The organism is Ruegeria sp. YTSA168, from assembly GCF_059610045.1.
In genome coordinates, this window is record NZ_JBXWMW010000019.1 from 1 (window position 1) to 41,147 (window position 41,147).

The 41,147-nt window shown below is 55.9% G+C and carries 39 protein-coding genes and 1 tRNA gene; 27 read left to right on the forward strand and 13 right to left on the reverse strand.

What is annotated here, in order from left to right; translation table 11 throughout:
* The 10 genes from AC2FFE_RS19545 to AC2FFE_RS19590 form a co-directional block, all read left to right on the forward strand.
* A partial coding sequence (locus AC2FFE_RS19545; protein WP_496847465.1) for a COG4223 family protein occupies positions 1–1,095 on the forward strand: 1,095 nt, incomplete at its 5' end.
* Positions 1,096–1,105: 10 nt separating this feature from the next.
* Complete coding sequence (locus tag AC2FFE_RS19550) at positions 1,106–2,587, forward strand: heme biosynthesis protein HemY (RefSeq protein ID WP_496847466.1); 1,482 nt, start codon at positions 1,106–1,108, stop codon at positions 2,585–2,587.
* Positions 2,588–2,841: 254 nt separating this feature from the next.
* Positions 2,842–3,294 carry an SRPBCC family protein gene (locus AC2FFE_RS19555; protein ID WP_496847467.1) on the forward strand — a complete coding sequence of 151 codons (453 nt, stop codon included), beginning with the start codon at positions 2,842–2,844 and terminating at the stop codon, positions 3,292–3,294.
* 142 nt (positions 3,295–3,436) lie between these two features.
* Positions 3,437–4,462, forward strand: a complete 1,026-nt coding sequence (locus tag AC2FFE_RS19560; protein WP_496847468.1) for a LacI family DNA-binding transcriptional regulator — start codon at positions 3,437–3,439, stop codon at positions 4,460–4,462.
* 95 nt (positions 4,463–4,557) lie between these two features.
* Complete coding sequence (locus AC2FFE_RS19565; protein ID WP_496847469.1) at positions 4,558–5,862, forward strand: ABC transporter substrate-binding protein; 1,305 nt, start codon at positions 4,558–4,560, stop codon at positions 5,860–5,862.
* 107 nt (positions 5,863–5,969) lie between these two features.
* Entirely contained in the window at positions 5,970–6,836 is an 867-nt protein-coding gene (locus tag AC2FFE_RS19570) for a carbohydrate ABC transporter permease (RefSeq protein WP_496847470.1), read from the forward strand.
* A gap of 12 nt (positions 6,837–6,848) precedes the next feature.
* Complete coding sequence (locus tag AC2FFE_RS19575; protein WP_496847471.1) at positions 6,849–7,679, forward strand: carbohydrate ABC transporter permease; 831 nt, start codon at positions 6,849–6,851, stop codon at positions 7,677–7,679.
* A gap of 12 nt (positions 7,680–7,691) precedes the next feature.
* Complete coding sequence (locus tag AC2FFE_RS19580) at positions 7,692–8,696, forward strand: ABC transporter ATP-binding protein (RefSeq protein ID WP_496821202.1); 1,005 nt, start codon at positions 7,692–7,694, stop codon at positions 8,694–8,696.
* The gene (locus tag AC2FFE_RS19585; protein ID WP_496847472.1) at positions 8,693–9,466 is read left to right on the forward strand and encodes an L-iditol 2-dehydrogenase; all 774 of its coding nucleotides are present in this window, start codon (positions 8,693–8,695) and stop codon (positions 9,464–9,466) included. The genes AC2FFE_RS19580 and AC2FFE_RS19585 overlap by 4 nt, the downstream gene beginning before the upstream one ends.
* The gene (locus AC2FFE_RS19590) at positions 9,466–10,962 is read left to right on the forward strand and encodes a mannitol dehydrogenase family protein (RefSeq protein ID WP_496847485.1); all 1,497 of its coding nucleotides are present in this window, start codon (positions 9,466–9,468) and stop codon (positions 10,960–10,962) included. Before AC2FFE_RS19585 ends, AC2FFE_RS19590 begins: the two co-directional genes overlap by 1 nt.
* A 43-nt stretch (positions 10,963–11,005) precedes the next feature.
* Here AC2FFE_RS19590 and AC2FFE_RS19595 read toward each other — a convergent pair whose 3' ends face one another.
* Positions 11,006–11,449 (reverse strand): c-type cytochrome, encoded by a 444-nt coding sequence (locus AC2FFE_RS19595; RefSeq protein WP_496821200.1) that lies wholly within the window; start codon positions 11,447–11,449, stop codon positions 11,006–11,008.
* Between the two features lie 457 nt (positions 11,450–11,906).
* On the opposite strand from AC2FFE_RS19595, the gene petA reads away from it, so the two are divergent.
* From petA to AC2FFE_RS19610, 3 genes are read left to right on the forward strand one after another with little or no spacing between them, the layout of a single operon-like run.
* Entirely contained in the window at positions 11,907–12,491 is a 585-nt protein-coding gene (gene petA / locus AC2FFE_RS19600) for a ubiquinol-cytochrome c reductase iron-sulfur subunit (protein WP_058282814.1), read from the forward strand.
* 14 nt (positions 12,492–12,505) lie between these two features.
* Positions 12,506–13,849 carry a cytochrome b gene (petB, locus tag AC2FFE_RS19605; RefSeq protein ID WP_496821199.1) on the forward strand — a complete coding sequence of 448 codons (1,344 nt, stop codon included), beginning with the start codon at positions 12,506–12,508 and terminating at the stop codon, positions 13,847–13,849.
* 17 nt (positions 13,850–13,866) lie between these two features.
* Positions 13,867–14,655, forward strand: coding sequence for a cytochrome c1 (locus tag AC2FFE_RS19610; RefSeq protein WP_496821197.1), 789 nt, complete (start codon positions 13,867–13,869; stop codon positions 14,653–14,655).
* Between the two features lie 145 nt (positions 14,656–14,800).
* Here AC2FFE_RS19610 and mtaB read toward each other — a convergent pair whose 3' ends face one another.
* A complete protein-coding gene (gene mtaB, locus AC2FFE_RS19615) occupies positions 14,801–16,057 on the reverse strand; it encodes a tRNA (N(6)-L-threonylcarbamoyladenosine(37)-C(2))-methylthiotransferase MtaB (protein WP_496847473.1) in 1,257 nt (418 codons plus the stop codon).
* Positions 16,054–16,896, reverse strand: a complete 843-nt coding sequence (gene dapF, locus AC2FFE_RS19620) for a diaminopimelate epimerase (protein ID WP_496847474.1) — start codon at positions 16,894–16,896, stop codon at positions 16,054–16,056. Before dapF ends, mtaB begins: the two co-directional genes overlap by 4 nt.
* A gap of 211 nt (positions 16,897–17,107) precedes the next feature.
* Here dapF and AC2FFE_RS19625 point away from each other — a divergent pair.
* Positions 17,108–17,183, forward strand: a tRNA-Lys gene (locus AC2FFE_RS19625).
* A 145-nt stretch (positions 17,184–17,328) separates the two neighbouring features.
* Here AC2FFE_RS19625 and AC2FFE_RS19630 read toward each other — a convergent pair.
* The 10 genes from AC2FFE_RS19630 to AC2FFE_RS19675 form a co-directional block, all read right to left on the reverse strand.
* A complete protein-coding gene (locus AC2FFE_RS19630; RefSeq protein ID WP_496847475.1) occupies positions 17,329–17,868 on the reverse strand; it encodes an RNA 2'-phosphotransferase in 540 nt (179 codons plus the stop codon).
* Positions 17,869–18,173: 305 nt separating this feature from the next.
* Positions 18,174–18,569, reverse strand: coding sequence for a hypothetical protein (locus AC2FFE_RS19635; RefSeq protein ID WP_496847476.1), 396 nt, complete (start codon positions 18,567–18,569; stop codon positions 18,174–18,176).
* A 33-nt stretch (positions 18,570–18,602) separates the two neighbouring features.
* Positions 18,603–19,568 (reverse strand): radical SAM protein, encoded by a 966-nt coding sequence (locus tag AC2FFE_RS19640; RefSeq protein WP_496847477.1) that lies wholly within the window; start codon positions 19,566–19,568, stop codon positions 18,603–18,605.
* 76 nt (positions 19,569–19,644) lie between these two features.
* A complete protein-coding gene (locus tag AC2FFE_RS19645) occupies positions 19,645–19,947 on the reverse strand; it encodes a hypothetical protein (protein ID WP_496847478.1) in 303 nt (100 codons plus the stop codon).
* 33 nt (positions 19,948–19,980) lie between these two features.
* A complete protein-coding gene (locus tag AC2FFE_RS19650; protein ID WP_496821085.1) occupies positions 19,981–20,556 on the reverse strand; it encodes a hypothetical protein in 576 nt (191 codons plus the stop codon).
* Between the two features lie 24 nt (positions 20,557–20,580).
* Positions 20,581–20,904, reverse strand: a complete 324-nt coding sequence (locus AC2FFE_RS19655; protein WP_496821086.1) for a hypothetical protein — start codon at positions 20,902–20,904, stop codon at positions 20,581–20,583.
* 108 nt (positions 20,905–21,012) lie between these two features.
* A complete protein-coding gene (locus AC2FFE_RS19660) occupies positions 21,013–21,333 on the reverse strand; it encodes a hypothetical protein (RefSeq protein ID WP_496821087.1) in 321 nt (106 codons plus the stop codon).
* 15 nt (positions 21,334–21,348) lie between these two features.
* Positions 21,349–22,158, reverse strand: a complete 810-nt coding sequence (locus AC2FFE_RS19665; protein WP_496821088.1) for a hypothetical protein — start codon at positions 22,156–22,158, stop codon at positions 21,349–21,351.
* A gap of 127 nt (positions 22,159–22,285) precedes the next feature.
* Positions 22,286–24,394, reverse strand: coding sequence for a S8/S53 family peptidase (locus AC2FFE_RS19670; RefSeq protein WP_496821089.1), 2,109 nt, complete (start codon positions 24,392–24,394; stop codon positions 22,286–22,288).
* Between the two features lie 13 nt (positions 24,395–24,407).
* A complete protein-coding gene (locus AC2FFE_RS19675; protein ID WP_496847479.1) occupies positions 24,408–25,598 on the reverse strand; it encodes a phosphatase PAP2 family protein in 1,191 nt (396 codons plus the stop codon).
* 285 nt (positions 25,599–25,883) lie between these two features.
* On the opposite strand from AC2FFE_RS19675, the gene AC2FFE_RS19680 reads away from it, so the two are divergent.
* The 13 genes from AC2FFE_RS19680 to AC2FFE_RS19740 all read left to right on the forward strand — a co-directional run.
* On the forward strand, positions 25,884–27,353 hold the full coding sequence (locus AC2FFE_RS19680) for a hypothetical protein (protein WP_496847480.1): 1,470 nt from the start codon (positions 25,884–25,886) through the stop codon (positions 27,351–27,353).
* Between the two features lie 350 nt (positions 27,354–27,703).
* Positions 27,704–29,683, forward strand: a complete 1,980-nt coding sequence (locus AC2FFE_RS19685) for a bifunctional 2',3'-cyclic-nucleotide 2'-phosphodiesterase/3'-nucleotidase (RefSeq protein WP_496847481.1) — start codon at positions 27,704–27,706, stop codon at positions 29,681–29,683.
* Between the two features lie 204 nt (positions 29,684–29,887).
* Positions 29,888–30,451 (forward strand): GbsR/MarR family transcriptional regulator, encoded by a 564-nt coding sequence (locus tag AC2FFE_RS19690; protein WP_496821093.1) that lies wholly within the window; start codon positions 29,888–29,890, stop codon positions 30,449–30,451.
* 42 nt (positions 30,452–30,493) lie between these two features.
* Positions 30,494–31,207 carry a DUF4166 domain-containing protein gene (locus AC2FFE_RS19695; protein ID WP_496821094.1) on the forward strand — a complete coding sequence of 238 codons (714 nt, stop codon included), beginning with the start codon at positions 30,494–30,496 and terminating at the stop codon, positions 31,205–31,207.
* Complete coding sequence (locus tag AC2FFE_RS19700; protein ID WP_496821095.1) at positions 31,200–32,306, forward strand: saccharopine dehydrogenase family protein; 1,107 nt, start codon at positions 31,200–31,202, stop codon at positions 32,304–32,306. The genes AC2FFE_RS19695 and AC2FFE_RS19700 overlap by 8 nt, the downstream gene beginning before the upstream one ends.
* Before the next feature lie 46 nt (positions 32,307–32,352).
* Positions 32,353–32,952, forward strand: a complete 600-nt coding sequence (locus AC2FFE_RS19705; protein ID WP_496821096.1) for a rhomboid family intramembrane serine protease — start codon at positions 32,353–32,355, stop codon at positions 32,950–32,952.
* 155 nt (positions 32,953–33,107) lie between these two features.
* Positions 33,108–33,665 carry a TetR/AcrR family transcriptional regulator gene (locus AC2FFE_RS19710; RefSeq protein ID WP_496847482.1) on the forward strand — a complete coding sequence of 186 codons (558 nt, stop codon included), beginning with the start codon at positions 33,108–33,110 and terminating at the stop codon, positions 33,663–33,665.
* Entirely contained in the window at positions 33,662–34,498 is an 837-nt protein-coding gene (locus tag AC2FFE_RS19715) for a sterol desaturase family protein (protein WP_496821099.1), read from the forward strand. Before AC2FFE_RS19710 ends, AC2FFE_RS19715 begins: the two co-directional genes overlap by 4 nt.
* A gap of 17 nt (positions 34,499–34,515) precedes the next feature.
* Positions 34,516–35,742, forward strand: a complete 1,227-nt coding sequence (locus tag AC2FFE_RS19720) for a flavin monoamine oxidase family protein (RefSeq protein ID WP_496847483.1) — start codon at positions 34,516–34,518, stop codon at positions 35,740–35,742.
* A gap of 255 nt (positions 35,743–35,997) precedes the next feature.
* The gene (locus tag AC2FFE_RS19725; protein ID WP_496821101.1) at positions 35,998–37,842 is read left to right on the forward strand and encodes a GumC family protein; all 1,845 of its coding nucleotides are present in this window, start codon (positions 35,998–36,000) and stop codon (positions 37,840–37,842) included.
* Between the two features lie 76 nt (positions 37,843–37,918).
* Positions 37,919–39,181, forward strand: a complete 1,263-nt coding sequence (locus AC2FFE_RS19730) for an O-antigen ligase family protein (protein ID WP_496821102.1) — start codon at positions 37,919–37,921, stop codon at positions 39,179–39,181.
* Positions 39,182–39,439: 258 nt separating this feature from the next.
* Positions 39,440–40,627 carry a tyrosine-type recombinase/integrase gene (locus AC2FFE_RS19735; RefSeq protein ID WP_496821103.1) on the forward strand — a complete coding sequence of 396 codons (1,188 nt, stop codon included), beginning with the start codon at positions 39,440–39,442 and terminating at the stop codon, positions 40,625–40,627.
* 247 nt (positions 40,628–40,874) lie between these two features.
* Positions 40,875–41,147 (forward strand): transposase (locus AC2FFE_RS19740; protein WP_496847484.1); only part of this gene is annotated, 273 nt, incomplete at its 3' end.

Genomic DNA, 41,147 nt, shown 5'->3' on the forward strand with positions numbered 1-41,147 from the left:
GAAGCCGAAGCCGAAGCCGAAGCCGAAGCCGAAGCCGAAGCCGAAGCCGAAGCCGAAGCCGAAGCCGAAGCCGAAGCGCCGGTGGAAGAAACACCTCCTGTGCCGGAAAAAACTGACGAACGGGTTGTTGAAAAGCGCAGCGGGTTTGTGCCCGCGTTGATCGGAGGCATGGTTGCTGCGGCCATCGGTTTTATCGCGGGGCGTGCCGACCTTATCCCGTCGGGCGAGGCTGACCCGGCCCAGGCCATTGCGGCGCTGGAGGCCAAATTGGCAGATCAATCCGATCAGATTGCGAAACTTGCCCAAGCGTCTGAAACCTCGGGCCTTACGGATCAGATCAAAGCCTTGTCTGACAAGTTAAGCCCGGTCGAAAACGATCTGGGCGCAGTGAAATCAAGCGTTGAAGCGCTGAGTGCGCAGGTCGGGCCGTTGTCGGAGCGGTTGAATATGCTCGAAGCGAACCCGGTCACCTCGAACGCTTCGCCCGAAGCAACCGCCGCGTTTGAGGCCGAACTGTCCAAGCTGCAAGACTCATTGGCAGCGCAGCGGGCCGAGGTTGAAAAGATGGTTGCGGATGCGCAGGCGCTTGAGGCCAAAGCCTCGGCTGAGGCGCGCGCTGCGACCAATGCCGCGATCCTGTCACGCCTGCGGGGGCAGATGGAGGCGGGCGAGCCGTATCAAGACCTTGTGACTGAGCTGAAAGCGGGTGGTATGGATATTCCGGATGCTTTGGCCGGCCCGGCAGAAAGCGGCGTTGAAACACTTTCGTCATTGCGGGCGTCTTTTGATCCGGTTGCGCGCACGGCTTTGGCTGATGCGCGGGACGCGGATAAGGGCATCGGCTTTGTCGCCTTCCTACAGCGTCAGACCGGCGCGCGGTCGGTGACGCCGCAGGATGGGGACGACCCCGATGCCATTCTGTCGCGTGCGCAGGCCGCCCTGGCCTCGGGTGATCTGAGCGGGGCGCTGACGGAATTGAAATCACTGCCCGAAGCGGCGCAGACCGCAGTGGCTGATTGGGAGCAGGCGGCGCAGACGCGGCTTTCTGCCGTAGAGGCCGCGAATACGCTCGCATCCAGCCTGAATTCGAACTGAGGGACCTGCCATGCTGTGGTCATTGTTTAAAATCCTTGTTTTCGTTGCGATTATCGGACTGCTTGCTTTGGGTGCCCAGTTCCTGATGCAGACCAGCGGTGGTGTGCAGATCACTGTCGCGGGAACCGAATACACGCTGGGCCCGCTGCAATCGGTGATCGCGCTGGGCATTTTGGTCTTTGCTGTCTGGCTGTTCTTCAAACTGCTCAGCCTTCTGATTGCGACACTGAAATTTCTCAATGGCGACGAAACCGCCCTGTCGCGCTATTTCGATCGCAGCCGGGAGCAGCGTGGCTATCAAGCGCTGGCTGATGGTCTGATGGCGCTGGCCTCGGGCGAGGGGCGCGCGGCGATGACCAAGGCGAACAAGGCCGAGAGATTGCTGAACAAGCCGGAACTGACCAACCTGCTGGTCGCACAAGCGGCCGAAATGACCGGCGACACGAAGAAAGCGTCTGAGACCTACAAGAAGCTTGTGACCAACAGCGCGACCCGGTTTGTCGGCGTGCGGGGCATCATGAAGCAGAAACTGGCCGAAGGGGATCAAGAGACCGCGCGCAAACTGGCCGAAAAAGCCCTGGCCATCAAGCCGCGCCACGAGGAAACGCAGGACGTATTGCTGAACCTTCAGACCAAGGCCCTGGACTGGGCCGGTGCGCGATCCACTTTGAACTCAAAGCTCAAGGCCGGGTATCTGCCGCGCGATGTGTTCAAGCGGCGCGATGCGGTTCTGGCCCTCTCGGAGGCCAAGGATATCCTGAACGAAGACGCCAGTGTGGATCAGCAGGAACGCGCGATTGAGGCCAATCGCATGTCGCCCGATCTGGTGCCTGCCGCCGCAATGGCCGCGCGGGCCTATATCGAAAAGGGTAAACCCCGCGCCGCGACAAAGATCATCAAGAAGGCGTGGGAGGCTCAACCGCATCCTGACCTCGCCCATGCCTTTGCCGAGATTACGCCAGATGAGTCGGCTCAGGACCGGATCAAACGTTTTGCGGCATTGACCCGCATTCATCCCGAACACCCTGAAACCCGCCTGATCCTGGCCGAATTGAACATTGTTGCCGAAGACTTCCCCGAGGCGCGCCGCGCTTTGGGTGACGTGGTCAAACAGCAGGCAGACGCGCGCGGTTACACCCTGATGGCGGCGATTGAACGGGGCGAGGGTGCGTCAGACGCTGTGGTTCAGGGCTGGCTGGCCAAGGCGCTGAGTGCGCCGCGCGGACCGCAATGGGTTTGTGACAATTGCCAGCACATTCAGGCGGAATGGATGCCTGTCTGCGAGAATTGCGGCAGCTTTGACACGCTCAGCTGGAAGGTTCCGCAGACGTCGGAGATCGCCAGTGCAACCGGCGTTCACATGCTGCCATTGATCGTTGGCGCGCTGGAAGACAAGTCCGAGCCAGAGGATGAGATCAGCGAAGCTGAGTTGACCGACGTAATTGAACTGGATGTCGAGCCGGTCGAGGAGACGGTCGAAAAACAGGCCTGACACTCCTGAAGGCAGATGATCGCCGCAGCCCGTTCCGGTTGCCAATGCTCAGACGTCATTAGCAACGGGTCATCGGACCTGGATGCTAAGCCTTCGCTTGTGTCGGGTGGCATTTATCAGACGCATCTATTTGCGCAGGCCAGTGCAAGGACATGGCCAAAAGGGTTTCCACGGGACGAAAGGCTTGCTTAAGCTGAGGTCCGAGATGTGGCTGAACCGCCCAGATCTGAGCCGTAAGAAAAGGAAGTGTCTGAATGGAACTGAGCGACGAAATCCGTATCTCGGCCCCACGCGACGTGGTGTACAAGGCTCTGAATGATCCCGAGATACTGCAAGACTGTATCCCCGGCTGTGAAGAGTTGACGCAAACCACGCCCGAGCAGCTCGAGGCAAAAGTGGTTCTTAAGATCGGCCCGGTCAAAGCCAAGTTTGTGGGTCAGGTGACGCTGGATACGGCTAAGGCGCCTGACGGGTTTTCTCTGGCTGGTGAGGGCAAAGGCGGGGCTGCCGGGTTCGCCAAGGGCGGGGCCGATGTGACCTTGACCGAGGACGGGGATGAGACCGTGCTGGCTTATACCGCCAAGGTGGTTATCGGTGGTAAAATCGCGCAGCTGGGCAGTCGCTTGATCGCCGGAACGGCAAAGAAACTGTCGGGTACGTTTTTCGCGCGGTTTGGTGAGATCGTGTCAGAAAAGGCCGATTCCTGAAACGGGAAACGGGCCGACCCCAATACCGAAAACTCAACAAGACAGGTATAGCGGCGCGCGTCGCTATTGATTTTTTGCCGCGCGTAAAGAAAATGAAAAGCTGTGACAAGATACAGGCGGCATGGGTCCGCAAGCGGTAGGCATGACGAAAATCAAGAATATGGAAGAATTCGCGGCGCTGAGCGGTATCTCAAGGCCGACGGTTTCGAAATACTTCCAAGACCCCGAGAGCGTTCGGGCCTCGACCCGGGCGCGGATCGAAGAGGCGCTGGAGCAGTTTGACTATCGTCCCAACATCTACGCGGTGAACCAGAACCGTAAGCTGACCAAGAATATCGGTATCGTGGTGCCGTATCTCGCCGACCCGTTTTTTGCCGAGATCGCAAGGTACCTGGAACAAAGCTGCATTGCGGCGGGGTATCGACCATCCCTGTTCAGCTCGCATGGCGAACAGAAGCTGGAGAATGAGATCCTTGACAGTTTGCGGTCCCTGAAGCCGGCAGGCGTGCTGTTTGCTCCTTTGGGGCGTGCATCGGATCGGTCTCAGATCGAAAAGTTCTGCGCCAATGTCCCGACCGTGTTGTTTGACAGTAACCTCGAAGGTTTAGGGGCTGCATTTATCGGATCGGACAATTTCAGCTTTGTCTCTCAGACCGTGGAATACATGACCCGAACAGGCGAGCCACCGTCGTTCTTTGAGATGCGGACCCCGGCAAACCCCAACGCCAACAAACGCCGCAAGGCCTATATTGAGGTGATGGAGCGTTTGGGGTTTGAACCGCATGTCATCAAGATCGATGGTGAGGGCTGGGCCTTTGAAGAGATCGGTCATCAAGGGGCTTTGAAAGTTCTGGGTCAGGATCTGCTGCGTACCAACTCGGTTCTGTGCAGCAATGATCGTTTGGCCATCGGCTTTCTGGCTGCGTGTTACGAACAAGGGATTCGTGTGGGGAGGCGGCCGGATTGCTCGCTGCGTGTTGCATCGAATGACGATCATCCCTTTGCCAAATTTACCTGCCCGTCCCTGACAACCGCTGCGCATGACTACGATAACGTGGCCGGGCGCAGCGTCGAAACCTTGTTTGAACTCATTGAAGATGCAGGGAATTCCTCCAACCGCACTGAAACTTTGTTCCCTGCCAGGCTGGTTCTGCGCGAGTCTGCCTGAATGAAATAATTTGACGCGCGTAAAGTTTTTATTGACGCCGCGACAACTTTGGAACTACCCTCTCTGTACGACATCCAAGCTCAGGGAGGACAGGGATGTATCTTAAGAACGCACTTCGTGCGGCGACTGCTTTGACTTTCGTCGCCACGGCCGCGGCTCATGCGCAAACCATCACGATCGCCACAGTAAACAACGGTGACATGATCCGGATGCAGGGCTATACGGACAATTTCACCGAGGCGACCGGCATCGGTGTGGAGTGGGTGACGCTGGAAGAAAACGTGCTGCGTCAGCGCGTGACCACTGACATTACCACCAAGGGCGGTCAGTTCGACATTATGACCATCGGCATGTACGAAACGCCGATCTGGGGTGCCAATGGTTGGCTAGTGCCGCTGGACGGCATGTCTGACGACTATGACGTTGGTGATCTTTTGCCTGCGATGGCTGGCGGTCTGAGCCATGAAGGCACGCTCTATGCGGCGCCTTTCTATGGCGAAAGCTCGATGATCATGTATCGTACTGATCTGATGGAACAGGCTGGGCTGGAAATGCCCGAGGCTCCCACATGGCAGTTCATCCGCGAAGCAGCCGCGGCCATGACCGACCGTGACAATGACATCAACGGCATCTGCCTGCGCGGTAAGGCCGGTTGGGGTGAAGGCGGGGCCTTTATTACCGTGACGGGGAATTCCTTCGGCGCCCGTTGGTTCGATGAGGACTGGAAGCCCCAGTTCGATCAGCCCGAATGGAAAGAGGCGCTGACATTCTTCGTCGATATGATGAATGAATCAGGCCCGGCGGGTTATGCGACCAACGGGTTCAACGAAAACCTGTCGCTGTTCCAGCAGGGCAAGTGCGGTATGTGGATCGACGCGACTGTTGCGGCATCCTTTGTGACAAACCCGGACGATTCAACCGTGGCTGACAAGGTCGGCTTTGCGCTGGCGCCGAATGCGGAAGGTGTCGACAAGCGTGCTAACTGGCTGTGGGCTTGGGCGCTGGCCATTCCTGCCGGTACGCAACAAGAGGACGCCGCCAAGCAGTTCATCGAATGGGCGACCTCGAAAGACTACATCGAGTTGGTAGCCGAGAACGAAGGTTGGGCCAATGTCCCACCCGGTGCGCGGACCTCGCTGTATGAAAACGACAACTACAAGGACATCCCTTTTGCGCAGATGACGCTTAAGTCTATCCTTGCCGCTGATCCGCAGAACTGCTGCGCTCAGCCGACGCCTTACACCGGCATTCAGTTCGTCGCCATTCCTGAGTTTGCGGGCATCGCCACGCAAGTCAGCCAGGAATTCTCGGCGGTTTATGCCGGACAACAAACGGTGGACGAGGCGCTTGCCAAAGCGCAGGCCTTCACAGCCGAAGAAATGGAAGCCGCAGGTTACTAAGGCTTCCCTCCCGTGGGGGGCAGGCGATCTGTCCCCCGCTCCCCTCTTTCGCAATTTGTGTTTTTCTCGCAGGCTAGCCCCGTGCCTGAACAGAGAGGTCTTGCATCATGGCGACCCAACATTCCCGATCCGTTGCCCGGCTGATGATGGCACCCGCAGTGGTCCTGTTGCTTGGCTGGATGCTCGTGCCTCTAACGATGACGCTGTATTTTTCCTTCAAGAAATATCTGCCCCTGCGCGGTGGCGATCTGGGCTGGGCCGGCTTCGACAACTACGTCCGGTTCATCACGTCCAGCTCCTTCTGGCCCGCGGTTCAAGCAACGCTGATGATCGTCGGAGGGGTTCTGGTCATCACCGTTGTCCTAGGCATCCTTCTGGCGATGCTTCTGGATCAGCCGATGTGGGGCCAAGGTGTTGTCCGCATTCTCGTGATTGCGCCCTTCTTTGTGATGCCGACCGTGTCCGCTTTGGTCTGGAAGAACATGTTCATGGACCCGGTGAACGGCCTGCTTGCCCATCTGTGGCGCTTCTTCGGGGCCGAGCCGATCTCATGGCTGTCCGAGGCGTCGATGACCTCGATCATCATGATTGTCTCATGGCAGTGGTTACCCTTTGCCACGCTGATCCTGCTGACCGCAATCCAGTCGCTGGATAGTGAGCAGTTGGAAGCCGCCGAGATGGACGGCGCCCCCGTCCTGAAGCGCTTCTACCACATCATCCTGCCGCATCTCAGCCGCGCAATCACCATCGTGATATTGATCCAGACGATCTTTCTGCTGTCGATCTTCGCCGAGATCTTCGTGACCACCGGCGGCGCATTCGGCACCCGCACCCTCACCTACCTGATCTTCCAGCGCGTGCTGGAAAGCCAGAACGTTGGCCTTGGATCAGCCGGAGGTGTCTACGCCATCATCCTCGCCAATATCGTTGCCATCTTCCTGATGCGCATTGTCGGCAAGAACCTGGACGCGTGAGGAGGTAAGACCATGGCCCGCACCGTCACACCCCGCCGTAAAACGCTGAACACCGCCCTCGCATGGGCCGTTGGACTGCTGATCTTCTTCCCGATTCTCTGGACCATTCTGACCAGCTTCAAGACCGAGGCGCAGGCGATTGCAAGCCCGCCGCTGTTTCTGAACTTCAACTGGACGTTGGAAAACTACGCCGTCGTGCAGGAGCGTTCGGACTATATGCGGTTCCTGTGGAATTCGGTCATCATCGCGGGTGGCTCGACCATTCTGGGTGTGATCATCGCGGTGCCTGCCGCCTGGGCGATGGCCTTTGTGCCGTCCAAAAGAACCAAGGACATCCTGCTGTGGATGCTGTCGACCAAGATGCTGCCCGCAGTCGGTGTTCTCTACCCGATCTACCTGCTGTTCATTCGGCTGGGCCTGCTGGATACGCGCGGAGGTTTGGTCGTCGTCCTGATGCTCATCAATTTGCCGATCATCGTCTGGATGCTCTACACCTATTTCCGCGAAATCCCCGGTGAGATTCTGGAAGCTGCGCGGATGGACGGGGCGACGTTGAAAGAGGAAATCCTCTACGTCCTGACACCCATGGCCATCCCGGGTATCGCCTCAACTGTTTTGCTGAACTTCATCCTGGCTTGGAACGAGGCGTTCTGGACCCTCAACCTGACCGCCGTCGATGCGGCGCCTCTGACGGCGTTCATCGCCAGCTATTCCAGCCCCGAAGGTCTGTTCTTTGCCAAGCTCAGCGCGGCCTCGACCATGGCGATTGCGCCAATCCTGATCCTTGGCTGGTTCAGCCAGAAACAACTTGTCCGCGGCCTGACCTTTGGCGCTGTGAAATAAGGAACACGACATATGGGACGCATTCAACTCAAGTCCGTGACCAAAAGCTTCGGCGACGTTGAGGTCATTCCCCCGTTGGACCTGACCATTGAAGATGGCGAGTTCACCGTCTTTGTCGGCCCCTCGGGTTGCGGTAAGTCTACCCTGCTGCGTCTGATCGCGGGGTTGGAGGATATCACCTCGGGCTCTATCGACATTGACGGATCTGACGCAACAGATGTCCCACCTGCCAAGCGGGGTCTGGCGATGGTGTTCCAGTCCTATGCGCTCTACCCCCATATGACTGTACGCAAGAACATCGCCTTTCCACTTCGGATGGCGAAACTGGATCAGGCCGAGATCGACAAGCGCGTCGAAGGGGCCGCCAGCGTTCTGAATCTGACTGACTATCTGGATCGCCGTCCCGGCCAATTGTCCGGTGGGCAACGTCAGCGGGTCGCCATCGGGCGCGCCATTGTGCGTGAACCGGCGGCCTTCCTGTTCGATGAACCTCTGTCAAATCTTGACGCAGCGCTGCGCGTTGGCATGCGGCTGGAGATCAGCGAGCTGCATGAACGGCTGGCCACAACGATGATCTACGTGACCCATGATCAGGTTGAAGCAATGACAATGGCCGACAAGATCGTCGTGCTTCAGGCCGGTGTGATCGAACAGGTGGGCTCGCCCCTGGAACTGTACCGCACCCCACGAAACCTGTTCGTCGCAGGTTTCATCGGCTCACCCAAAATGAACTTTATCGAAGGCGAGGAGGCTGCAAAACATAGCGCGCAGACGATTGGTATTCGGCCCGAGCATATCGCCGTGTCCGAGAGCGACGGTACATGGTCCGGTGTTGTCGGCGTGTCCGAACATCTTGGATCGGACACATTTTTCCACATCCACGAGACGGGTCTGGCCGAGACGATTACCGTGCGCGCGGATGGTGAGGTCGGGTTCCGACACGGGGACCGAATTCATCTGACCCCGCGCTCGGACGTCATTCACCGGTTTGACGCCAAAGGATTGCGGATCGAATGAAACGCTTGGCGGGTAAAACGGCGCTGATCACCGGCGCGGCGCGCGGGATTGGGCTGGCTTTTGCCAACGCCTATGTCGCCGAAGGCGCGCGTGTGGCACTGGCCGATGTCGACATCACTCGCGCGCAGGACGCCGCCAAGGATATTGGTGCAGCTGCGATTGCGGTTGAGATGGATGTGACGCGCCAAAGCAGTATTGATAGTGCCATTGCGCAGACGGTGAATAGCTTTGGGCAGATTGATATTCTGATCAACAACGCCGCGATCTTTACCGCCGCTCCGATTGTTGAAATCGAGCACACCGACTACCAGCGCGTCTTTGATATCAATGTCGCGGGTACGTTATTCACTCTTCAGGCTGTTGCGCAGCACATGATTGAACGCGGGATCAAAGGCCGCATTATCAACATGGCGTCGCAGGCCGGGCGACGCGGAGAGCCCTTGGTCGCGGTTTATTGCGCCAGCAAGGCGGCCGTTATCTCGTTGACCCAATCCGCCGGACTGAATCTGATCCAACACGGCATCAATGTGAACGCGATCGCTCCGGGTGTGGTGGATGGTGAGCATTGGGACGGGGTCGATGGGTTCTTTGCAAAACACGAGGGCAAGCCACCGGGACAGAAAAAGCGCGAGGTTGCAGCAGCAGTTCCGCATGGCCGTATGGGGCGTGCCGAGGATCTGACCGGGATGGCGGTATTTCTGGCGTCAGATGAGGCGGACTACATCGTCGCACAGACCTACAACGTGGATGGCGGAAATTGGATGAGCTAATGGATCCATTGGCGCGCACTCATACACCAGTGAAGCTGCGGCTGGACAATCTGTCCCAGCTTCCTGCAGATGTTAAAACGCCCCACTACCGGCGCGAAGATCTGACGCCCGGCATCGTCCATATCGGTCTTGGCAATTTTCACCGCGCGCATCAGGCGTGGTATATACATCGGTTGATGCAGCAGGGTCTGGCGCTGGATTGGGCCATCATCGGCGCAGGTGTCCGCAGCTATGATGCCGAGATACGCGCAAAACTGATCCGGCAGGATTGTCTGACAACACTGGTTGAGCTTGATCCGGCGGCCTTATCCGCCGAGGTGATTGGCCCGATGATCGACTATGTGCCGATTGAGCCGGGCAACGGGCCGCTGATCGAACGGATGTCAGACCCTGCCATCCGCATCGTGTCGCTTACCATTACCGAAGGCGGATACTATCTGGACGCCAAAACGGGTGTGTTCGATACGGCACATGGTGATATTCGCCATGATGCGCAAAGCCCGGAACAACCGCACACCGTTTTCGGCGCGCTGGTAGCGGCGCTCGGGCGCAGGCGCGTTGCCGGGCATGCGCCCTTCACGGCGCTCAGCTGCGATAACCTGCAAGGCAATGGTGCGATCCTGCGTGACTGTGTGGTCGGACTGGCGCGCCTGTCTGATCCCGACCTTGCGGAGTGGATCGAACAGAACGGGGCCTTTCCAAATTCGATGGTGGATTGCATCGTGCCTGCCACGTCGGAAGACCTTCGCAGCCAATGTCAGGCGCTGGGCATCACGGACGCCGCCCCGGTTTCGCATGAAAACTTCCGCCAATGGGTGATCGAGGATGATTTCTGCGCCGGACGCCCGCCTTTGGAAACGCTTGGTGTGGCGATCACCAAGGATGTGCATGCCTATGAGGCGTTGAAGCTGCGCATTCTCAATGGCGGTCACCAGATTTTGGCCAACGCGGGTGAAGTTCTAAACCTGCCTACGATTTCGGACTGTCTGCAGGATGCAGACCTCTCGGCCTTTTTTCGAAAGGTCCAGATCGAAGAGATTCTGCCTCATATCAAAGGCGTGCCCGAGACCAGCCCTGATGTGTATCTAAAGCAGATCGAGCGCAGGTTTCTGAACCCGACGATCCGAGACTCCACACGCCGTGTGGCCTTTGACGGATCAGCGCGGCATCCGGGGTTTCTGTTTCCATCGCTTCGCGACGCGATATCCTCGGGTGCCTCGTTGTCAGGGTTAGCCTTGGCCGAAGCGTTCTGGTGCCGCATGTGCGCTGGCACGCGCGAGGATGGGACCACGATTGCGCCCAATGACCCCATTTGGCCAGACTTGCAGGCCGCCGCCCGCTCGGCTCGGGCTAATCCCGCGCAATGGCTGGATGTGGCTAACCTTTATGGTGAGGCAGGGCAGGACCCACGGTTTGCCCAAGCCTTCGCCGATTGGCTGGATTGTATCTGGCAAGAGGGGAGCCGCGCCGCAATTGCCAGATATGTCAGGTCATAAAGCCCGCCCGAAACCGGGCCGCTTTCGCTGAAAACCACCCTGTCTATTCGCCGAAGGTGGCCAGATAGGCGGTGATATCTTCCGCACCTTTTTTGAGCTTCACGCTCATGTTCGGGCGGGCGGACTCGTCGTTCAGATATTCTTTGATGAAACCGATCGGGTCCTGCGAATAGGCGATAAGGTTGGCTTCGGTCCAAACCAGACCTTCCTCGCCAGCGCGGATCATGTCATCGGTGAACATACCGATAGGCAGACGTTCACTTCCATAGCGGTAGTCGTTCTCGGTTCCGGCAACGCGGCCGATTACGCCATATAGATTGGGGCCGGTGATTCCACCTTTCACCAGAACTTCGCCATCCTTGATAATCGCGTGGCAGGATGAACAGCGGTTATAAAGTTGTTCGCCTTTGACAGGATCACCGGAGGCGGTGACCTGGGAAGACAGGGCAATCGTTAACAGAACGACAGCCAAGGGGGTCTTTGACATCGTAGTCTCCTGAATGGCGTTCGCGCAGGGGTTGATGTCTGATGTATCCGGGTGATGCGCAACGAAAATCCGCTGGATTTTGTGTTGCGAAAATCATCTATTTCAGGGGCATTATTTGTTACCGAACAAAAGGATATTCAGACCTCGGATCGTGCCCGGTTTCGAACCAATCTTATGAAAGCTAAGCACAGTGAAATAGGCAAAGCCGATATCGAGACGTGCAGAAAGCCGGCTCGAATCAGGCTGATTCGATTCGTTTTTTGGCAAGCAGAGTGATATGGAATCCCCAAAAAACCCGATGTGCCGTGACAAAATACACAGATGCGGCGTATTGCGCGTTTATGACCGCTGGACGAATACTAATTGCGTCGGTAGACAACGCGGTTAAGACACCGCCTTCGTGCGGTGTACGAGCTATTTGCCCGTACGCGGGCGCCAGACAATCGGAGATTACCTCGTGTCCCACGCAGAAGACCACGAAGGCACCCGCAGAGATTTCCTGTATTACGTCGCTGGCGGCGCAGGTGTCGTTGCAACAGGGGCAGCCGTATGGCCCCTGATCAACCAGATGAACCCATCCGCAGATGTTCAGGCCCTGTCCTCGATCCGCGTGGATGTCAGCGGGGTTGAGCCGGGTACGCAATTGACCGTCAAGTGGTTGGGCAAGCCGGTTTTCATCCGTCACCGCACCGGTGCCGAGATACAGGAAGCGCAGGAACAGGATGCCGAGGGCGTGGATGCTCTGCCGGATCCGCTGGCGCGTAACTTCAACCTGAATGCCGACGCACCCGCAACTGACGCGAACCGCGTTATGCCCTCGCCCGAAGGCGAAGCGCCGGGCGCCTGGATTGTTCAGATGGGTGTGTGTACACACCTGGGCTGTGTGCCGCTGGGTGATGCCGGAGATTTTGGTGGCTGGTTCTGTCCCTGCCATGGCTCGCACTATGATCTGGCCGGTCGTATCCGTAAGGGTCCCGCGCCTGAAAACCTGCCTGTTCCGCCTGCGGAATGGGTCGACAATTCGACAATCCGACTCGGCTAAGGGAGACCCAACTTATGTCCGGAATTCCCCACGATCACTACGAGCCGAAGACAAATGGCGAAAAGTGGCTGCATAGCCGCCTGCCCATCGTCGGCTTGCTATATGATACCCTGATGATCCCAACCCCCAAGAACCTGAACTGGTGGTGGATCTGGGGTATCGTTCTGGCGTTCTGCTTGGTGCTGCAAATCGTCACCGGCATCATTCTGGTGATGCATTACACCCCGCATGTCGATCTGGCTTTTGCCAGTATTGAGCACATTATGCGCAACGTGAATGGCGGTTACTTCATCCGTTATCTGCACATGAATGGCGCGTCGCTGTTCTTTGTTGCGGTCTATATCCACATGTTCCGTGGCCTTTACTACGGTTCCTATAAAGCCCCGCGTGAGATCACGTGGATCATCGGGATGCTCATCTACTTGATGATGATGGGTACCGCCTTCATGGGCTACGTTCTGCCCTGGGGTCAGATGTCTTTCTGGGGTGCGACCGTGATCACCGGCCTGTTTGGTGCGATCCCATTTGTGGGTGATGCGATCCAGACCTGGCTGCTGGGCGGACCTGCGGTGGACAATGCCACGCTGAACCGTTTCTTCTCACTGCACTACCTGCTGCCGTTTATCATTGCGGCGCTGGTGATCGTGCATATCTGGGCCTTCCACACCACCGGCAATAACAACCCGACGGGTGTTGAAGTGCGCCGTGGTTCGAAGGCCGAGGCTGAGAAAGATACGCTGCCCTTCTGGCCCTACTTCGTGATCAAGGATCTGTTCGCTCTGGCCGTCATCATGGTCGTCTTCTGGGCGATTGTTGGCTACATGCCAAACTATCTGGGCCACCCCGATAACTATATCGAAGCCAACCCGCTGGTCACACCTGCACATATCGTGCCTGAATGGTACTTCCTGCCCTTCTACGCGATCCTGCGTGCCTTCACCGGCGAGGTCTGGGTGGTTCAGTTCGCCAGCTTCATCACCGGCGGCATCGTCGATGCCAAGTTCTTTGGTGTGGTTGCCATGTTCGGTGCGATCCTGGCAATGGCGCTGGCTCCTTGGCTGGACACGTCGAACGTGCGTTCGGGTCAGTATCGCCCGATGTTCAAATGGTGGTTCTTGCTATTGATCGTCGACTTCTTTGCCCTGATGTGGCTGGGTGCGATGCCTGCAGAAGAACCCTATGCGACCTTCTCGCTGATCGCGTCGGCCTACTGGTTTGCTTATTTCTTCGTGATCCTGCCGATCCTTGGCGTGATCGAGAAGCCGCTGCCACAGCCCGAAACGATCGAAGAAGACTTCAACGCGCATTATGGCAAGGCTGACGCCGAAGCCTCATCCGCAGCGGCACCGGCCGAGTAAGAAGAGGGACCGGAAACATGTTCAAGAAACTTGCAATCGGTGCCGCGTTTGCCCTGGCCCTTGCGCCCGCCTCGACCTTTGCGGCAGGTGGCGGTGAGCAGCACATCGAAGACTATGCGTTCTCGTTCGAGGGACCTTTTGGTACTTGGGATGAATTCCAGCTGCAGCGCGGACTTCAGATCTATACCGAGGTTTGCGCGGCCTGCCATGGCCTGCAATATGTGCCTCTGCGTGATCTCGAAGCGCTGGGGTATTCGGAAGAACAGGTGATCGCTTATGCGGCTGCCAACTTTGAGGTGTTCGACCCTGAGCTGGACGATTTTCGCCCCGCGCTTCCGACTGACCACTTCCCGGCCAACACAGCGGTTGGCGCACCTGACCTGAGCCTAATGGCCAAGGCGCGTGCAGGGTTCCACGGACCTTATGGTCTGGGGATCAACCAACTGGTCAAAGGCATGGGTGGCGCAGAATACATCGCGTCGTTGCTGAATGGCTATACGGGCGAAGAGAAAGAAGAGGCGGGAACCATCCTGTACGAGAACAAAGCCTTCCCTGGCGGTTGGATCTCGATGGCACCGCCCCTCTCGGATGAGCAGGTCGAGTTTGCCGATGGTCACGCAAACGATGTCGAGCACATGGCTGAAGATCTGGCCGCGTTCCTGATGTGGACCGCCGAGCCCAAACTGATCGACCGCAAGAATGCCGGTTTTGTCGGCGTGATCTTCCTGACGGTTCTGTCGGTGCTGCTGTATCTGGTGAACAAGCGCCTTTGGGCCCCGCACAAGGGCAAAGCCCGCAAGGACTGATCTTTCGCATCAGATAGAATTCAAAAACCCCCGCACCATCTGGTAGCGGGGGTTTTTGCTTTTGAGGGTGGATTGAAGGGGCCAGCCCCTTCTTGGCCTGTGGCCAATTCAACCCCGGGATATTTTTAGCCAGATGAAGGATCGATCAGGCTGTCAGTTGGGTCCCAGTCTGACCGATGATCGTAGCGGTTACGATCTGGCCTTCGGGTTTAGGCGCGTCAAAGGTCACTTCGGTAAATTGTTCGGTCCGGCCCATATGTGGGTTCTCCATCAGAATACGATGGGTTTTGCCCAATTGGGCAGTAAGATGTCTGGTGATCTGAGCCTCACCGGCTTTGCGCAGGCGGGCGGCGCGGTCTTTGATGACCGTACCGTTCACCTGCTGCGGGATGCGCGCGGCTGGGGTGCCGTCGCGCTTTGAATAGGGGAAGACGTGCAGCCAGGTTAGGTCGCACTCGGTGACCAGTTTGAGCGAGTTGTCGAAATGGGCATCAGATTCTGTGGGGAAGCCAGCGATGATATCGGCTCCGAATGTCATTTCGGGGCGCAGCTTGCGCGCCTCTTCGGTGAAGCGGATGGCGTCGTCGCGCAGGTGCCGGCGTTTCATCCGTTTCAGAATCAGATCGTCACCATGTTGCAGGGACAGGTGTAGATGCGGCATCAGGCGCGACTCGGTCGCGATCGCTTGCATCAGATTCTCGTCCACTTCGATGGAATCGATCGAGCTGATCCGCAGGCGCGGCAGATCCGGAACCAGTTTGAGGATGCGCATCACCAGATCACCCAGCTTGGGCTGCGCCGGCAGGTCAGCGCCCCATGAAGTCAGATCAACGCCCGTTAGTACGACTTCGTTATAGCCCCTATCGACCAAACGCCTGATCTGATCCACCACGACACCGGCGGGCACGCTGCGCGAGTTGCCGCGGCCATAGGGGATGATGCAAAAGGTACAACGATGGTCACAGCCGTTCTGAACCTGCACATAGGCCCGGGATCGTGTACCGAAGCCATCGATCAAATGACCGGCGGTTTCAGTGACCGACATGATGTCATCGACCTGAAGCGCCTCGGTCTCACCTATGAAATCGGCGGCCATCCCTTTCCAGGTATCGGGCTGCATCTTTTCGGTGTTGCCGATGACGGCGTCGACTTCCTCCATTTTGGCAAAGGTCTCGGGTTCAGTTTGCGCGGCACAGCCGGTGACAATCAGGCGCGCGTTGGGGTTTTCCCGCCGCAGCCTTCGGATTTCCTGACGAGCTTTGCGGACGGCCTCGGCCGTCACCGCGCATGTGTTCACCACGACCACGTCGGTCAGGCCAGCTTGCTGCGACAGTTCCTTCATCGCCTCCGTTTCATAAGCGTTGAGGCGGCAGCCCAGGGTAGTAAACTTTGGCGCGCTCATCCCAAAGACCTTAGGAATTCGGGTGTCAGTGTGCCAGAAAACACATGGGCCGTTGGCCCTGTCATCCAGACACCATCGTCGCGCCAGTCGATCCAGATGGTGCCCCCATCCAGTTCGATCTGAACTTTCCGACCAGTCAGCCCGCGACGTGCGGCGGCGACGGCTGTGGCGCAGGAGGACGACCCCGAAGCCAGAGTGATCCCAACGCCCCGTTCCCACACTCGCATCCGGATGTGGTCTCTGCCAATGATCTGCGCCACTTGCACATTTGTGCGCTGGGGGTAGAGCGGGTGGTATTCGTATCTTGAACCGAATTCAGCCAAGGGAATCGCCTCGGCGTCGTCAACAAAAAACGTGCAATGCGGATTGCCCATACCGGTTGCAGTGGGTGCGCCTTCGACCGGTAGTTCCAGCGTATCCATCTCTTCGGCCAGCGGGATATCGCGCCAATTCAATTGAGGTTGCCCCATATTGACCGAGGTCAGCCCGTCGCCCGCATCTTTGGCGGCGAGCGAGCCCCGTTCGGTGGTCAACGAGAGTTCGGATTTGTCAGCCTCGTCCATTAGAAACCGGGCAATGCAGCGCGTGGCGTTGCCACAGGCGGCCGAGGTTGAGCCATCGGCATTGTAGAACACCAGATGCGCATCCCCTGCGCCGTTTTCGATAACGGCGAGCTGATCGAAGCCAACGCCAAACTGGCGGTGTCCGATGGCCTTGGCCAGTGCCGTTGTGATAGGCGTGGCGTGCGCCCGCGCATCTACAATGACGAAGTCATTACCCAACCCATGCATCTTCATGAAGGGCAAACCGGTATCGAATCTCTGTTGCATGGCGGGCATATAACGTCGGAGGAATAATGAATCCACCCTATCGCCAAGATTCGTGAAAAAAGGTCTTGACCCCCCCGCGCCACCTGCCTAATTAGGCCGCCTATCGGGTCGCCGGAAACATCTGAAACACAGGCGAATCGAGGTGTGAAATAAGGTCTTGAACCTGATCGGGAAAATACCTTACAGAGCGCCACGGATCAGCAAGATCCAACAAAAGAGTGGGCCGTTAGCTCAGTTGGTAGAGCAACTGACTTTTAATCAGTGGGTCGCAGGTTCGAATCCTGCACGGCTCACCACTTTTTAAAGTTTCATTAACACATAAGAGTGCGTTTTGAACGCATAAGCGTGCTAATGCCGCGTTTAGCGGTAGATGTCACCGCAAAGCAGCGTGATCGTTTTTGACAGATTACATAGCAGGCGGGCTCAGTTTTCAGCTTTTTGTCAGGCAGTTTGCCCGAATCCAAGATAGCTTGACGGGACCTTATCTGTGAGCCAGACACCATTGTCTGCACAGAAGAATTCGAAGCCATCGTCGAACATTCGCTTAGCTTCGATACGTAATACAACTGGCTTGCCGTGCCGCTGGCCAACGCGCTCGGCGGTTTCAGGGTTAGTCGAGAGATGTACTTGACGGCGTCGCCCAGGGTTTAGTCCATCGGAAAAAATTGCATCTAAATTTGCACTGGCTGTTCCGTGGTATAACTCGTCTGGTGGACGCTGAGGTTCTAAGCCAAGGTCCACATCTACCGAATGACCTTGTGCTGCCCTAATCCGGGAACCATCTTCAGACAATGTGAACCGTTTTTTGTCGCTACTTTCTACAAGCTGAAAAAGCTCGTCGCGACTTAGCTTTCGGTTTGCTTTTTTCAGCTTCCGCAACAGTTCATCAACGAGAACCCACCCATGCTTATCTAGCTGAAGGCCGATCTCTTCAGGTTTGTGCCGAAGCACTAAGCTTAAGAATTTACGTTCTCTACTCATACCCACCCCGCAGGAACGCTTTTTCGTCGTTGACTATCACGAAATCAGCGTTCGAAAAAACAACTAGCCAGCTTTATATCCATGTTAACATCTTTGAGGCGGCCCACAGCTGCCGTTGACGATGATCTTCAAATGCTGCGCGTGGAGACCGAATTCCGGACACTCGTCGTAATCGGGAGCCAACGTTCGGCTACTGCAGTACATAATTTCAGAAGAAATTTAGAGTTCGGCAAATGAGCTGTACCTGAAGCAGACATAGAAGTACTTTTTTGAGTGCGCCGCCCAAGTGAACTGGCTCTATTTAATCAAAGTTCGTTGGCATTCTCACCATGATAGAAAGTTACTGGTGTCCTTTCTGCATCGAAAAACACGTCATGGCGCTCGGCAGTTTCTTCGACGAGTCGCTGGGTTTGAGCAGGAAGCTCGTTATGTGCTCTGCCAAAGTCGTCCACGGCAATCGGCGTTAATGAAGGTGCAATTGTGACCCGCAGCAGCCTTTCGCACCCGATTGGCAGACCGGCCTGACCCAGGGCGTTTTGGCTTTGAAGGTGCATGTCCGACTCAATGATCGTGCGCAAGTGAAACATACCGTCCCACATGATTTGCCAGAGTGATCGGAAGAATTTCATCGAATTGTCAAAAGAAACGCTGAGCGATGGAGTGTTGCCTGAGAACCAGATCCGCAAGGTTTTGAAGGACAAAACCCCTATGGAGATTGGAGTAGAGCTATCTTTTTACGTGTATTCAGCGCTCGCGGCACGCAATCGTATATTGCTGTGCGATGCACGGACGAGATTGCGGTAGAAATTAGCTGCCGCCACAGTCGACACCTCGTGTTCAACTGATGCAAGCAGCGCTTTCAACTTCGAGTTCAGACGGAAATTGAAACGCTGATCACCCAGCTTCCCCAACGCATAGCGCCTTGAAATGTCGTAGCAAAACGGAAGGAGCGCGCCGTCATCCGCTATGACCAAGGGTGAAATCAGCTCACTCTTGCGTTGCTTAATTCGCGACAACACCGCGCCGAGAAGAACATCGACCTGAATCTGCACAGCGGGATAGAGACCCTGCAACATTCGCCCAAGAGCTACCAAACGCAGCAAAGCTTCGGTCGGCAACTCAGGGCCCACGGTCGATGCTTCCTGTCGGGCTCGACCAGAGCTGACGATTGGATGCAACTGAATATGAGCGGCACCAGATGAGCAGACCTGGTCGACGAGATCTGGAATATGCGGCAGCGATTGTTGAGTTGCCGAGAGAACTGCACCGCAAGAAAACCCCTTTTTTGCAAGCAGTTCCAAGGTAAATAGGGCTGTTTGGAAAGCTCCCTTTCGACCGCGGATCATGTCATGCAGATCTTCTAGTCCATCAAAGCTAATGGATGCGTGCTGTACGGCGCCTTCCTGCATAGCTTCGAGCAATGGGGTAGGGCGCGAGCCATTGGTGATTACCCCGACCTGAAGATTTTGTGCCGTCAGCCCGGTCGCCAGATCTCGAAAGCCGGGGGCAAGCACGGGCTCGCCGCCGGACAGGGAGGCACGGCGGTATCCGGCTCGCGCAAGCGTCGCCGTAGCGCTCAGAACATCGTCAACTGGGAGTGATTGGCGTTCAAACGGACCGGATGAAGAATAGCAATGCAAACACTTGAGATTGCAGAAACGCGACAGATGGATTTGTACGACTGGTACCTGGGTAGGCATGTTTCACCTTTCTCAAGTGGAGCGTTGCAACTGCCTGTCGCGACCAAACACGGGCGCGACGCTGACCAACGACGCTTTAGAGCCCGTGTTGGCTGCGCAGACGGGCGCGATCAGGCGCGATTGTGCCCAACGGGAAAACCTCGACTCCCAGCAACTCGCCAAGACGATGATCGGTCAGAGGTTTGAGATCCATGGTATCGACGCCGCCGTCCCAAAGGTGATCAATGCAAATTCCCTTTTCGCAGATCTCGACCCCGATAATTTCATATGGGGACTCCAAAAGCGCATCCCGGATGGGCCCTATGTGCTCAGCCGTCAAAGGTGTTTTCGCAAGTCGGCGGGTCAGTGTGCGCATCATGCGTTCTGAATCTTCACTCATCTTTGTTCTCCTTAGTTTTTGGTGAGGAATTGACTATGTGACCAGCGGCCAGGGAATTTCTCCACCGGCAAGTGTCAGTTGTTCGGCTGGACCGTTGCAGTTTTCTTGTGTGAACTCCTGACAGTCTGCGTAGGAGGCAGGGCCGTGGACCTTGTAGTGGATCGCCGTCACAAAACTGTCGGCTGGGACGACAATGCAGCCCTTGTGGCCCGTTGCTGGGCGGGGAAGCTTGGCATAGACGATAAACTGTTCTTCTTCTGCCTCGGCGGTCGATCCGCTTGTGGCGGCTTCACCGGGAACAAGTGCCGGCAGAATTGGTACATCATGCGACCCCAAAGCGTCGTTCACCGATATGGTCGTGGCGCCGCTGGAGTTCACCATGGTTATGCTTTCTTCAAAAAAGCGCAGCCCCTTCTCGCAAGTCGCGGGCACATAGAAAATCATGTCCCACATCGGCGGGATGATCCGTTCGGGGCGCTGTTCGAGCTGCGCAACATAGTTGGAACAAGGCAGCAGGCCCTTTGCCGTCAACCGCACAAGGTTGCTGCGTTGTACCCAACGCGCTTCATACGTTGCACTCCCGAGTACTTTGGAAACACTATCTGTCATTTGTAATCTCCTGTTTTTTTGAAATTAGTGGGTGGATGTCACTGGCAGACGCATCAGCGCTTCGCCGTTCCAGAAGATGACGACGGAGGTGTATTGTCCCGCTGAACTGGGCTGTTCGTGCCGCACCCCTTTAAACTGAAACTCTTGCGTACCTATGCCGCCCGTGTCGTGAATGCTCAGATCCAGATTTAGCGTCCCAGAGGACGGGCTGTCATCTGACGCCGTCAACGCCGGCACTTGGTTGCTGGCGGGGGTTTCGACCTCTCCAACAACATACAAGATCGGCGGTGATCCCGGCATCAGGTTTATCCAAGATGAGAAATTGCGGGTTCTTGGTGGTTGGCTCATGATTTGGTTTCCTTAATGAGGCACGCAATGCGCGCGGTGGTTGTCTCTGAAATGGATCAAGGGCGAAATAAGGCCTCGGCCTTTCAGGCAGGTCGCAGGCGCGCACTGTCAGTTGATCAGTTTTAGAACCGCCGTGAGGCTGCCGAGAAGTTTTGACGCCGTGACCAGGTTGTTCTTGAACCTGTCGCGCTTTACCTTGATCTCTTCGAGCTGGGTCTTTGCACCGGTCAAGGCCGCCGTGATCTCGGCATAGGTTGTGGCGGGCGGATGCGGCTCCAAAGCAAAATACTCTTCTTTCAAAGCCTCTATCGCGGTTTCGTTTACCTGTTGCTCCGTTGCGCTGAGACCGGAATAGTCATCCCGAACTTTGAGAAGGTCCGAGATTGCACGGCCAATTTTGTTCTGGGCTTGTCTGTTGCTGTAACTCATTGATCTATTCCTTTCTTAAGCGTCTTTGATGTCTTGAAGGCCGACGAGGAATTTGTTGAGGATGTCGAGCCCATCGTCGAAACTGCCGTCACTGAAGAGAATTTCGAAATGTGCATCAATCAAGGCACTCATGGCCGCGGCGGCTTGTTCCGCCTGCTTGCGATTGGCCATGAAGGTTCGTTTCGCCTGATCCGCTTCGCGGAATGTCGCTGCGGCGTTGGCGTTTTGGTAGCTTTCTTTCAGCACACAGCGGGTGTACTCTTCCCAGTTCCGTATCTGCTGATCCATCTCGGCAAGCGCTTGTTGGCTGTCTGCTTCCAGCAGTTTTTTGAGCTGACGCAGACGCGGGAGCACCTTTCGCATCTCAGCTTTGACCGCGGAAATGCGGCGGTTCTTTTCGATCTCTACAGCTGAGGTCAGAAGGAGCGAAACAGTCGGAGCAACTGCCGGAGCAGCACCAGTTACCGTCAATAACCCGCCTGCCGAAGTTGCCACTGCACCGCTAGCTTCGTCGATCTTGGCTTGCTCCTCTGCATCTAATGCGCCGGCGATGGCATTGGCGTATTCTCCCAATGCTGCAAAAACGGCCTTCTGATCGCTGAGCAGTTGCGACAGCTTGGTTTCAGGCTCCGAGGCCAGAGCGTAGTTTTTGCCTTCGAGATACAGGCACTCGTTGCGTGTGATCTCGTTTTGGGCGACCAGGTTGGCAGAGACGGTGCTGGCCATGCCTGCGATCTGAACAGTTTGATCTGCGGCCTTGCCAAAATCAGATAGTTGTTTTTCTGAAATCCCACAGGCGCTGACAAACGCCAGGGTCGAGGTCACGGAAATGAACTTAATGAGGGTCAAGAAAACTCTCCTTCTGCTGTGTGTTTTGGGCAAATTCCACCCGCCTCAGGAGTCGGGCTCCCAAGTGAAATCCGCTAAAGAAATTTGATTTCAGTGGCTTGCCTTAATCTTCGCCACCCAGACGACTCCATCGGCGGTCAGTTTGTCGAGCGTTGACCCGTCCCGAACCGCTTTTGAGGTATCCGATTTTCGGCCATTCAACGGATTGCCCCCAATGATCCTTGAGTGTTCCAGCCTTGGCCTTGTCTTCAACAGCTCTGGCGCGGGTTTTGAACCAATCCTCTGTCGCAATGTTCTGGCCGGAGCCAATGTTGTGGACAAAAGCCAACGCTGCATCCCGCGTCGCCACTGCTGTCGCCATGCTGGTGCCGCGATACGATGCGACCGAGCCATCACGCGCGCCTGACGCCAACAGCCCAAAGAGTGAAGCCCCGTTTTCGCTGGGGTAAGAGGCAGAAATGCTCTTGCGTCCGTAGGGCTTGCTGTCATCGCCATCCGCACTGGACGAGTAGTTCGCTGGATATCCTGAGCTGTCATCAAACCCGCCGATCACAGCAAAGTTTCCATCTGATCCCATGTCATTGATCGTCGCCAGCGCATTGTGCGTTCCCCGCCGTTGAACGGGCCCAAACCATTTCCAATTGTCATGGTCATGCAGCTGATCACTATTCAGGTCATAAGAGTAAGTGTCAGCCAGCGCGCCATTTTCCAGATGTGTTTTGTACTTGTGGTGATCAAAATAGGATCGACGTCCGGATTTGCTGGTGCGAACAGCAGATTGATCAGACTGGATATAGAACGTCACATCAACGGGTTTGCCAGCATGTAGGGCCTCGATGGCCCATTTTCCGGCTGGCGCGATCGGAGCGCCGGGGATGTCCAAAACCGTCGGTGCGATACAGACAAGCAGCGCCAGCCGCCGCTTTTCGCCGGTTTTTTTGGCATTGACATAGACACGGGCGAAATCGCCCAGATCTTGATACGTATCGATCACCAGTGGCTGCAAGGACAGCGCATCATCTCCAGGAGGTGTCACCCTGACCTTTAGGTCGCGGACAACCTCTTGCAGATGGGACCAAGATTGCTCTTCGAACCAGATCTCTACAAAATTCGCAGTCGAATCCGCGGGCTGAATGCGCCAATCCAGCTTGATCTTGGATTGTGCTTGGTATCCCGTCGGATGATGAATGGCTTTATCCTTTCCCAGGACAGCCGAGGCGGCACAACGCTCCAGGTTGTCATTGCCGGCTGGCATGATTAGGCGAACGGGTGCTTTCCCACCATCTGCGTTTTGTCGATCCGCCAGCAGCCTGCGAATGGCCTGCTCAAAGATGTGGTTCCCATCTTTCGGGCCGGCCGTCATCCCGTAAGAAAAGTTGATGACCAACGGATACCCGCCGTCTTTATTTCCGGGATTGTTCTTCAGCCAAAGCGCATTGGCCAAATGGATGATGCGCTGCACTGCATAGACCGCAAAGTAGGGAAGGAAAGTTCCTGCCGTCCCGTGGGCATATTGCGCGGGCAAGTTTACAGATAGAAGCCGAAGCTTGTTGGCAAGCGTTGTGTCGTTGCCCAAAGGGTCAATTCCGGCCGCTAGATCCAACACGTGTGTGCCATGTGCGGCCGCCATCTCAAGATCACGCTGGCCACCCGGCGACTTCGGTTCCGTCAGATTGAGGTCTCGATTGAATCCGATCTCATCCACGTAACCTAATCTCCCGGACGCTCCGTGCTTGTTCAGTGCCGCGTCGATGTCATCGGCATAGAGCTCGCGCCCGCAAGGCAGCTCTGACTGACCCTTGAACTGCGCAGATTGCTGCCATGACGCGACAAATCGGGTTTGACCGTTCGGCAAACGAAAACGCGAGTTGCTCAACGAAACACCGGTGTCGACGATACCAACCAAAACCGTTTCGTCGGGCACCTGTGGCAACGCCTCTTGGATCTTGGCGGGGTCCCAGGTGTCCGGTTCTTTCGGGTTTCTCGCACCATTCGGGAGCGGTACTACGGTGCCGTTTTCAAAAAACGCTTCGGATGTCATTTGCGCTGCGCGTGAGAACTTGACCTCAAACTCGCTCAGGTTGAGTTTCGTTTCCTTTTGGTCCAGAGCTTCTTTGGGGATGAAGTCCCTTTCCTTTTCGATCCACCAATGTGTGTAGGCTCCCCCCTTGGGTTCATGAGGGTACCTTACGGTTTGCCAGGATAGTGACATGCCTCTGCCCCTTTCAAATTTCCGCAGGCGCGCCGGGCCATTCGCGCGCTGCGCGGTTCCAAAGCTCTTTGGCGACAGAGTTCTGAGTAACCGAGAACGCTGCGCGTCCCATGGTGTCGCCCACCATTACCTTGAGCATGAAATCCGATTTAGGATCGCCCAGATCCACGTCCTGCGGGATCAGCGTTCCGCCAGACGCGATAGCATACAGAATTTCGCCCACATGACATCCGACAAACGCACCCGCTAGGGAATCAACCGGGAAATGCACCCCCGCCACAGTTCGGTTCGTGGCGATGCGATGCGCCAGCCGGAACGGAAATGCCGCCGCGGTGTTTTCGTCACCCAATCCTGTTTTTGGACCCTTACCGGTTTGCAGCCGATACAAGACAGTTGCGATTGCAAACGCCTCTAGCGAATGGCCCGACGGAAAACTGGAATGATCCGGTGTCTGGATCATGGGCTGCACTTGATTGGCAAAGTCGATGGGCCTGGCAGCACGGCAATAAAACTTAAGTGGTGTTTCAATGTGAATTGCAAAGTCCCGCACGATATCCAGCAACATAAGGCTGTTTTTCCTGCGGCCATTGTCCAAATAGGCCTGAGCCCCAAAGAATGACAACATGTCATCCAATTGCATATGAATTTCCGACAGCCGATCATCGCGGAGATCGGCATAAGCCCGAAGCCAGATTAATTGGGATTCAAAGAATTCTTGATTTGGACGCACCAACGCTGTCAGCTCGGTACCTTCGACTGCGATCACAGCTCCGGCATCCGTCGCACTCTTAGATGCATCTTCTTCTTTAGATTTGAATGTGATGTACTGCGACAAAAGCGACAGCAGAATCTTGGCCTGATAAGGTCTGCGCAGATGATCTAGATAGGCATTGTCTACAGGCAGTTTGAGCTTTTCAAGGTCTTCTTTGCGCTTTTTCACCGCATTGGAATCGTCTCCGACTGCACGTGGATCACTATGCCAATATGGCAGGCTGGATTTGCCATTCCAGTATCCGGTGACCCCATCGCGCGCAGTAAGTAGCGCGTTGCTGAGCAAGGGCGAGGCTGGGCTGTCCGCATGGTCCCGAGAAAACGCATTAAATGCCCCTGTGTTTCCGCCAGTATTCCCACCGGTGTTTCCGCCAGTGTTCCCACCCGTATTGCCGCCGGTGTTCCCTCCGGTATTTCCCCCATATTTAGGCATATTTCCCCCCAAGGAATTGTGTTGTCCCTCACGACATCGAAATACAACTTTTTGGATCGAGCAATCCTGGTTTTGCGACACCCTCGATTTTTGACGAAACTTTAACGAGACCAATTCTCTTGATCGGAGAATATCTGCTCGCTAAGCTTTCCGAGCAAATTTGAGACAAAGATTATGTCACAGACAGCAAATAACGTTGCGGTCCTTTACCTGTGCGGTCCTTTCCGAATTGAATTGCGGGATGGCACGGATGTAACGCCAACATCGGTCAAGGCCCAAGCGCTGTTGGCAATGCTGGCGAGTTCCCCGCGCGGAAGCCAGAGCCGTGAGTGGCTGAAACAGAAACTCTGGAGTACGCGGGAAACCAAGCAAGCAGCGGGAAGCTTGCGGCAATGCCTATTGCAGATACGGCGGTCGTTGGGTCCTGTAGCTGATGTGGTCTCGGCCAATCGACAAAACATTTCCCTGGCTCTGGATCGGATCAAGATCGTTACACCCCCCCCAGGGGTTTTCCTAGATGGTATTCCGGTCTGTGATGCGGCCTTTGGAGCATGGCTGGGCGAACAACGCCAATCAGCACAGCGCCCTCCGGCACATATGTTGACCGATCAACCGCAAGTCCCCCGTAAAATCATAGCCATGATTGTCGATGTACCAAACGAACCATTGATGGCCTGGTTTATGCAAACCGTTGCTGACACTGTCTCGCGTATCTTGAACGAAACCTTTTCGGTTGATGTGTGTGTTAGCACCGGCGGCAGCAACTTCAGTGCGCATTGGCAGATACGCATGACCAGCTTGGTGTTCGAGCAATCACAGTTGGGCTTGCGCATTTCTCTGGACTGCTCTGAGTCCAACGCACGCATTTGGGCCCATGAAATCGTCGTCCCGGTTCGGGGGACCCCACCAACCGAACACCCCAGGGTCCACCGGATCTGCAATCAACTGATTGAAGCAATTGGGGATGAGCTATTCATTCGTGGCGACCAAAAACAAAGCGCCGACAGAGATTGTCGGCTGGCTATTCGCACTCTGTTCAAGATGCAACCGAGCGCTGCCGCCAAGGCCGATGCATTGTTTGCAAGCGCTTTTGACACCCATAAGCGAGGTCTCTACCTCGCTTGGCGCGCTCAGTGCCTGACAATCATCAAAGCCGAGCGATATTCCTCAGATCCAGAAGCTCTAACCAATCAGGCCGAAGCCCTCTGTGCGCAGGCGCTGGAGTTGGAGCCCAACAATTCGATGGTTGTCGCAACTGTAGCAAACACCCAGGGCCAGCTGTTCAGAAACCATCTCACCAGTTACTCCATGGCAAAAAGAGCGGTTCGACTGAATCCGTCAAACCCGATGGCCTGGTGGGCCCTGAGCTCTGCATCGGTCTACACTGGTGACGCTGAGGCCTCTTTGAGGCACGCGGTGCGGGCCAGCCATCTGGTAACCACGCTGCCAAACAAGTTCTGGTGGGATAACCAGCTCTTTGGGGCTGCGCTGATGACCGGAAAGCTGGAACTGGCGCTGGCGTATGCCGAAGAATGTCATTCACAGAATCCCAATTTCAGGCCGCCGCTTCGGTACCTGGTTGCTCTCTATTCAAATTTCGGTCGCAAGAAGGAAGTCGAGCGCGCAATTGCATCACTGCAAAAACTAGAACCTGATTTCACGGTGGACCGGCTCGTAAATGACAAAGTCTACCCCGCGTCCTTGATCCAGAGGGCACCAAGACTGGATTTGAACAAGATCCGGGCTTTTGTGTAACCGTCGGCATGAAACACGCCGCGATCTCTTCTGATTGGTGCGTCAAACTTCGTGTCATGTTGCACAAGACCGATGTTTGACGCATCGATACCGGGATTCGATCATTGAGGACTGGCTTAGTGTGGAACCGGTTCGCTCTAGCGGCTCAGACCTTTTGCAGAGTTGGCGGGATCAATCGGCAGAATCGCTTTCCTCAGTCGGTGACGCTCTGGGAATCATGGCATAATTAGATATGGTGCCTCCTGATACCCCCAATTTCAATGCGCAGAATAGTCTGACCGTTCGTGTCATACGCGTGTAGCAAAAAGTTCAGAAAAGGCGCGTTGAACAACAAACCAAATAGGTGTTTTATGTCTATCCCCAGCCGCTTACACATCTCTCGTCGTCAGTTCCTTGCCACGACAACTGCCAGTGCGGCGGCCATCACGCTGCACCCCTTTTCGGCAGCAGCGGCAAACAATCAGGCGCATCTGCGGATAATGGAAACCACGGATGTACATGTCCATGTCTTCCCCTATGACTATTACGCGGACAAACCCCGCGATACGGTTGGTCTGTCCCGCACCGCGTCGATCATCAATGAGATCCGGTCAGAGGCAACGAACTCACTGCTGGTCGACAATGGTGACTTTCTGCAAGGCAATCCAATGGGTGACTACATCGCCTATGAACGCGGCATGAAAGATGGGGACAGCCACCCGATCATCACTGCCTTCAACACGGTTGGGTATGATGCCGCGACGCTGGGAAATCATGAGTTCAACTATGGCCTGGAGTTTTTGGACAAAGCCCTGGCCGGGGCTGAATTCCCGGTTGTTCTGGCCAATGTCGCAAAGGAAAAAGGCGCAAACCCGCGCGATGACAAGACCTTGGTGAAACCCTACGCGATCCTGGAACGCGAGATTGAAATGGGAGACGGTACCAAGCATCCGATCAAAATCGGGGTGATCGGCTTTACCCCGCCTCAGGTCATGAACTGGGATCGCAAGCACCTTGAAGGCAATGTCGAGGCGCGTGATATCGTCGAGACCGCGCAAGCCTATGTGCCCGAGATGAAAGAACAGGGTTGCGATCTGATCATTGCGCTGTCGCATTCGGGGATTGGTGAGGCCGATCATGCAGACGGGATGGAGAATGCTTCGGTCGTTCTCGCCGGGGTTGATGGCATCGACGCGCTGGTCACTGGCCACAATCACCTGGTCTTCCCATCACCAACCTTTGCGGATCGCCCTGGCATTGACGTGGAAAAGGGCACGCTGATGGGTAAGCCCGCCGTCATGGGCGGCTTCTGGGGTTCGCATCTTGGTCTGCTTGATCTGTTGTTGGAGCGGGATGGAAATGAATGGCGGGTGGTCACCACCACATCCGAGGCGCGTCCGATTTCGAAGCGCAACGAAGATCGCTCCATCACTGCCTTGGTCGATGACGATCAGACGGTGCTCGACTCGGTCGCACAGGATCACGACGAAACGCTGGCCTATGTCCGGCGCGCTGTTGGCAAAACCTCGGCCCCGCTGCACAGCTATTTCGCGCTGGTCGCGGATGATCCGTCGGTCCAGATCGTCTCAATCGCCCAGAAGTGGTATGTCGAAGAGATGATGAAGGGCACCGAGCATGAAGGCTTGCCCATTCTGTCAGCGGCGGCTCCGTTCAAGGCCGGTGGCCGTGGTGGTCCTGAATACTACACCGATGTTCCGGTCGGTGATGTGGCCATCAAGAACGTGGCTGACCTGTATTTGTACCCCAACACAGTGCGTGCGGTACGTGTGAACGGTGCTCAGGTCCGGGGCTGGTTGGAGCGGTCGGCGGGCATGTTCAATCAGGTTGAACTGGGTGCCGAGGATGCGATCCTGCTGAACCCGGAATTCCCGTCTTACAACTTCGACGTGATGGACGGCGTGACTTATCAGATCGACCTGTCTCAACCGTCACGCTTTGGACCGAAAGGGGAAGAGGTCAACCCAGACGCCGCCCGGATCGTGAACCTGGCCTTCAACGGCGAGCCGGTTACAGATGACATGGAATTCATCATCGCTACCAACAACTATCGTGCTTCGGGTGGGGGCTCCTTCCCCGGTGCTTTGGGCGATACAGTGGTGTTCGAAGCGCCCGATACCAACCGCGATGTCATCGTGCGCTACATCGTCGAGCAGGGCACAATCGACCCAAAGGCAGACGCCAATTGGTCATTTGCGCCGCTTGAGGGCACCACGGTTCTGTTCGAAACCGGACCCAAAGCCCGCGAATATATGGGCGATGTCAAAGGGGTTGCGATCGAAGATGCCGGCGAAGGTGCAGACGGTTTCGCTGCGTTCCGGATTAAGCTTTGACACTCGAAAAGAATTGACGACTTCGCCCGCCACCGTGGTTTTGCGGTGGCGGGTGGTCGCCAATCTATATCCGATGATCGCCGGGTGCGGCCGAGCTGGAACCTATGTCATCCGATCAGATTTCGCGGCGCATCTTAAGCGCCACTCATTAAACGGTCAGCTCTGGGGCTTGACTCTTGTTCCTCTAAGTCTGATATTTCTGTTATGACAGAAATAAGAGATATATCGAAATCCGATGCCACCAGCCAGTTTATCCTGTACTGGGGCGATATGGGCAGCCAGTGGGGCGTCAATCGTTCTGTGGCGCAGATTCATGCACTGCTATACGTCAGTATCAGGCCGATGAATGCGGAACAAATCTCGGCGGCGTTGGGGATCGCGCGTTCGAATGTGTCGAATTCGCTGAAGGAGCTTGTCAGTTGGCGCCTAATCCGCCGGGTCCCGATTCCGGGTGAACGGCGCGAACATTTCGAGGCCGAGACGGACGTCTGGGAGATGGTGATCCGCATCGCGCAAGGCAGAAAAGAGCGCGAGATTGACCCCGCTGCTGCAGCCATTCGCACATGTGTTGCGCAGGCTGAAAGCGAAAGCGGGCTAGAGCCGGAGGTATTGCAGCGCATGCAGGCGATGCAGGATTTCCTGAGCACGGCTGACAAGTGGTATCACGATATGCTGACGGTTCCGCGGCCTAAGCTGATCATGCTTATGAAGATGGGCAGCAAAGTCGCTTCATTCCTGAAGCTTACAGGGGGCAAGCCGAACGGCTAAAATTTTTTGACTTTTAATTTCTCTTTTGACGGAAACAACAGAATGTTTGAAAAGCACGAAGCACAGCCCTTTCAAAACGCGCAGCCTATTGAGGCTGATGTCAAAGCGCAGCGATGTGATCGGCACAAAAGGGATACCCGTTTCTTCGAGCTGTTGGGTCAAGACGGATGGAACCGTTTGCCCACGGCAATCAGGCGGCGCTTTAGCAAACGATTGTCTGGTGGTGCTAGTCTTGTCTATCAGGGTCGCGTGTCCGCGATGCAGATGAATCTGGCCGGGCGTTTGCTGGCCTTCGTCATGCGAGCCATAGGTGCGCCGCTGCCGTTTGATCGCACATCTGCCGGGCGCTCTGCCGTTGTGGTTGTCACCGAAGACGTTGCAACCGGGGGTCAATTCTGGATTAGGCAATATGGCCGGTCCTCGGGGTTTCCGCAGATTGTCAGCAGCTCCAAACGCTTCGACGGTCCGACCGGGTTAGAGGAATACATAGGCTATGGAATTGGCATTGCATTGCGGTTGCAAAGCACCCGGAACGCCTTGCTGTTCATCAGCGACAGCTATTTTGTGAAACTGGGCCGTTGGCGCATCCCTTTGCCCAAATGGGTGTGCCCGGGCAATCTTGTCATCGGGCATGAAGAACTGGGCGATGGGCAGTTCAAGTTCACGCTGGCACTGACTCATCGGCTGTTGGGTTCGGTCATATATCAGGATGCCGTTTTCTTCGATGCCGAGATCGTTGAGGCGACCGATGCCTGACTCCCCAAACCACGCCATGAAGGTTGTGATCATCGGTGGATATGGCGTCTTTGGTGCGTTGACTGCCCGTTTGCTTGCGCGCGATGGGCATCAACTGTGGTTGGCCGGGCGGCAGCCTTCAAAGGGTCGCGCCCTTGCCCGCGAACTGGGAGCAGGCACCCTGGCGGTCGATATTCACTCTGCACCCGAAATCATTTTCAGTGTCGCGCCGGATGTTGTCATAGATGCAGCGGGGCCGTTCCAACACTATGGTCAGGATCCATATCTTGTCCCGCGTTTATGCGTTCAGCATGGCTGCCATTATCTGGATCTGTCCGACAGTTCAGAATTCACAACGGGCATTGCGGATATGAATGCAAAGGCCGAGGCCGCAAATGTCTTTGTGCTTTCGGGCGCCTCCAGTGTGCCGGGCCTGTCCTCGATCATTGTTGAGGATCTGATCGACGGGCTGGACAAGATCAACCTTATCGACATTGCAATACTGCCGGGCAACCGGGCGCCACGTGGAATGTCGGTGATCAAGAGCATTGTCAGTGGTGTTGGCCGCCCCTCACAGGTTCTTCGGGATGGTATCTGGCAGACCATGCGGGGCTGGACAGATCGGAAAACCTATACGCTTGCGCCGGGTCTGCGGCGTGCTGGGTACTTCGTGGACGTCCCCGACATACACCTGCTGCCGGATAGAATTGCCGCTTCAACAGTCATGTTTCGCGCGGGTTTGGAACTGGGGGTGATGAATGCATCGCTGTCCGCATTGGCTTGGCTTCGCCGCCGCTGGCGTCTTACCCTGTCTGATGTGGCCTATTCCGCGCTCTATTGGTTGTCGAAAGCGCTCTATCTGTTTGGAACAGATCGCGGGGGGATGCAGGTGCGTGTCACAGGGCGGCGGAACGGGCAGAGCATTACCCGAACATGGACCCTGATCGCCGAGGACGGAGATGGCCCGTTTGTGCCTGGTATCACCTGTCGTGCAATCCTGCGCGGGACTGTTACGCCGCGTCCCGGCGCGCGCCCGTGTTTGGCTGAGCTGCCAAGACGTGTTGTTGAGGACGTCATGAGCGATCTGGCGATTACCATTCGGTTGGACGAGACGGTCTAACCCAGCCCTTCTTGATCGGTTTTTACGAAGGAACTATCTGGTCCAGATGACAGATCAGAACAACAACAGTGTGGTTCGCAAACGGCTTTGGGCGTTGGCAATCTTCATCGCCGCACTTTGGGCGATACAGGTCATCAACTGGGCGCTGGGCTATCGATTGAACCTGGCCTTCGGATTGATCCCTCGGCATTTGGGTGGGATTGATGGGATCTTCGGGATGCCGGTTCTGCACGCCAGCTTTTCCCATCTCATGTCAAACACACCGCCACTTGTGTTGATGGGCACATTGCTTGCGCTGACCGCTACGCGCGCGCTTTTGTTGGTGAATGTCGTCATTATCGCCTTGAGTGGCGCGCTCGTTTGGCTTTTTGGCAGCAACGCCATCCATATCGGTGCATCTGGTTTGGTGTTTGGATGGTTCGGGTTTCTTGTCGCGCGTGGTGTGGTGGACAGATCTCCGGTGACACTCGGGGCTGCGCTCTTGGTGGCAATGGTCTACGGTTCGATCATCTGGGGTGTTTTGCCCGGCCAGCCCGGGATTTCGTGGGAGGCGCATCTGTTTGGCGCCCTGGCCGGAGCCCTCGCAGCCCTTGTGATCCGCACCCATGTTCATGCGCCGCGTATCGTGAATGTCGAACAGCGATAGGGGTGTCCGATAAGGACGACTGGAAGAGACATGTTTGCGATCTTCTTTGTTCGATTCCCAAAAATCCTTTGCTGATTGCTGGCCTGCCTACCGGGTACGCATTTAAGGTTGCGCGTGGGGTTGAATTAAAGTCTCGTATGATACATCTATGTCTCATGAGTGTAATTCGACCAACCACCAAAGATGCCATCATCGAAGCCGCATTCGAGGTTTTTTCGCAGAGCCAAGCCGCCTCGCTTGGCGATGTCGCACAGCACGCCGGGGTGGGCCGTGCGACGCTGCATCGGCATTTCCCCGGACGGCCCGAACTGATGCGCGCCTTGGCAAAGATCGCAATGGCTGAACTCGATGAAGCTGTTGAACAGGCCACGGCAGGTGCAACAAGCTATGAAGAAGGCTTTCGGCTATCACTGCATGCAATTGTTCCGCTGGCGAACCGTCAGTTGTTTTTAGCCAATGAGGGGTTGGAGGCAGACCCCGAAATTGCCGCAGCCTATGACAAAGGTTTGCAGGAGCTGCGACGCGATGTTGACGCGGCAAAACAAGAAGGCGCGTTTGACCCGAATGTGCCAACTGAATGGATTGTTGAGGCTTACGAAAACCTCATCTACGCCGCCTGGTCCCTTGTCCGATCCGGCGAGGCAACAGCCAAGCAAGCTGCCGATTTGGCCTGGCGGACACTTTCCCAAGGATTGAAAGGAGGGGCTGAATGAATCTCGAAACCCTGACCACACAGATCGACGATGTGTTCTTTCTGATCGGCGCTGCGATCTTGTTGATCGAAATCGCCGAGATGCTCTTTAAAGGCGATTTCAAAGCCAAGACGTTCGGCGAAATGCTGGCAAGCGCCTCGACCCAGATTCCGTATCTGTTGGTCGAAACCTTTGTTCTGACTGGGGCCTACGGGCTGTACTGGATCATTTCTCAGGGTTTGCCATGGGCCATCCCCGTGACGTGGTGGAGTGTGATCCTTGTGATCGTGCTGGCCGATATCACGTACTACTGGGAACACCGAATTGCCCACGAAGTGCGCCTGCTCTGGACCCAGCATGCGGTGCATCATTCCTCGCGCGATATGAACATTATCACGGGTATCCGATTTGGTCCGCTGGAAGGAGTATGGTCCCTGATCGCCCATATACCACTGGCCCTGATGGGGTTTGCACCCGAGGCGATTGTGCTTGGTGTGATTGCAGTGCTGGCTTATCAGACATGGTTGCACACGGAACTGATCGGCAAGCTGGGTCCGCTTGAATATGTGATGAACACGCCGTCTCATCACCGCGTTCACCACGGGTGCGATGACAAATATCTTGATAAGAATTATGGCGGTATCTTCATTATCTGGGATCGGATTTGGGGTACATTCCAGGTCGAGGAAGAAACCCCACGCTATGGCCTGACACGTGATTTCAACAGTCAGAACCCGATCAAAGTGTGGTTTTCGGAATGGCCTGACCTGATCCGGGATATTGCGAAATCCAGAAGCATCCGCGATGCCTTTGCCATTCTGTTCCGCCCGCCGGGATGGGAGCCGAAGAAGTAACCAGATAGAGGCTTAAAATGGATCGCAGAGATTTCTTAGCTGCAGCTTTGGGTGCCTTGGCGTCTGGCTTTGTTCCTCTGGTCGGGGCCGCGCAGGGCACACACGCCCCAACCGGATATCTCCGTACAAATTGGAGCCGCGATCCATACAGCCTTGGGTCCTATTCCTATGTTGCCAAAGGATCGTGGCGTAAGGATCACGTAGCCTTGGGCCGTCCAGTCGGTGATCGCCTGTTTTTTGCGGGTGAGGCCACGCATCCTTCCTATAACAGCACGGTGCATGCCGCCTATGAATCCGGGATCTTGGCAGCAGAGGCGGTTTCAAAAACAGACGCCAAAACGGTTGCCATCATCGGCGCAGGGATGAGCGGCCTTGCCGCTGCGGATGCGCTGGCCAGGCGCGGATATGATGTCACGATCTGGGAAGCGCGTGACCGTATCGGTGGACGCATTTGGACCGACAATCGCCTTGGCACAGCGCTCGATCTGGGCGCCAGCTGGATACACGGTACTGATGACAACCCACTGGCGCGGTTGGCGAAATCACTGGGTGTTTCAACCGTGGCGACGACCGAAAGCTATATCATTCGAGGCGCTGATGGTCGCGATGTACCGGACCGAGACGCGCCAGATTGGCTTGATACCATCGTATCTGTTCAGAACAGTATCGGGGCGGGTAGTGGTGAACTCAACGCTTCGGCCTATCTGCGAGATACCGACTATGGCGGGGCCGAGGTGATTTTTTCCGATGGCTACGCGCAGCTGTTCGATGCGTTTTCCAGCGATTTTGACATTCTGCTAAACCGAGCGCTGGCACGTGTCGCCTTTGAGGGCGGCGATGTGCTTTTGGAAGACAAGACCGGCCAATCAGACAGGTTCGATGCGGTGATCGTTACCATCCCGTTGGGAGTGCTGAAACAAGATACGATCACCTTCTCTCCGCCCCTGCCGGATGACAAGCAAAGCGCGATCGCGCGGTTGGGCATGGGGACATTGGACAAGGTGTATCTTCGGTATGAAGATGTCTTTTGGGACTCCGAGAAAACCTGGATCCTGACGCCTGAAACCGGGTTGCCGCAGGGCCAGTTCAATGAATGGCTTAACTTCTATCCCTATATCGGGCAGCCGATCATTATGGCGTTCAATGGTGGGCAATCGGCCCGCGATTTGGCCAATTTGCCCGACGCTCAGATTGTCGGACTGGCGCAGAGAATCTTGGGCAACGCCTACCCAGAAACGCGCTAACGGCGGCGCGTACCAACCCCCATCCGTTTCCAACCGTTTTGCAAAAGCGCCGCTGCAAAGCTTTCTATTTTCGCACAGTATTGTAATAAGTGCTTCCAAACCGAAGCGTCACATCATGACCGATGGATGATGCCGTGGGCAGATCGCAATTCAAGGCCGTTAAAGTAGCTTTACAAACACCCGGTATTTCAATCTTCTTGCGCGCAGCGCCTTTCGGCCAATTGAAGATTGTATCTGAAATTTTGGAGTATTCCTGTGCTTTCCAACAATGGTTTTCAAGGTGGTCAGGGCGACCCGGGAGAGTTTGTCAGCATATGGCTGGTGATCCGGCGCAATCTGCTTCCAGTTGCCTTCCTGTTTGGAATCGCAGTGATTTTGACGTCTCTGTACATGCGGACCGTTCCGGACAGGTATCGCACTGTCGCCCAAATGGTGCTGTCTTTGTCAGAGACACGATACAGTGACACGACGGGGCGTCTTGAAACCGTTGAACTGGGTCGTTCGAGCATCGAGACCGAGATCGAAAAGCTCAAATCCCGCGATTTCGCGGGTCAGGTAGCGGAAACACTGGGCTTGTTTGAGGATGATAGTTTCGTTTCCCGCACAAACCCTGATACCGGGATCGAACATCCTCCAGCGCTGCACCGCGAGGCCGTGATTGACAAAGTTCTGGGCTCATACAGCCTATCCCGTGCTGGTGAAAGCTTGGCGATATCTGTCGAAGGTCGGTCCACCGATGCCGGACTTTCCGCTGCTTTGGCAAATACGGTCATCACGCAGTACATTAGTAACGAACTTGGTGATCGCATCGACCGGTTGGACAAAAACATCGAGGATGTGCGCAGACGCGTGAATTTGCTTGGTGAGGAACTAACCCGAAACGAAGCGGACCTGGCCAATTTCATCCGCTCGGACAATCTGGATGACGAGCAGTTGCTGGACCAATTGCGCAGCGCGGCCGAACGGGCCCGCACCATCCTGTCGATCGGTCTGGAACAAAACGTCCCGCCCGAAGAAGAACTGGCTTTGCGCGAAGAATTGGCCGCCGCTGAGGAACGGCTTCAACTCAGAACCCGGCAAGAGCTGACGCTGCTGCGTAAGGAGCGAGAAATCGAGCTGCTCAGATCGCGGTATCAGGCCTCGGTCGATGAGTTGAACCTGCTGGAAACCCGAAGTGGCCAGATCGAAGCGGGCACAAGCCAGGTGTCCGTCGCCCGTGTGCCACAGGTGCCATACGCGCCCAATCGTGCGCTGACCGTTGCGCTGGCCGGGGCGATGTCGATCATGATCGGCTTTGTTCTGGCGCTGATCCGGGAAGGGCTGGATCGAACAATCAAGACCGAAAAACAGATCTTCAACGCGACGGGCCTGCAGAATCTGGGTTATTTTGTAAGGCAGAAATACGGGCCCAAAGGGCGCGCCGCAGCGGTGTTCGAACCGATTGAGAACCCACGGACCCCTCTGGCCGAAACGGCACGCGGGATTTTGACCAACTGCATCAAGTTTCAACACTCGAAGGTGGTGTTGGTTTCATCTGCGCTGCCCAACGAAGGAAAGTCGTTCATCAGTACGGTGCTGGCAACAACGGCGGCCGCAGATGGCATGAATGTCGCCCTTGTTGATTTGGATGTATACCGCAAAGGGGCAACCAAGCTTCTGATCCCGGACACCTCCGACATCCGATGCTCAGACCTCTATTCCTATGACATTTTACCGCAGCAGGTTGTTGGTGCTCAGGATGCGCCGGGCAAACTGGATCTGATCACGGTAGAATCCCCGACACGTGAACTGACAGATGATGCCGAAATGAAGCTGCGCAAGCTGAAGGACACGCTGACATCCAGATACGATCTGGTGGTGATCGATACCCCACCCGCGTTGGTCATGGATGAGGTCTACCGAAACAACACCCTGATCGATGCCGCGATCCTTGTGGTCCGCTGGGGCAGATCGCCCCAAGATGCCGTTCAGGCGGTCACGCGGCGCCTGTCTCAGGCCGATGTCAATGTCATCGGAACCATCCTGAACGATGTCGATCCCAAAAAGTTCCGCTGGATTGGGTATGAAGGCTATTATGGGCACTATGACTATTACAAATAGTGTCTTGGAGGTCGGCGGTCTGCAGGCTTTGCCGGGGAGGGTGGCATCCGCGCGATGACATAGGTTGAATGACAAGATGATCAGCAGCGAAACACTCAAGCGACCCCGGTCATCGCTGGAAAGCGCTGAGTTTTTCTGCGTGGTTTTGGGCGTACTGTTTTCGTCTTTTGCGTCTTTGCGTCACCCCGGTGCATCGTTCACGGTCAGCGATTTTTTCATCACCTTTGGGCTTTTGTTCCGCTTCATCAGGGTCATCCCGCTATACCCGATGCAGGCGGCCTCTTCGATGTGGTGGCTGGGTATCGCAATGCTGATGACCGGGCTGTTGATCGGCAGCATCGCCTATGGCGATCCGGTGGATGCCTTGGTTGTCCTGATCCAATATTTCTTTTCATTTGTCGCATTGCCGCTCGCCATTCTTGGTCGCCCGCATAAAGAGGCGGTATTGCTGGCCAAAATGGGCGTCATGTCTGTTGTCATCAGCTGCCTTGTCGGCCTTGGTGCCTATTCGATCGGATATAATGGAGGGCACCGACGGCAGCTTGCGCTGGTGGCTGGGAACAACCGACTGACGGGTTTGACCGACAACGCCAACGCCTTTGCGGCGATCATTGTGCTGTGGTTCCCGGTGCTGTGGTATCTCGGCTTGGTGCGCGCCTATAAGATGATCACATTTGCGTGCTTCTTTGCCTTAACCTTTACCGGGCTTATTTTCACCAGCTCAAATTCAAACCTGGCAGGAGCGCTGATCAGCGGCGCCATCTACCTGTTTTTACTCGGCAAATTCCGCATCTTCTTTATCTGGTCAGCTGTGTTTGCCGTGACCGGCTGGGTGGGCATTACATTTGCCGACAAGATCCTGCCGCAGAAATTTGTCGAACGCGTCCTCAGCCCACTTCAGCAGGGGAATATCGAGGGTGTTGGCACCTTCAGTGATCGTGCCGAGCTGATGATTGAGGCCTGGCGGTTCCTGCCCGACTACTATGTGCTGGGCATGGGGGCCGAGCAGTATCGAGAGCTCAGTTCACATGATCTGCCGGTCCATAATCTGTATCTGTTGCTGGCTAACGAAGGTGGCCTGATGTCACTGATGGGTCTGCTGTTTTTGTATCTGGCAGCGGTTACTTATGCCACGCTGGCTGGCCCCGATACGCCGTATAGAACCGCGGCACGCACGACGGTGATAACGGCGACGCTGACCTTTGCTGCGTTGATGGTGAGCTTTACCCATATCTATCACCGCGCCTATCTGGTGCCCTGGATTGTTTCAATCGGGCTTTTGTACAGCCCGATGCGCCCGGATTGGCTGCATAAGGTGCAGGCACGCGGGGGAACTTGACACCTGCGTATTGTAGCAGGCGTTCGGGTGGACCGCGCATTGAACGCAAGTAGCATGCTCAACGAAACCGAGCAGTCGCAAGCATCTATATTGGAAAGAAATGGTGCCCAGGAGAGGCATCTAATTCAAGTTTCATGACGTTTCACCGCATACCATGAATTTGCCAAATATCATGTTATCATTGATTTAGCTGTGTCAGGGTATTCCACCATGCCCCACTATATACTATATGTAGAGGGTGGATAGAGAGGTGGGTTTGTGACACGCCCTTTGAACAAGCTCAGCGCAGCGACACTGAAGTCAAGCGCTCCTGGGAAGTACTCTGACGGGGGCGGGCTTTGGTTCCATCGACGTGAGGATGGGGGCGCTCAATGGTTTCTGCGCGTGACCGTCCACGGACGTCGGCGAGAGATGGGTTTGGGGCCGTTTCCAGAGGTATCACTAAAAGAAGCTCGGCAAGAAGCCGAGAACTGGCGCGCAGTAGCTCGCAAAGGTGTGGACCCCATCAAAGAACGCGCCCGAATGAAGCGTGAAGAGGCAAGCAAACTCCATCTATTGAAAGACGTTGCCCTTGATGCCTTCGAGAGTCGCAAAGCGGAACTGAAGGGCGACGGCAAGGCAGGTCGGTGGTATTCCCCTCTTGAACTGCACGTTCTTCCTAAGCTTGGGAAGGTTCCCGTAGTCGAGTTGGATCAGAAGGACATCCGCGACACGCTTGCCCCTATTTGGCACGATAAAGCCGACACGGCGCGGAAAGCGATGAACCGGCTGTCTATCGTGATGCGACACGCTGCGGCCCTCGGGTTGGATGTGGATCTGCAAGCCACGGACAAGGCAAGGGCCTTACTTGGAAAACAGCGACATAAGGCCAAGAACATTCCTGCGATGCCATGGCAGGATGTCCCGGCCTTCTATCAAAGCCTGAATGGCGGCACTGTCACTGAGTTGGCGTTGCGCTTGCTGATACTAACCGCTGTGCGTTCCTATCCACTTAGGCACCTGCACCTTGATCAGATTGGAGATGATGTCTGGACGATACCAGGAGATTCAATGAAGGGTCGGAGGGACGCAACGGCAGACTTCCGTGTACCGCTGTCACTGGAGGCCGTGTCGGTTATTGAACAAGCCAGGCCGCTAGCCCGAGATGGATTCCTGTTCCCAAGTGTCAAGCGCGGGGTGATTTCTGACATGACAATGAGTGCCTACATGAAGCGCCGTGGCCTGATTGAGCGCCCTCACGGCTTCCGGTCATCTTTCCGCGATTGGGTGGCAGAAACGCAAAGTGTGCCGTTCGAGGTTGCGGAGACTTGCCTGGGCCATGTCGTTGGTGGGTCAGTAGAGCGAGCTTATAAGCGGACGGACTTTCTGGAACGGCGTCGAGAAATAATGAAACAATGGGCGAAAGACTTGATGCCTTCTGCTGAGAAAGCGGGCTATCAGCAATGATGCGTTCATTCCAAATCAATCTTCCGGATGGAAGCATAAGACCCACAACAGTCTAAAGCTTGGACTTGTTGGCCTTTTTTGCGGACGATGAAAAGAGTGCGCTACAAGCACTACAAATACTGACAATGGAATTCCACAGCTACAACGTCGATCCAGAAAATTGGTCATTTGGCGAAGTGGCTAGGGTCAGGATGCATTGATTTCCAACGCGCAGCATGATTCACGGCTCGGAAAACGGAGCGGTGATATGAGCGACCTTTTCTGGCTGACCGATGAGCAGATGGCCAAGCTTTCCCCTTTCTTCCCGCGGTCGCATGGCAAGCCACGGGTCGATGACAAGAGAGTGCTGAGCGGTATTATCTTCATCAATCGCAATGGGTTGCGTTGGCGTGACGCTCCCAAGGAATATGGGCCGCACAAGACGCTTTACAGCCGGTGGAAGCGTTGGAGCGAAAAAGGTATCTTCGCTCGGATGATGGTCGGCTTGGCTGCCGAACACGGCGAGGAAAAGACCGTGATG

Bases quoted from the DNA above. Each gene is read 5' to 3' on its own strand.
- AC2FFE_RS19590 (WP_496847485.1), top strand. From the start codon at position 9,466: ATGGATCCATTGGCGCGCACTCATACACCAGTGAAGCTGCGGCTGGAC.
- AC2FFE_RS19575 (WP_496847471.1), top strand. From the start codon at position 6,849: ATGGCCCGCACCGTCACACCCCGCCGTAAAACGCTGAACACCGCCCTC.
- AC2FFE_RS19650 (WP_496821085.1), bottom strand. From the start codon at position 20,556: ATGACAGATAGTGTTTCCAAAGTACTCGGGAGTGCAACGTATGAAGCG.
- AC2FFE_RS19645 (WP_496847478.1), bottom strand. From the start codon at position 19,947: ATGAGTGAAGATTCAGAACGCATGATGCGCACACTGACCCGCCGACTT.
- AC2FFE_RS19585 (WP_496847472.1), top strand. From the start codon at position 8,693: ATGAAACGCTTGGCGGGTAAAACGGCGCTGATCACCGGCGCGGCGCGC.
- petB (WP_496821199.1), top strand. From the start codon at position 12,506: ATGTCCGGAATTCCCCACGATCACTACGAGCCGAAGACAAATGGCGAA.
- AC2FFE_RS19580 (WP_496821202.1), top strand. From the start codon at position 7,692: ATGGGACGCATTCAACTCAAGTCCGTGACCAAAAGCTTCGGCGACGTT.
- AC2FFE_RS19700 (WP_496821095.1), top strand. From the start codon at position 31,200: ATGCCTGACTCCCCAAACCACGCCATGAAGGTTGTGATCATCGGTGGA.
- AC2FFE_RS19660 (WP_496821087.1), bottom strand. From the start codon at position 21,333: ATGAGTTACAGCAACAGACAAGCCCAGAACAAAATTGGCCGTGCAATC.
- dapF (WP_496847474.1), bottom strand. From the start codon at position 16,896: ATGCCCGCCATGCAACAGAGATTCGATACCGGTTTGCCCTTCATGAAG.
- AC2FFE_RS19730 (WP_496821102.1), top strand. From the start codon at position 37,919: ATGATCAGCAGCGAAACACTCAAGCGACCCCGGTCATCGCTGGAAAGC.
- AC2FFE_RS19655 (WP_496821086.1), bottom strand. From the start codon at position 20,904: ATGAGCCAACCACCAAGAACCCGCAATTTCTCATCTTGGATAAACCTG.
- AC2FFE_RS19610 (WP_496821197.1), top strand. From the start codon at position 13,867: ATGTTCAAGAAACTTGCAATCGGTGCCGCGTTTGCCCTGGCCCTTGCG.
- AC2FFE_RS19695 (WP_496821094.1), top strand. From the start codon at position 30,494: ATGTTTGAAAAGCACGAAGCACAGCCCTTTCAAAACGCGCAGCCTATT.
- AC2FFE_RS19555 (WP_496847467.1), top strand. From the start codon at position 2,842: ATGGAACTGAGCGACGAAATCCGTATCTCGGCCCCACGCGACGTGGTG.
- AC2FFE_RS19675 (WP_496847479.1), bottom strand. From the start codon at position 25,598: ATGCCTAAATATGGGGGAAATACCGGAGGGAACACCGGCGGCAATACG.
- AC2FFE_RS19595 (WP_496821200.1), bottom strand. From the start codon at position 11,449: ATGTCAAAGACCCCCTTGGCTGTCGTTCTGTTAACGATTGCCCTGTCT.
- AC2FFE_RS19550 (WP_496847466.1), top strand. From the start codon at position 1,106: ATGCTGTGGTCATTGTTTAAAATCCTTGTTTTCGTTGCGATTATCGGA.
- AC2FFE_RS19710 (WP_496847482.1), top strand. From the start codon at position 33,108: ATGAGTGTAATTCGACCAACCACCAAAGATGCCATCATCGAAGCCGCA.
- AC2FFE_RS19565 (WP_496847469.1), top strand. From the start codon at position 4,558: ATGTATCTTAAGAACGCACTTCGTGCGGCGACTGCTTTGACTTTCGTC.
- AC2FFE_RS19715 (WP_496821099.1), top strand. From the start codon at position 33,662: ATGAATCTCGAAACCCTGACCACACAGATCGACGATGTGTTCTTTCTG.
- mtaB (WP_496847473.1), bottom strand. From the start codon at position 16,057: ATGAGCGCGCCAAAGTTTACTACCCTGGGCTGCCGCCTCAACGCTTAT.
- AC2FFE_RS19570 (WP_496847470.1), top strand. From the start codon at position 5,970: ATGGCGACCCAACATTCCCGATCCGTTGCCCGGCTGATGATGGCACCC.
- AC2FFE_RS19640 (WP_496847477.1), bottom strand. From the start codon at position 19,568: ATGCCTACCCAGGTACCAGTCGTACAAATCCATCTGTCGCGTTTCTGC.
- AC2FFE_RS19560 (WP_496847468.1), top strand. From the start codon at position 3,437: ATGACGAAAATCAAGAATATGGAAGAATTCGCGGCGCTGAGCGGTATC.
- AC2FFE_RS19720 (WP_496847483.1), top strand. From the start codon at position 34,516: ATGGATCGCAGAGATTTCTTAGCTGCAGCTTTGGGTGCCTTGGCGTCT.
- AC2FFE_RS19685 (WP_496847481.1), top strand. From the start codon at position 27,704: ATGTCTATCCCCAGCCGCTTACACATCTCTCGTCGTCAGTTCCTTGCC.
- AC2FFE_RS19705 (WP_496821096.1), top strand. From the start codon at position 32,353: ATGACAGATCAGAACAACAACAGTGTGGTTCGCAAACGGCTTTGGGCG.
- AC2FFE_RS19670 (WP_496821089.1), bottom strand. From the start codon at position 24,394: ATGTCACTATCCTGGCAAACCGTAAGGTACCCTCATGAACCCAAGGGG.
- AC2FFE_RS19630 (WP_496847475.1), bottom strand. From the start codon at position 17,868: ATGAGTAGAGAACGTAAATTCTTAAGCTTAGTGCTTCGGCACAAACCT.
- AC2FFE_RS19690 (WP_496821093.1), top strand. From the start codon at position 29,888: ATGACAGAAATAAGAGATATATCGAAATCCGATGCCACCAGCCAGTTT.